This window comes from Streptomyces sp. NPDC048191, from assembly GCF_040652655.1.
In the GTDB taxonomy this organism is placed as follows: Bacteria; Actinomycetota; Actinomycetes; order Streptomycetales; family Streptomycetaceae; genus Streptomyces.
In genome coordinates this window covers 1-57,671 of the sequence record NZ_JBEZMO010000009.1, presented here as the reverse complement: position 1 = coordinate 57,671, position 57,671 = coordinate 1, and the positions used below count along the sequence as shown (strand labels likewise).

At 73.0% G+C, this 57,671-nt stretch carries 49 protein-coding genes (1 of these 49 running past the window's edge); 34 read left to right on the top strand and 15 right to left on the bottom strand.

Annotated features, from left to right (window positions below; translation table 11 throughout):
- The 9 genes from AB0D93_RS17225 to AB0D93_RS17185 all read left to right on the top strand — a co-directional run.
- A protein-coding gene (locus tag AB0D93_RS17225) for a hypothetical protein (RefSeq protein ID WP_362119992.1) crosses the window boundary here: on the top strand, positions 1-110 show its final stretch. The gene continues 142 nt to the left of window position 1, outside the view; only the last 110 of its 252 coding nucleotides appear in the window; the start codon falls outside the window, past its left edge; its stop codon occupies positions 108-110.
- Complete coding sequence (locus tag AB0D93_RS17220; RefSeq protein ID WP_362119990.1) at positions 107-469, top strand: helix-turn-helix domain-containing protein; 363 nt, start codon at positions 107-109, stop codon at positions 467-469. Before AB0D93_RS17225 ends, AB0D93_RS17220 begins: the two co-directional genes overlap by 4 nt.
- Before the next feature lie 128 nt (positions 470-597).
- Positions 598-1,110: a 2-oxo-4-hydroxy-4-carboxy-5-ureidoimidazoline decarboxylase gene (gene uraD / locus AB0D93_RS17215; RefSeq protein WP_362119988.1), complete on the top strand. Its 513-nt coding sequence runs from the start codon at positions 598-600 to the stop codon at positions 1,108-1,110.
- 3 nt (positions 1,111-1,113) lie between these two features.
- Positions 1,114-1,509 (top strand): hydroxyisourate hydrolase, encoded by a 396-nt coding sequence (gene uraH / locus AB0D93_RS17210; protein WP_362119985.1) that lies wholly within the window; start codon positions 1,114-1,116, stop codon positions 1,507-1,509.
- A gap of 3 nt (positions 1,510-1,512) precedes the next feature.
- Positions 1,513-2,436 (top strand): factor-independent urate hydroxylase, encoded by a 924-nt coding sequence (gene pucL, locus AB0D93_RS17205; protein ID WP_362119983.1) that lies wholly within the window; start codon positions 1,513-1,515, stop codon positions 2,434-2,436.
- Between the two features lie 64 nt (positions 2,437-2,500).
- Entirely contained in the window at positions 2,501-3,913 is a 1,413-nt protein-coding gene (locus tag AB0D93_RS17200) for a nucleobase:cation symporter-2 family protein (RefSeq protein ID WP_362119981.1), read from the top strand.
- Between the two features lie 69 nt (positions 3,914-3,982).
- Positions 3,983-5,368 carry an 8-oxoguanine deaminase gene (locus tag AB0D93_RS17195; RefSeq protein ID WP_362119979.1) on the top strand — a complete coding sequence of 462 codons (1,386 nt, stop codon included), beginning with the start codon at positions 3,983-3,985 and terminating at the stop codon, positions 5,366-5,368.
- 860 nt (positions 5,369-6,228) lie between these two features.
- Positions 6,229-7,644, top strand: a complete 1,416-nt coding sequence (locus tag AB0D93_RS17190; protein WP_362119977.1) for a nucleobase:cation symporter-2 family protein — start codon at positions 6,229-6,231, stop codon at positions 7,642-7,644.
- A 63-nt stretch (positions 7,645-7,707) separates the two neighbouring features.
- Positions 7,708-8,334, top strand: a complete 627-nt coding sequence (locus AB0D93_RS17185; protein WP_362119975.1) for a TMEM175 family protein — start codon at positions 7,708-7,710, stop codon at positions 8,332-8,334.
- A gap of 115 nt (positions 8,335-8,449) precedes the next feature.
- Here AB0D93_RS17185 and AB0D93_RS17180 read toward each other — a convergent pair whose 3' ends face one another.
- On the bottom strand, positions 8,450-9,241 hold the full coding sequence (locus AB0D93_RS17180; RefSeq protein WP_362119973.1) for a helix-turn-helix domain-containing protein: 792 nt from the start codon (positions 9,239-9,241) through the stop codon (positions 8,450-8,452).
- A 93-nt stretch (positions 9,242-9,334) separates the two neighbouring features.
- Between AB0D93_RS17180 and AB0D93_RS17175 the strand changes: the two genes are divergently transcribed.
- Positions 9,335-10,198: an NAD(P)H-binding protein gene (locus tag AB0D93_RS17175; protein WP_362119971.1), complete on the top strand. Its 864-nt coding sequence runs from the start codon at positions 9,335-9,337 to the stop codon at positions 10,196-10,198.
- A gap of 345 nt (positions 10,199-10,543) precedes the next feature.
- Here the strand turns inward: AB0D93_RS17175 and AB0D93_RS17170 are convergent, their stop codons facing one another.
- The 5 genes from AB0D93_RS17170 to AB0D93_RS17150 all read right to left on the bottom strand — a co-directional run bounded on the left by AB0D93_RS17170 (position 10,544) and on the right by AB0D93_RS17150 (position 15,503).
- Entirely contained in the window at positions 10,544-10,966 is a 423-nt protein-coding gene (locus tag AB0D93_RS17170; RefSeq protein WP_362119969.1) for a thioesterase family protein, read from the bottom strand.
- A gap of 52 nt (positions 10,967-11,018) precedes the next feature.
- A complete protein-coding gene (locus AB0D93_RS17165; RefSeq protein WP_362119967.1) occupies positions 11,019-11,642 on the bottom strand; it encodes a hypothetical protein in 624 nt (207 codons plus the stop codon).
- Between the two features lie 157 nt (positions 11,643-11,799).
- The gene (locus AB0D93_RS17160; protein ID WP_362119965.1) at positions 11,800-12,393 is read right to left on the bottom strand and encodes a histidine phosphatase family protein; all 594 of its coding nucleotides are present in this window, start codon (positions 12,391-12,393) and stop codon (positions 11,800-11,802) included.
- Between the two features lie 35 nt (positions 12,394-12,428).
- A complete protein-coding gene (locus tag AB0D93_RS17155) occupies positions 12,429-13,589 on the bottom strand; it encodes a serine hydrolase domain-containing protein (protein ID WP_362119963.1) in 1,161 nt (386 codons plus the stop codon).
- A gap of 129 nt (positions 13,590-13,718) precedes the next feature.
- On the bottom strand, positions 13,719-15,503 hold the full coding sequence (locus AB0D93_RS17150) for a trypsin-like serine protease (protein ID WP_362119961.1): 1,785 nt from the start codon (positions 15,501-15,503) through the stop codon (positions 13,719-13,721).
- Between the two features lie 340 nt (positions 15,504-15,843).
- On the opposite strand from AB0D93_RS17150, the gene AB0D93_RS17145 reads away from it, so the two are divergent.
- Genes AB0D93_RS17145 through AB0D93_RS17135 form a run of 3 tightly spaced genes read left to right on the top strand, consistent with a single transcriptional unit; the run spans position 15,844 to position 23,365 of the window.
- The gene (locus AB0D93_RS17145) at positions 15,844-18,201 is read left to right on the top strand and encodes an MMPL family transporter (RefSeq protein ID WP_362119959.1); all 2,358 of its coding nucleotides are present in this window, start codon (positions 15,844-15,846) and stop codon (positions 18,199-18,201) included.
- Positions 18,194-22,690, top strand: coding sequence for an aminotransferase class I/II-fold pyridoxal phosphate-dependent enzyme (locus AB0D93_RS17140; protein WP_362119957.1), 4,497 nt, complete (start codon positions 18,194-18,196; stop codon positions 22,688-22,690). Before AB0D93_RS17145 ends, AB0D93_RS17140 begins: the two co-directional genes overlap by 8 nt.
- A gap of 15 nt (positions 22,691-22,705) precedes the next feature.
- Positions 22,706-23,365 (top strand): 4'-phosphopantetheinyl transferase superfamily protein, encoded by a 660-nt coding sequence (locus AB0D93_RS17135; protein WP_362119954.1) that lies wholly within the window; start codon positions 22,706-22,708, stop codon positions 23,363-23,365.
- A gap of 48 nt (positions 23,366-23,413) precedes the next feature.
- Here the strand turns inward: AB0D93_RS17135 and AB0D93_RS17130 are convergent, their stop codons facing one another.
- On the bottom strand, positions 23,414-24,622 hold the full coding sequence (locus tag AB0D93_RS17130) for a pyridoxal phosphate-dependent aminotransferase (protein WP_362119952.1): 1,209 nt from the start codon (positions 24,620-24,622) through the stop codon (positions 23,414-23,416).
- Positions 24,623-24,703: 81 nt separating this feature from the next.
- Here AB0D93_RS17130 and AB0D93_RS17125 point away from each other — a divergent pair, with 81 nt between their 5' ends.
- The gene (locus tag AB0D93_RS17125; RefSeq protein ID WP_362119950.1) at positions 24,704-25,330 is read left to right on the top strand and encodes a winged helix-turn-helix transcriptional regulator; all 627 of its coding nucleotides are present in this window, start codon (positions 24,704-24,706) and stop codon (positions 25,328-25,330) included.
- Positions 25,331-25,383: 53 nt separating this feature from the next.
- Here the strand turns inward: AB0D93_RS17125 and AB0D93_RS17120 are convergent, their stop codons facing one another.
- The 3 genes from AB0D93_RS17120 to AB0D93_RS17110 are packed head-to-tail and all read right to left on the bottom strand — an operon-like array spanning position 25,384 to position 28,994.
- Entirely contained in the window at positions 25,384-26,184 is an 801-nt protein-coding gene (locus tag AB0D93_RS17120) for a hypothetical protein (protein ID WP_362119948.1), read from the bottom strand.
- Positions 26,184-27,446: a VWA domain-containing protein gene (locus AB0D93_RS17115; RefSeq protein WP_362119946.1), complete on the bottom strand. Its 1,263-nt coding sequence runs from the start codon at positions 27,444-27,446 to the stop codon at positions 26,184-26,186. The genes AB0D93_RS17120 and AB0D93_RS17115 overlap by 1 nt, the downstream gene beginning before the upstream one ends.
- Positions 27,447-27,455: 9 nt before the next feature.
- A complete protein-coding gene (locus tag AB0D93_RS17110) occupies positions 27,456-28,994 on the bottom strand; it encodes an IucA/IucC family protein (RefSeq protein ID WP_362119944.1) in 1,539 nt (512 codons plus the stop codon).
- An 80-nt stretch (positions 28,995-29,074) separates the two neighbouring features.
- Here AB0D93_RS17110 and AB0D93_RS17105 point away from each other — a divergent pair, with 80 nt between their 5' ends.
- On the top strand, positions 29,075-30,574 hold the full coding sequence (locus AB0D93_RS17105; protein ID WP_362119942.1) for an IucA/IucC family protein: 1,500 nt from the start codon (positions 29,075-29,077) through the stop codon (positions 30,572-30,574).
- A 7-nt stretch (positions 30,575-30,581) separates the two neighbouring features.
- On the opposite strand, the gene AB0D93_RS17100 is transcribed toward AB0D93_RS17105, so the two are convergent.
- Entirely contained in the window at positions 30,582-31,325 is a 744-nt protein-coding gene (locus AB0D93_RS17100; RefSeq protein ID WP_362119940.1) for a CAP domain-containing protein, read from the bottom strand.
- A gap of 381 nt (positions 31,326-31,706) precedes the next feature.
- Here AB0D93_RS17100 and AB0D93_RS17095 point away from each other — a divergent pair, with 381 nt between their 5' ends.
- Both AB0D93_RS17095 and AB0D93_RS17090 read left to right on the top strand, forming a co-directional pair.
- Positions 31,707-32,621, top strand: coding sequence for a HipA family kinase (locus AB0D93_RS17095; RefSeq protein WP_362119938.1), 915 nt, complete (start codon positions 31,707-31,709; stop codon positions 32,619-32,621).
- Positions 32,618-32,893, top strand: coding sequence for a SelT/SelW/SelH family protein (locus AB0D93_RS17090; protein ID WP_362119936.1), 276 nt, complete (start codon positions 32,618-32,620; stop codon positions 32,891-32,893). Before AB0D93_RS17095 ends, AB0D93_RS17090 begins: the two co-directional genes overlap by 4 nt.
- Positions 32,894-32,897: 4 nt before the next feature.
- Here the strand turns inward: AB0D93_RS17090 and aceB are convergent, their stop codons facing one another.
- Positions 32,898-34,523, bottom strand: coding sequence for a malate synthase A (gene aceB, locus AB0D93_RS17085; protein ID WP_362119934.1), 1,626 nt, complete (start codon positions 34,521-34,523; stop codon positions 32,898-32,900).
- A 184-nt stretch (positions 34,524-34,707) separates the two neighbouring features.
- The gene (locus AB0D93_RS17080) at positions 34,708-35,310 is read right to left on the bottom strand and encodes a nucleotidyltransferase family protein (protein ID WP_362119932.1); all 603 of its coding nucleotides are present in this window, start codon (positions 35,308-35,310) and stop codon (positions 34,708-34,710) included.
- Positions 35,311-35,439: 129 nt separating this feature from the next.
- Between AB0D93_RS17080 and AB0D93_RS17075 the strand changes: the two genes are divergently transcribed.
- Positions 35,440-35,757, top strand: a complete 318-nt coding sequence (locus AB0D93_RS17075; protein ID WP_362119930.1) for a DUF5955 family protein — start codon at positions 35,440-35,442, stop codon at positions 35,755-35,757.
- Positions 35,758-35,785: 28 nt separating this feature from the next.
- On the opposite strand, the gene AB0D93_RS17070 is transcribed toward AB0D93_RS17075, so the two are convergent.
- Positions 35,786-36,580: an IclR family transcriptional regulator gene (locus AB0D93_RS17070; RefSeq protein ID WP_362119928.1), complete on the bottom strand. Its 795-nt coding sequence runs from the start codon at positions 36,578-36,580 to the stop codon at positions 35,786-35,788.
- A 273-nt stretch (positions 36,581-36,853) separates the two neighbouring features.
- On the opposite strand from AB0D93_RS17070, the gene allB reads away from it, so the two are divergent.
- The 8 genes from allB to AB0D93_RS17030 all read left to right on the top strand — a co-directional run bounded on the left by allB (position 36,854) and on the right by AB0D93_RS17030 (position 45,142).
- The gene (allB, locus tag AB0D93_RS17065) at positions 36,854-38,191 is read left to right on the top strand and encodes an allantoinase AllB (RefSeq protein ID WP_362119926.1); all 1,338 of its coding nucleotides are present in this window, start codon (positions 36,854-36,856) and stop codon (positions 38,189-38,191) included.
- A gap of 51 nt (positions 38,192-38,242) precedes the next feature.
- Positions 38,243-39,358, top strand: a complete 1,116-nt coding sequence (alc, locus tag AB0D93_RS17060; protein WP_362119924.1) for an allantoicase — start codon at positions 38,243-38,245, stop codon at positions 39,356-39,358.
- A gap of 123 nt (positions 39,359-39,481) precedes the next feature.
- Entirely contained in the window at positions 39,482-40,297 is an 816-nt protein-coding gene (locus AB0D93_RS17055; protein ID WP_362119922.1) for an AIM24 family protein, read from the top strand.
- Positions 40,298-40,374: 77 nt separating this feature from the next.
- Complete coding sequence (locus tag AB0D93_RS17050; protein ID WP_362119920.1) at positions 40,375-41,001, top strand: dihydrofolate reductase family protein; 627 nt, start codon at positions 40,375-40,377, stop codon at positions 40,999-41,001.
- A gap of 104 nt (positions 41,002-41,105) precedes the next feature.
- On the top strand, positions 41,106-41,501 hold the full coding sequence (locus tag AB0D93_RS17045) for a ribonuclease domain-containing protein (protein WP_362119918.1): 396 nt from the start codon (positions 41,106-41,108) through the stop codon (positions 41,499-41,501).
- A gap of 425 nt (positions 41,502-41,926) precedes the next feature.
- Positions 41,927-43,147 carry a histidine kinase gene (locus AB0D93_RS17040; RefSeq protein ID WP_362120373.1) on the top strand — a complete coding sequence of 407 codons (1,221 nt, stop codon included), beginning with the start codon at positions 41,927-41,929 and terminating at the stop codon, positions 43,145-43,147.
- A 62-nt stretch (positions 43,148-43,209) separates the two neighbouring features.
- On the top strand, positions 43,210-43,881 hold the full coding sequence (locus AB0D93_RS17035) for a response regulator transcription factor (RefSeq protein ID WP_362119916.1): 672 nt from the start codon (positions 43,210-43,212) through the stop codon (positions 43,879-43,881).
- 79 nt (positions 43,882-43,960) lie between these two features.
- A complete protein-coding gene (locus AB0D93_RS17030) occupies positions 43,961-45,142 on the top strand; it encodes a cytochrome P450 (RefSeq protein ID WP_362119914.1) in 1,182 nt (393 codons plus the stop codon).
- 254 nt (positions 45,143-45,396) lie between these two features.
- Here AB0D93_RS17030 and AB0D93_RS17025 read toward each other — a convergent pair whose 3' ends face one another.
- The gene (locus AB0D93_RS17025; RefSeq protein WP_362119912.1) at positions 45,397-46,413 is read right to left on the bottom strand and encodes a Gfo/Idh/MocA family oxidoreductase; all 1,017 of its coding nucleotides are present in this window, start codon (positions 46,411-46,413) and stop codon (positions 45,397-45,399) included.
- A gap of 130 nt (positions 46,414-46,543) precedes the next feature.
- Between AB0D93_RS17025 and AB0D93_RS17020 the strand changes: the two genes are divergently transcribed.
- From AB0D93_RS17020 to AB0D93_RS16985, 8 genes are all read left to right on the top strand, one after another.
- On the top strand, positions 46,544-47,281 hold the full coding sequence (locus AB0D93_RS17020) for a GntR family transcriptional regulator (protein ID WP_362120371.1): 738 nt from the start codon (positions 46,544-46,546) through the stop codon (positions 47,279-47,281).
- A 164-nt stretch (positions 47,282-47,445) separates the two neighbouring features.
- Entirely contained in the window at positions 47,446-48,450 is a 1,005-nt protein-coding gene (locus AB0D93_RS17015) for a sugar ABC transporter substrate-binding protein (protein ID WP_362119910.1), read from the top strand.
- Positions 48,447-49,487: an ABC transporter permease gene (locus AB0D93_RS17010; protein ID WP_362119908.1), complete on the top strand. Its 1,041-nt coding sequence runs from the start codon at positions 48,447-48,449 to the stop codon at positions 49,485-49,487. Before AB0D93_RS17015 ends, AB0D93_RS17010 begins: the two co-directional genes overlap by 4 nt.
- The gene (locus AB0D93_RS17005) at positions 49,484-50,254 is read left to right on the top strand and encodes an ATP-binding cassette domain-containing protein (RefSeq protein ID WP_362119906.1); all 771 of its coding nucleotides are present in this window, start codon (positions 49,484-49,486) and stop codon (positions 50,252-50,254) included. The genes AB0D93_RS17010 and AB0D93_RS17005 overlap by 4 nt, the downstream gene beginning before the upstream one ends.
- A 118-nt stretch (positions 50,255-50,372) precedes the next feature.
- Positions 50,373-51,518 (top strand): ROK family glucokinase, encoded by a 1,146-nt coding sequence (locus AB0D93_RS17000; protein ID WP_362119904.1) that lies wholly within the window; start codon positions 50,373-50,375, stop codon positions 51,516-51,518.
- On the top strand, positions 51,515-52,096 hold the full coding sequence (locus AB0D93_RS16995) for a sugar kinase (RefSeq protein WP_362119902.1): 582 nt from the start codon (positions 51,515-51,517) through the stop codon (positions 52,094-52,096). The genes AB0D93_RS17000 and AB0D93_RS16995 overlap by 4 nt, the downstream gene beginning before the upstream one ends.
- Before the next feature lie 97 nt (positions 52,097-52,193).
- Complete coding sequence (locus tag AB0D93_RS16990; RefSeq protein WP_362119900.1) at positions 52,194-55,040, top strand: SNF2-related protein; 2,847 nt, start codon at positions 52,194-52,196, stop codon at positions 55,038-55,040.
- A gap of 548 nt (positions 55,041-55,588) precedes the next feature.
- On the top strand, positions 55,589-57,538 hold the full coding sequence (locus AB0D93_RS16985) for an SWIM zinc finger family protein (protein WP_362119897.1): 1,950 nt from the start codon (positions 55,589-55,591) through the stop codon (positions 57,536-57,538).
- The last annotated feature ends 133 nt before the right edge of the window (positions 57,539-57,671 follow it).

The following is a 57,671-nucleotide window of genomic DNA, read 5'->3' as shown; positions in this document are numbered from 1 at the left end:
GCGCCGACCGCGTGCTCACCGCCGTGGACGCCCTGCTGCGCAGGAGTCTTCAGGCCGGTGCGACCCGGATCTCCCTCCAGGTCAACGTGATCACGGAGGCTGATGGATGACCGGGGACGAGCCCTTCATCACGGCCGTGAAGCCGCTGGTCGACGCCATGGGCGGGGAGCTGATCCCGCCGGACGAGGCCGGCTCCGAGGACGTCGTCCTCGCCTGGGAAGGCGTCGACGTCGTCGCCGTACGCCTGCCCCAGCTGGCCGACTCCCTCGACCACATCCTCGCCGCCATGGAGCGCCGGCAGGGCCGGCCGCTGGCCGACCTGGACCGCAAGGCCAAGCAGGAGATCGTACGGATACTGGAGGCGCGCGGCGCCTTCGCCGTACGGCACGGCGTGGAGACCGTGGCGAGCGCGCTCGGGGTGAGCCGCTTCACGGTCTACAACTACCTCAACCGGGAGAAGGGGGCCTGAGCGGACGCTGCGGGAGACGGCGTTGTCACGCGGAATTTTCAACAAAGTGTTGACGTCGTGTTTCGGAGGGCGTTAGCTGTTCGCAGCCCGCTCAAGCACGAAGGCCGAATCCGGCCACGGAGGCTCCCGTGACTTCGACTTCCACGCCCCCGGGCCTGGCCCGGTTCAACGACCTGGAGGAGCGCGCGGCCCTCGCCGCCCTCCACGAGGCGTGCGCCTCCGCCGAGTGGGGCCGGCGAATCCTCGCCGGCCGCCCCTACGCCGGCCTCGACGAGTTCTACGCCGCCAGCGACGCCGCCACGGCCGGGCTCGGCACCGCGGACCTCGAGGAGGCGATGGCCGGGCACCCGCCGATCGGGCGCCCCAAGCCCGGGGACCCGACCTCCGCCCGCGAACAGCGCGGCATGGCCGGCGCGTCCGAGGCACTCAGGGCCGAGATGCTCGAGCTCAACCTGGCCTACCAGGAGAAGTTCGGCCATGTGTTCCTGATCTGTGCCACCGGCCGCACCGGTGAGCAGATGCGTGACGCGGTCAAGGAGCGGATGGGGAACGCGCCGGAGCAGGAGCGGGAGATCGTCCGCACCGAACTGGGCAAGATCAACCGCATCCGACTGGCCCGACTCGTCGAAGAGGACGCCTGAACCATGAGCACCAGCACCACCGCCTCCGTGTCCACCCACATCCTGGACACCTCGGTCGGCCGTCCCGCCGAGGCCGTCGCCGTCCAGCTCTCCGCCCGCAGCGGCCGGGACGCGGGCTGGCAGACGCTCGGCGGCAGCGCGACCGACGCCGACGGCCGGTGCAAGGACCTCCCGGCGCTGCCGGAGGGGACCACACACGTACGGCTCGACTTCGCGGTGGAGCCGTATTTCGAGAAGAAGCAAGCCGATGCGCAGCAGGACGCCCCCGCGAATCGGGACAGCGGACCTGGCGTGTTCTTCCCGGAGGTGGCGATCACGTTCGCCGTCGTACCGGGCGAGCACTACCACGTACCGTTGCTGCTCAACCCGTTCGGCTACTCCGTTTACCGAGGGAGCTAGCTAATGCCGACCATCCTGGGACAGAACCAGTACGGCAAGGCCGAGAACCGAGTCGTAAAGATCACGCGGGACGGCGCCACCCACCACATCAAGGACCTCAACGTCTCCGTCGCGCTGAGCGGCGACATGGAAGAGGTCCACTACTCCGGCTCCAACGCCAACGTCCTGCCGACCGACACCACCAAGAACACGGTGTTCGCGTTCGCCAAGGAGCACGGCATCGAGTCCGCCGAGCAGTTCGGCATCCACCTCGCCCGCCACTTCGTCACCTCGCAGCCGGCGATCCACCGCGCCCGGATCCGGATCGAGGAGTACGCCTGGGAGCGGATCGAGACCTCCGACGCCAACTCCAAGTTCATCGGCGCGGACGAGGTCAAGCACTCGTTCGTGAAGAAGGGCCAGGAGACCCGGCTGACGCAGATCACCTATGACGGCTCGGCGTGGGAGGTCGTCTCCGGCCTCAAGGACCTGACGGTGATGAACTCGACCAACTCCGAGTTCTGGGGCTACGTCAAGGACAAGTACACGACGCTCCAGGAGGCGTACGACCGCATCCTGGCGACCTCGGTCTCCGGCCGCTGGCGGTTCAACTGGACCGACGACGAGCAGAAGATGCCCAACTGGGAGAAGTCCTACGAGCAGGTCAAGAAGCACATGCTGCAGGCCTTCGCCGAGACCTACTCCCTCTCCCTGCAGCAGACGCTGTACCAGATGGGTTCGCGCATCATCAACAACCGCAGCGAGATCGACGAGGTCCGCTTCTCGCTGCCGAACAAGCACCACTTCCTGGTCGACCTGGAGCCCTTCGGGCTCAAGAACGACAACGAGGTCTACTTCGCCGCCGACCGGCCCTACGGCCTGATCGAGGCGACCATCCTCCGGGACGGCTGTGAGCCGAAGATCCCGGTCGACATGACCAACCTCTGACGCGGGACGCGCGTCCCCGGCCCCGCCACCCGGGCCGGGGACACGCCACACCGGAGGGATCCCCATGGCACAGCCTGCGAAGGGGCCGGCCGAAGCCCCCTGTTCCACCCCGCCGGTGCACACCGAGGACGCCGCCCCGTCCGTGCACCCGGTGGACGAGAAGCTGCACGTCTCGCGACTCGTCCCCGCCGCGCTCCAGCACATCGCCGCGATGTACGCGGGCGTCGTCACACCTCCGCTCATCATCGGCCAGGCGTGCGGACTCGACATCGCGGCCCGCACCCGGCTGATCGCCGCGAGCCTGCTCATCGCGGGCGTCGCGACCGTCCTGCAGACCATCGGCGTGCGGGGCCTCGTCGGCAACCGACTGCCCTTCGTCAACGCCGCCTCCTCCGCCGGCATCGCCCCGATCCTGGCGATCGCCGAGACCAACGCCAAAGGCCACCAACTCCCCGCCGTCTACGGCGCGGTGATGGTCGCCGGTGTGTTCTGTCTCGCGGTCGGCCCCTTCTTCGGGCGGCTGCTGCGCTTCTTCCCGCCGCTGGTCACTGGCGTCGTCATCACCCTGATCGGCGTCACGCTGATGCCCGTCCCGGTCGGCTGGGCGCAGGGCGGGGACAGGACGGCCGCCGACTTCGGCTCCATGAAGCACCTCGCGCTCGCCGGGTTCACCCTCGCCGTGATCCTGCTGGTCCAGCGTTTCGGCCGCGGCTTCGTCAAGCAGGTCGCCCTGCTGTTCGGGCTGTTCGTCGGCACCCTGGCCGCCATTCCGTTCGGCATGGCCGACTTCGGCGCGCTGAAGTCGGCGCCCGTCGCCGCGCTGCCGGCACCCTTCGCCTACGGCCCGCCCGAGTTCCAGCCCGCGGCCGTCCTGTCGCTGTGCATCGTGATGCTGGTGCTGATGACCGAGAGCTCCGCCGGAATGCTCGCCCTCGGTGAGATCTGCGAGCGCCGCACCGACGCGAGGACCATCACCCGCGGTCTGCGCACCGACGGCATCGCCACCCTGCTCGGCCCGGTCTTCGGCGGCTTCCCCACCTCGGCCTTCGCCCAGAACGTCGGCGTCGTCTCACTCACCCGGGTCCGCAGCCGCTACGTCGTCGCCGTCGCCGGCGGCGCCCTGCTGGTGCTCGGCGCCTTCCCGGTCCTCGGCGCGGTCGTCTCCCTGGTCCCCATGCCGGTCCTCGGCGGCGCGGGCATCGTGCTCTTCGGCTCCATCGCCGTCAGCGGCATCCGTACACTGTCCGAGGCGGGCCTGGACGACAGCTCCAACATCATCCTGGTCGCCGTGGCGCTCGGGGCCGGCATCATCCCGCTGGCCGCGCCGACGTTCTACGCCGACTTCCCGGCCTGGGCGCAGACCGTGCTCGGCTCCGGCATCAGCGCGGGCGCGCTCGTGGCGGTCCTGCTGAATTTGTTCTTCCACCATCTCGGCACCCGGAGCGGCGGGCCCGCTCCGGCACTCAAATCCTCCTAGGGTCCTGCCGTGCCCTCCCCGTGGACACCTCCCCGCCCACGGGCCGCCACCGAAAGACAAGGAAGCACGATGGCACCATCGGCAGACCAGCGCATCGTCATCGAGAACTGTGCGATCGCGACCGTGGACGCGGGCGACACCGAGTACGCCTCCGGGTATCTGGTCCTCCTCGGCAACCGCATCGAGTCGGTCGGCGCGGGGCGGGCCCCCGAGGGCCTGCAGAACGTCGTGCGCCGGATCGACGCGAGCGGTCATCTGGCCACGCCCGGCCTGGTCAACACGCACCACCACTTCTACCAATGGATCACCCGTGGCCTGGCCACCGACCACAACCTGTTCAACTGGCTCGTCGCGCTCTACCCCACCTGGGCCCGCATCGACGAGCAGATGACGTACGCGGCCGCGCAGGGGTCCCTCGCCGTGATGGCCCGCGGCGGTGTCACCACCGCCATGGACCACCACTACGTCTACCCGCACGGCTCCGGTGACCTGTCCGGCTCGATCATCCGGGCCGCCGCGGAGACGGGTGTCCGCTTCACCCTGGCCCGCGGCTCGATGGACCGCAGCGAGAAGGACGGCGGCCTGCCGCCGGACTTCGCCGTCGAGACGCTGGAGGGCGCGCTGGCGGCGACCGAGGAGACCGTCAGGAAGCACCACGACGCCTCGTTCGACGCGATGACCCAGGTGGCCGTCGCCCCCTGCTCGCCGTTCTCCGTCTCCACCGAACTCCTCAAGGAAGGCGCCGAGTTGGCGCGCCGACTGGGGGTACGGCTGCACACCCACGGCTCGGAGACCGTGGAGGAGGAGAAGTTCTGCCACGAGCTGTTCGGCATGGGCCCGACCGACTACTTCGAGTCCACCGGCTGGCTCGGCGAGGACGTGTGGATGGCGCACTGCGTCCACATGAACGACTCCGACATCGCCGCGTTCGGCCGTACGAAGACCGGTGTGGCCCACTGCCCGTCCTCCAACGCCCGTCTGGCGGCGGGCATCGCGAGGGTCCCCGACATGCTGGCGGCCGGTGTCCCGGTCGGCCTGGGCGTCGACGGCACCGCCTCCAACGAGTCCGGCGAGCTGCACACCGAGCTGCGCAACGCCCTGCTGATCAACCGGCTCGGCGCGCACCGCGAGGCCGCGCTGAACGCCCGTCAGGCGCTGCGTCTGGGCACTCACGGCGGTGCCCGGGTCCTCGGCCGCGCCGACCAGATCGGCTCGCTGGAGCCCGGCAAGCTGGCCGACGTGGTGCTGTGGAAGATGGACACCCTGGCCCACGCCTCCATCGCCGACCCGGTGACCGCGCTGGTCTTCGGCGCGGCGGCACCGGTCACCGCGTCCTTCGTCAACGGCCGGCAGATCGTCGACAACGGCCGCCTGACCACCGTGGACGAGGACGCGATCGCCCACTCCACCCGCGAGGAGGCCCAGCGCCTCGCCCGGATCATGGCCCGCGCCTGATCCCCACACACGTCGACGGCCGGTCCGCCGGACGACACGGCGGTCACCCCTCCCGGGTGTTCCACCAACAGACCGGGCGGCCACCCTTCGTGGGTGTCCCGCTAACGGACCGGGCGGTCACCCTTCTTGGGTGTCCCGCCCACGGACTGGGCGGCCACCCCTTGCGGGTGTCCCGCCCACAGGTTCGGCGGTCACTCCGTACGGGTGACCCGCCGCCGGACTTGGCGGTCGCCCCGCTCGTCGGGGCGCTCCAGGCCCAGGCAGGCGGGCCCGGCGGCTGGTCTGCCGGACAACACGGCGGTCATCCTTCGTGGGTGTTCCGCCCACAGACCGGGCGGTCACCCCTCGCGGGTGTTCCGCCAACAGACCTGGCGGTCACCCTTCGCGGGTGTCCCGCCCACGGACCGGGCGGTCACCCCTCGCGGGTGTTCCGCCAACAGGCTCGGCGGCCACATCGCGTGGGTGCCGTGCCGATGGAGTCGGCGGTCACCCCTCGCCGGCCAACAGACTTGGCGACCGCCCCGAACGGGCGGGGCTGAGGAAACTCGGTAGGCGGTCCCTGCGGCCGTTTGCCGGAGGCTTTGGCGGGCGGCTCCTGTGGCCGGCTCGTCGGAGAGTACTTGGCAGGCGGTCCCGTAGGGGCTGCGTGCCGGAGGACGCGGTGGGCGGCCCCTGGGGCGGCCCGCCGGAATGCTCCGGTCGGGAGGGACGGCTCCCGGCCGGGGTCCGTGGACCCGAGCGGGGTCCACGGCAGCCGTCTCCGGGGCGCGTGTCGATACACGCGCCCCGGAACGGTCACCGCTCGGCCCGCTCAAGCACCACCCCCGTCCCGGTCCCGCACGACCACACGCACCACCTCCATGAAACCCACGTCGCCGAAGACGTGTTACCCGCCCGGAGGAGCAGCCGTGGCCGCCCATCCTGTTGACGAGAAACTCCCCGCCCTCAAAATGGCGACCAGCGGCCTGCAGCACGTGGCCGCCATGTACGCGGGAGTCGTCGCCCCACCCCTGATCGTCGGCGCGGCCGTAGGCCTGTCCGGCAAAGACCTCACCTTCCTCACCGGAGCCTGTCTGTTCACCGCCGGGCTCGCCACCTTCCTGCAGACCCTCGGATTCTGGAAGATCGGCGCCCGCCTGCCGTTCGTCAACGGCGTCACCTTCGCCGGCGTCGCCCCCATGACGGCCATCGTGGCGTCCGCGAAGGACAAGTCCGACGCCCTGCCGATGATCTTCGGCGCGGTCATCGTCGCCGGCCTCCTCGGGTTCGTCGCCGCCCCCTTCTTCAGCAAGGCGATCCGCTTCTTCCCGCCCGTGGTCACAGGCTCGGTCATCACCCTGATCGGCGTCTCCCTGCTCCCCGTCGCCTTCGGCTGGGCCCAGGGACCGAACCCCGCGGTGCACGACTACGGCTCGACGACCAACCTCGCCCTCGCCGGTGCCACCCTGCTGATCGTCCTGCTGCTGCGCCGCTTCACCCGCGGCTTCGTCAAGCAGATCGCGGTCCTGCTCGGCCTGATCCTCGGCACGCTCCTCGCGATACCCTTCGGGGTCACGGACTTCAGCCCCGTCGCCCACGCCGACGTCGTGGGCTTCCCGACCCCGTTCCACTTCGGCGCCCCGACCTTCCACATCGCGGCGATCCTGTCGATGTGCGTGGTGATGGTCGTCTCCATGACGGAGTCCACCGCCGACATGCTGGCGCTCGGCGAGATCGTCGAACGCCCCAGCGACGAGAGGACCATCGCGGCCGGGCTGCGCGCCGACACCCTCGGCTCCGCCCTCAGCCCCCTCTTCAACGGCTTCATGTGCAGCGCCTTCGCGCAGAACATCGGCCTCGTCGCCATGACGAGGATCCGCAGCCGCTACGTCGTCGCCGTGGGCGGCGGCTTCCTGGTCCTGATGGGACTGTGCCCGATGGCCGCCTCGCTCATCGCGGTCGTCCCCCGTCCGGTCCTCGGCGGGGCCGGCGTCGTCCTGTTCGGCTCGGTCGCGGCCAGTGGCATCCAGACCCTGGTCCGCGCCGGGCTGGAGAAGGACAACAACGTCCTGATCGTGGCCGTCTCCCTCGCGGTCGGCATCATCCCGATCACCGCGCCGAACTTCTACCACGCCTTCCCGGAGACCGCGAAGATCGTCCTGGACTCCGGCATCTCCACCGGCTGCGTCACCGCCGTCCTGCTCAACCTCGTCTTCAACCACCTCGGCAGGAACCGTGAGACGGAGGACGTCACCCACCCCATGGAAGCCGGGGAGGAACTCACACCCGCCCACTGAACTCCCGCGCGGGGCACGGCGGATGCCGTGCCTCGCGCCGTCGTATACGGCAGTCTTGGGCGCATGCCCATGAACGAGTCCGGCCGGGTAGAGGCCTTCAGCGACGGCGTGTTCGCCATCGCCATCACGCTGCTCATCCTGGACATCAAGGTGCCCAGGGCCGGTGAGCACGGTGGCCTGTGGCACGCGATCGGCGCGCAGTGGCCGTCGTACGCCGCCTATGTGGTGAGCTTCCTGGTCATCGGGATCATGTGGGTCAACCACCACCAGCTGTTCAGCTATGTCGCCCGGGTCGACCGGCCGCTGATGTTCCTGAACCTGCTGGTGCTGATGGTCGTGGCTGCCGTGCCCTGGCCGACCGCCATGCTCGCCGAGTACCTGCGCGAGGACGCCGCCTCGCACGCGGCGGCCGCCGTCTACAGCCTGGTCATGGTGGCCATGGCCCTTGCCTTCCAGGCCCTGTGGTGGCATCTGACCCGTACCGGCCACCTCTTCGACGCGCGCGTGGACACCGTGGCGGCCAGGGCGACCCGGGCCCGTTTCGCGCTGGGTTCCCTCGGCTATCCCCTGACGGTGGGCCTCGCCTTCGTCTCCGCGCCCCTCACTCTGGCCGCGCACGGCCTGCTCGCCCTCTACTACGGCTTCAACCAGGTACCGGTACCGCTCCGCCGGGACCCGGCGACGCCATGAGGTTCGCCGGCAGCTCCGCCTGCTCGGTCGCGTCGTCCGGATGTCCGGGCATGCGGAGAGCCCGGAGGGGTTCTCGCCGGTGAACCGGATCCGGTACCCGTACAGGGATCCGGGTTCAGGCCCGCGCGGTCGCCTGGCAGGGTGTGAGCGCGGGCAGCCGGCCGGTGAGGTACGACCGGGGCGGCACGCCCATCAGGGCGCGGAAGTCGGTCGTCATGTGGGACTGGTCGAAGTAGCCCGTGGCGGCGGCCAGTTCGGCCCAGCGGACGCTCCCCGCCCGGCCGGCGACGGTACGGACGCGGTCGATCCGGGCGTAGTGCTTGGGGGAGACGCCGACGCCGTCGGTGAACAGGTTCCGCAACTGCCGTTCGCTGACGGCCAGTTCCCGGGCCACGTCCCGGACCTGCGCGGGTGCCCGGTCCATCCGCACCGACAGTGCCGCCACCCCCGCCCGCAGCAGCGCCGTCCGTCCCGGGTCCACCGCGTCGGACAGCAGCCCGGGCAGCACCTCGGTGAGCCGGGGCACCGACTCCCGCGGATCCAGCCACCGCAGCTCGCGCGCGAGCCGGCGTGCCGCCCCGCCCGGCAGCTCGTCCAGCGGGACGACCCGGCCGACCAGCCCGGCGGCCGGAACGCCGAGCAACGGCCGCGCCGTACCCGGCGCGAGGCGCAGCTCCACACACGAGACGTGGGCCTTCCCCTCGTGGTACGCGGCCCGCACCCGCGGCCCGACGGCCAGCACGTCACGCCGCCCGTCCGCCGTCACCCGCAGCACCACCTTGGTCTCCGCCTCCGGCAGACGGACGAACGTCTCCTCGGGCGGCCCGGCGAAGGACAGGGTCCGCACCCCGGCGATCCAGGGGCGCAGCACTTCGGGCGTGGTCGGAACCTGCTCGGTGGTGGTCATCGGCACCCCTCCACCGTAAGTGCCCGGCACCGCCGTCGGGGCGGCCCGGCCGTGCCGGAATTTCCAAGAGCCGAGCGCCCGCGCCGGCCCACCGTGGACCTCATGATTCTGGTGACGGGTGCCACGGGCACCATCGGACGTGACGTCGTACGACAACTGGCCGCGCGCGGTGAGAAGGTGCGCGCCCTCACCCGCGACCCGGCGAAGGCCCGGGTGCCCGCCGGGGTGGAGGTGGCGCGCGGGGACCTTCGCGACCCGGCGTCCCTCAAGGCCGCGCTGGCGGGGGTGACGGCCGCCTTCCTGCTCCGCCCGCCCGGCCCCGACGAGGGACAGGACGCGGCGCTGGTCGCAGCGGCCCGCGCCGCGGGCGTACGCCGGCTGGTGAAGCTCTCCGCCATCGGCACCGGCGATCCCGCCTCCGGTCCTTCCGCGTTCTGGCACCAGGACGGCGAGCGGGCGGTGCGGGACAGCGGGACAGCGTGGACGGTGCTCAGGCCGTCGTCGTTCGCCTCCAACACGCTGAGCTGGGCCGGACCGCTCCGCGCGGGCGAGCCGGTGCCCAACCTGACCGGGGACGGGGCCTCGGGCGTCGTCGACCCGCGCGACGTGGCCGCGGTCGCGGTCCGTGCGCTGGTGGACGCCGGGCACGCGGGGCGGATGTACACCCTCACCGGGCCCGAGGCCATCAGCGTCCCCGGTCAGGCCGCCGTGCTCGCCGGTGTCCTGGGTCGCCCGGTGCCGGCCCGGGACCTGTCGCCGGACGAGACCCGCGAGTTCCTGCGCACAGCCTGGGGTTTCGACGAGGACCGGGCGGAGGGCATCCTGGCCGGCGTCGCGTTCGTCCGGGCCGGTGGCAACGCGGTGGTCACCGACGACGTACCGGAGGTGCTGGGCCGGCCGGCCCGCTCGTTCCGGGACTGGGCCGAGGACCACAAGGAGGCCTTCAGCGCCGGATGAACCCGTACTGAGCGAGGGGGAGTTGACGGGAGCGGTCCGGCGGGGGCCGGGCCCCGCCCGTCCCACCGGCGCCGAGGCCATGGCCCCGCCGGCGCCCCGGACCGCTCGTGCCGCGATCGGCGGGCCCCGGCTCGTCGTGCCGCCGGACGCTCACCCCCACCCTGCGCGACCTGGAGCGCGACGGCCTGGTCACCGCACGGTGCGTCCGATCGTGCCGCCCAAGGTGGCGTACGAACTCCCGCCCGTCGCACGTGAGTTGAGCGAGACCGTGCGACCGGCCCGGCGCTGGACCCAGCGGTCCCCGAGCGCCGGCCTGAGCTGCTCGACGCGTAGGCCCCCGGGCCCCTACAGCCCGAACAGGGTGAGGTCCGTCGTCAGCTCCTTGAACACCTCCCGCGGGTCGGCGACCAGCCTGCGCTCCTTGAGATCCAGCAGGCCGCCCACCGCGCTGACCTCGGCCGCCAGCGTGCCGTCGGCCTTGCGTATCTCCTGCAGGATCCGGAACGTCTTGCCGCCGCCCCACTCGAACCGGGTGGTCACGTCGACCTCGTCACCGGCGAGCAGTTCGTGCCGGAAGCGGAGCGTCGTCTCCAGCGCCACCGGACCCACACCTTTGTCTATGAGCCGGGCCTGGCTGATCCCGGCGGCCTGGAGCAGCGACCAGCGGGCGTGCTCCGCGTAGTTGAGGTACACGGCCTGGTTGAGGTGCCCCTGGGTGTCGGTCTCGTAGCCGCGGACGGTCACACGGACGGAAAACGGTTCGGCCACTGCTTGCCCTTCTCGCGTTCGGATCTCCGGTCGATCGATCTTGACACGCCGCTCACGTCCGGCGCGGCGAGGCCAGCAGATAGCGCACCCGCGTGCGTGGCTCGGTGTACTCGCCCGCCTGCCAGCCCGCGCGCTCCAGCGTGGCCGCGCAGGCCGCCAGGCCCTCCGCGTCCGGCGCGTACACGGCGACCGCCTCCGGCTGCGGGGTGGCGCGCACCCGGTAACCGTCCTCGTCCCCGGCCGCCGGACGGTGCCCGGCCGCCTCCAGGGCCAGCGCGGCGGCCCGCACCAGATGCCCCCGCTCCCAGCCGCACGGCCGGTCCGGCGCGCCGTCCGGGTTGGTCATCCGGCGCAGCTCCAGCAGCCCCTGCCAGGCGCTGTGCACCTCACGCAGCCGCGCCGCACCGTCCGCCGGCGGCTCCTCCTCACCTCCGACCCGCGCCGCGAACACCCCCGCGTCCGCTCCGGGCTCCTCGGCCGCCGCCTCGGGCACCGCCTCCCGTATGCGATGCCCCGCCGGGGTCAGGAAGTGCTCGTGCGGCGGCCGCGGGTGCCGGAAGGCCAGCCCCCGCTTCACCAGCGCCGCCAGCTGCGCCTGCGTACCGCGCAGCCGCCCGGTCACCGGGTCGGCGGCCTCGATCACACGCCGCTGTGCCGCGGTCGGCGGTCGTGTCATGGCGCGCCCTCCTTCCGGTGCCGTCCCCGCCGTCCCCGCGCGGGGACACCGCCGGCCGGTCCATTTCGCAGAGTACGGCCCGGGTCTGACAACGCGGCCACCCGCACCGCAGCCCCGGGCCCGGTCCCCGGACTCCCGCCGTGCACCGCCCCTGGAGCTAGGGCCGCATGTTCCACCCCGCCACCACCGGGCGCCCGTGCTCCGTCCCGAGGCGGCACAGCGTTCCCGTCGCCAGCTGGAACAGCGCCCCGTGCTGGGGCGGCAGACCCAGGCGGCGGGCCGTGAGGACACGCAGGAAGTGGCCGTGGGCGATCAGCACGACCGCGTCCCCGGTGTCGTTGAGGGCGGCGTCCACCTTGCCCAGCATCCGGTCGGCGCGCTCGCCGACCTGCTCCGGGGTCTCGCCCGGATGCTCCGGCGGCCCCGGTGCGACCCCGTCCGTGAACAGGAACCAGTCCGGCCGGTCCTGCTGGATCTCCACGGTGGTCACGCCCTCGTACCCGCCGTAGTCCCACTCGCGCAGGTCGGCGTCGACCCGGGCGTCCGGGATCCCGATCAGCCCGGCGGTCTCCCGGGCCCGCTGCAGGGGGCTGACGAACGCGGCCCCGATCCGCTGCGAGCGGATCAGCGGCACCAGCCGGCGCGCCTCCTGCCGCCCGTGCTCGGTGAGGGGTACGTCGGTCCAACTGGTGTGCCGTCCGGACCGCGACCACTCGGTCTCACCGTGCCGGACGAGAAAGAGGTCACCCACGTCAGCGCCCTTCCCGCTCGCCTGTCAGCACGGTGTCACAGGGACGCGGCCGCCCGCAGGACGGACTCGGCCAGACGGCCGTTCTCCAGGGCGGCGCCCACCCCGGAGGGGAAGGAGAAGCGGCGCCGGGTGTAGGCGTACGCGATGCCGTTCGCCGGGTCGGCGAAGCCCAGCGAGCCGGTCGCACCGCTGTGCCCGAACGTGCCGGCGTCCAGGAACGGGTAGAGCCCGCGGGTGTGCTCGAAGCCGCGCGCGAAGTGGTCCTCGCTGCCGGTGACCAGGTCCGGCCCGCCGGGGGTGCGCAGCTCACCGAAGAGCGCCGCCGTCCCGGGCGTGAGCAGCGGCGGCCTGCCGTCGACCGTGCTGATGGCGGCCGCGAACATCCCGGCGACCCCGCGCGCGTTGCCCACCCCGCCCGAGGACGCCGGCCCGAGGGCCTTCACCCGGGCGTGATTGCCGAAGGCCACGAGGTCCGTCGGCTGCCCCGCGTGCGCGTTGAAGGCGATGCCCCGGATGCTGTCCGGAGCCGCCGCACGCTCCTTCAGCAGCACCGCCTCCTGCGGGGTCGGCACCAGCGGCTGCACGTCCACCCAGCGCGGCTCGGCATGCGCCGGCAGGCCCAGGTAGTAGTCGAGTCCGTACGGCGCCCGGATCCGCTCCTCGTACAGCTCCTGGATCGACCGGCCGGTCGCCCGGCGCACCACCTCGCCGGTGAGGGCGCCGATAACGAAGGCGTGATAGCCCCAGGCGCTGCCCGGCTCCCACAACGGGCGGCGCTCCGCCAGCCGGGCGGCGGTGATCCGGTCGTCGGCCAACTCCTCGATGGTGAAGGGCTGTTCGGCATCGCCGACGAGTCCGGCCCGGTGCTCCAGCAGCTCGCCCAGCGTCAGCCGGTCCTTGCCGTGGGCGCCGAACTCGGGCCAGTACGAGGCGACTTCGCGCTCCAGGTCGAGCACCCCGTCCTGCACCAGCAGCGCGACGACGAGGTGCGCCGCTCCCTTCGCGATGGAGTACAGGGTCGTCACCGAGTCCCCGTCGAGGCCGTCCCCGCCCCACAGGTCCACCACCCGCCGCCCGCGCCGGTACACCACGAGCTGTGCGCCCGGATCGTCCCGCTCCTCGGCGAGCACCGCCGCGAACTCCTCGCGGACGCCCTCGAATCCCTCCGCCACCGTGCCGTGCACGTCGATCCGCATGCGTCATTCCCCCAGTCCGGCGATCATCGACGGAGGTCGTCAACGTGGCGACGGCGCCGGGCATTCCCGGCGCCCCCGGCCGACGCGTGTTTTCCCTCCCGACCCCACGGGCCGGACACGTCTCGTGGCTCAGGTGCCCGGCGGGACCAGCGTGTTCTCGGTGCCGAGGGCCGTGGCGCCCGTGTCGGCGTACAGCGAGGTCTCACCGTCGGACCAGCGCACGACCAAGTCGTTGCCGGTGTGGTCGGAGGTGAGGTCACCGGTGGTCATGACCTGGGCGTGCTGCCAGGTGCCGTTCGGGCCGCGCAGCCGGGAGCGGGCGCCGAGCCCGGCGGCCGAGACGCCGGTGCGGCTTTCGAGCGAACCGTCGGACCAGCGCACGAGCAGGTCCGCGCCGCTCGTCCCCTTGAAGGCGCCGCCGCTGAGCAGCGCGGCCTTGGTCCAGGTGCCGTTCGCCCCGGCGAGCCGCTTGCCGGGGCCGAAGGAACCGGAGCGGATCTGGGTGTACAGGACGAGACTGCCGTCGGACCGGCGCACCAGCAGGTCGGTCGCGCCCTTGGCGCCGTGGAACTGGCCGGCGGTGAGCTGCATGGCGTCCTTCCAGTCGGACTTGGGCTTGGCCATCTGGACCTCGCGGCCCACCCCCGAGGTGCCGAGGGCCGGGTAGAGGGTGACCTCGCCGTCGGACCAGCGCACCAGCAGGCCGGGCCGGGTGCCGCCGAAGGTCCCGCCGGTGATGCTCCGGGCGTGCGTCCAGGTGGAGTTGGCCTTCAGCAGCCGCTTCTCGGCCCCGAACCCGCCGTTGCCGTCGCCCGGGTACAGCGTGACCCCGCCGTCGGACCAGACGACGAGCAGATCGCCGAGGTGGTCACCGGTGTAGTCGGCGGAGGCCAGCAGCGCGGCCTTCTGCCAGCGGGCCGCGCCACCGGGCAACTGCAGGCCCTGGTACGGCGGCAGACCGGAGGGCGGGTCCTGGCCGGCCACCGCGTCCGCGAGGAGGTTCGCGGCGTCGGCGCCGAACGCCGGGGCGTAGCTGATGTAGTCGACGTTCGCGTCGTTGCCGCCGCCGTTGTAGCCACCGAGGTCGCCGATGACGTGTCCGGTGCGGGCGTCGTCCTTGTAGTCGGTGATCCAGGGGCTGCCGGACGTGCCGCCGTAGTAGCCGCCGCAGGTCATGGACAGCTGCCGGTAGCCGGGGAGCTGCGTCGTGGGCACGGTGCACTTGACGGCGCGGCCCGCGCTGTTGTGCTGGTAGGAGGGGTAACCGACGACGGTGACGTTCTTCTGCGTGTAGCCGGTGGGCCGGGTGAAGGTCAGGCCGCCGCCCACCGCGTCCTGAAGGCTCTGGCCGTTCTGGTTGGGCGAGACCCGCGCGAACGCCGTGTCCAGGTCGGACACGGGCTTCTTGGTGGTCGACGACCCCTTGTCGGGGACGTAGCGCGGGTCGATGTAGACGTGCTGGATGTGGAAGATGCCGTACGGCTGCTCGTCCGGTCCGGCGCCCTTCACGAACTCCGGGACGAAGACGTAGTCGCCCTTCATGTTCAGCGCGCAGTGGGCCGCGGTGAGGACGACGTCGCGGACGCTGGTGTCGATGACACTGCCGGTGCAGTGCCAGGCCGTGCCGCCCGGCCCGTCGGACCCGAAGAACGTCCCGACCAGCGGCGTTCCCTTGAACAGGGTGCCCTGCGGCCGGCCCGCGGCCGCGGCCGACGCCCCGGGCCCCTCCGGCCGGGCGCGGTCCCCGTCCAGCGGCGCCGCGTCGGCCATGCGCTGCGCGGTCCACGACCGCGCGGCCTGCCGGGCCTCCTGCCCTGCGGCCGGGCCCGGTGACCCGGCCGGCCCGGCCTGCGCGGCGGGAACCCCGCCGCCGAGGGCGGCGCCGCACACCACGGCGACGGTCACGCGGCGCATGCGTGACGAGGACGGTCTTGTGTACGAGAACAACGGTGCTCCCCCTGGTCTGCTGGAACCGGACGGGGGGAACGGCGGCGCGCGCCGGTCGAGCGCACACGGAGAAACCACGCGTTCAAGGACCCCCCAGGCCGGCCCCGCCGTCGGAGACGACGGGTCGCGTGATCTTCGCACATCCTTGCGAAGCCCGGACAAGCGGGCGTCGCCAATAGCGCACCCTCCGCCCTCCGTCAAGTAACGAACAGTCGGGGCTGGGGCGCCGCATCGCTCGCGGGGGACGGTGGCAGCCGACCTTCCTGCGACCCACCGCAGGCGGACGCCGACCCGGAAGGAGGCGTGGATGTACCGCTGGCTCGGCTCCTTCGCCACCCGCCGCCCCCGCCGCGTGCTGCTCGCCGCCCTCGGCTTCCTCGCCCTGTCGCTGGTCCTCGGCCCGTCGGCGACGAGCCGGCTGAAGACGCAGGGGTACGACGACCCCGCCTCCGACTCCAGCTTCGCGGCCCGCGTGACCGCGCCGTACCAGGGCACGTCCGCGAACCTGGTGGTCGTCGTGCGGGTCCGCCGCGGCGGGGTCGACGATCCCGCCGTGCGCACCGAGGGACGCGCACTGACCCGGCGCCTGGCCGCCCAGCCCCACGTGAGCGACGTGTCCTCCTACTGGAGCGGCGGGGTGAGCGAGCTGCGCGGCCGCGACGGCCGCTCGGCGCTGCTGATCGCGCACGTCGACGGCGACGGAGAACAGCTCGGCCCGCGCGCCGAGCGGGTGCGCGCGGCGCTGTCCGGCCGGTCCGACCTCACGGTGCACGTGGGCGGCACCGCCCTGGCCGACCACGAGATGCAGGACCTCGCCGCCTCCGACCTGAAGCGGGCCGAGGCCGTCGTCCTGCCCGGCACACTCCTGCTGCTGGTCCTGGTGTTCGGCAGCGTGATGGCGGCGGCCCTGCCCCTGCTGATCGGCGTCCTGGCGATCGGCGGGACCCTGCTGACCCTGAGCCTCCTCGGTCAGGTCACCGATGTGTCGGTGTTCGCGCTGAACCTCACCACCGCGCTCGGACTCGGCCTGGGCATCGACTACGGGCTGCTGATCGTCTCCCGGTTCCGGGAGGAACTGACCGCCGGACACGAACCCCGCGAGGCCGCCCGGCGGACGGCATGCGCCGCGGGCCACACCATCTTCTTCAGCGCCGCCACGGTCTGTGCGGCACTGGCGGCCCTGCTGCTCTTCCCTCCGTACTTCCTGCGCTCCTTCGCCTATGCCGGCATCGCCGTGGTGGCCGTCGCCGCGGTCGCGGCCGTCACGGTGCTGCCGGCGCTGCTGGCGTTGCTCGGCCGCCGCGTGAACGCGTGGGCGGTGCCCTGGCGCCGCCGGGCCCGGGCCGGTTCCGCGTCCCGGTTCTGGGAGCGGCTGGCGCGTGGTGTCGTACGCCGCCCGGTGCTCGCCGCACTGCCGGTGCTGGCCCTCCTGGCGGTGCTCGCGGCACCCTTCACCCACGCCGGGTTCGCGACTCCCGACGACCGGGCGCTGCCCCGTACCACGTCCAGCCGTCAGGCCGGCGACCTGCTGCGCGGCGACTTCGACCGGGGGAGCCCCGACGCCCTCACGGTGTTCTTCACCAGCCGCACGCCGCAGAGCGCGCGCAACTACGCACCCGCGCTGTCCGAACTGCCCGGCGTGGCCGAGGTCGTCGGACCGTCCGGGGTGTGGCGGCACGGCGTCAGGGTGGCCCCCGCGGGCTCCGCGGCGACCCGCCTCCTGCCGCACGGTCCCGGCGCTCCCGCGCTGTTCTCGGTGGTGCCGTCGGCCGACCCGCACTCGGACTCCGCCCAGCGCCTGGTCCGCACCGTCCGCGGCACGCCGACGCCCGCGGGCACCGAGATCCACGTCGGCGGGCCGAGCGCCGCGCTCGTCGACGCCAAGGACACCATCGCCCGGCGGCTGCCGATCGCCGCCGCCGTGATCGCCGGCAGTACGTTCGTGCTGCTGTTCCTCTTCTCCCGCAGCCTCCTGCTGCCGCTGAAGGCGATCACGCTGAACTGCCTGAGCCTCGCCGCGGTCCTCGGCGCCATGGTCTGGATCTTCCAGGCCGGGCACCTGCGCACGCTGCTCGGCTTCACCCCCGGGCCGCTCAGCACGACCATGCCGGTGCTGCTGTTCTGCGTCGTCTTCGGGCTCTCGGTCGACTACGAGGTCTTCGTCCTGGCCCGCATCAAGGAGGCGCACGACGCCGGACACGACACGGCCGACGCGATCGTGAACGGCGTCGCCCGCACCGGCGGCATCGTCACGACAGCGGGCGCCCTGCTCGCTTTCACGCTCCTCGCCTTCGGCACCTCCCAGGTGTCCCTCCTGCAGTTCTTCGGGATCGGGGCGGGCCTCGGCGTCCTGCTCGACGCGAGCCTCGTGCGCGGTGTCCTCGTGCCGGCGTTCATGCGCCTCGCCGGCGGACTGAACTGGTGGGCGCCGCGGCCGTTCGCCGGACCCGCCCGCACCGGACGGCCGTTCGCCGTGCGGCCCTTGTCCGGACCGGCCCAGGCGCCTCCCCCGCCGGCTCCCCGCCCCCGCAGGCACGACACCGGCACACCCGCCGCGACCGCCGGGGCGCGGCGGGCACCGCCCTCGTCCCCGTCCGCCCACCACCCCTCCCACCACGGCTGCCCGCCCCGGGCACCAGAACCGAAGCAGGTCTCCCATGAATGACATCGCCGTCGTCGGCCTCGGCTGCCGCTTCCCCGGCGCCCGTGACACCCACGCGTACTGGCAGCTCCTCCTCGGTGCGGAGCGGCGGTTCGCCCCCGTCCCGAAGGAGCGGTGGAATCACGCCGCGTTCCATGACCCCGTCGGCCGGTCCGCCCCCGGCACCGCCTACACCGACCGGGTCGCCTTCCTCGACGGAGTGGACCGCTTCGCCGCCCGGCACTACGGTCTGCCACCCCGCCGTGCGCAGGCCATGGACCCGCAGCACCGGCTGATGCTCGACGTCACCCGCGAGGCCCTCGACGACGCGGGGCTCGGCCGGGGTGACTACGACCGGGAGAACACCGGCGTCTTCTTCGGCCTGTCCGCCTCCGACTACCGGGAGCTCATGACGGCGGGCCTGAGGGCACGCGGCATCGCCGACGGATCGACCGACCCCGCCCTCGCGCGGGCGCTCGAGGAACGGGCCGGGGAACTGCCCGCCGTCGCCGACCCGTTCAGCCTGCCGGGAAGCCTGCTCAACATGGCGCCCGCCGCCGTGAGCCGGCACTTCGGCCTGGGCGGCCCCAGCTTCGCCGTCGACGCCGCCTGCGCCAGCTCCCTGGTCGCCCTCGACCAGGCGATGCTGCACCTGCGCCGGGGCACCTGCACCACGGCCGTCGTCGGCGGTGTCTTCCTCAGTCTCACCCCGGACAGCCTCGTGGGTTTCTCCCGTCTCGGCGCGCTGTCGGCCGAGGGCGTGTGCCGGCCGTTCGACGAACGGGCCGACGGCTTCGTCCTGGGCGAGGGCGCCGGCGCGGTCGTCGTGCGGCCCCTGCAGGACGCGCTCGCCGCCGGTGACCGTGTCTACGCCGTCATCAAGGGCATCGGCTCGGCCAACGACGGCACCACCCCCGGCCCGGTGAGCCCGACTCCCGAAGGACAGCTGCGGGCCATGCGCCGCGCCTACGCCGACGCGGGCCTGCCGCCCTCCGCCGTGGGGTTCATCGAGGCCCACGGCACCGGTACCGCGGTCGGCGACCGCGTCGAGGTGGAGGCGCTGCGCCGGCTGCGCACCGAGTACCCGGACGAGGACCCCGGCCTGAGCTACCTGTCCTCGGGCAAGGCTCTCATCGGGCACTCACTGTCCGCCGCGGGCATCGCCGGGCTGATCAGGACCACGCTGGTCGTGCACCACCGTACGGTCGTGCCACAGCCGGACTTCACCCCCCACCCCGGTCTCGGGTTCCACACCGCCGGCCTGCGCGTCGCCGACACCGTCCGGCCGTGGCCCGACGGCGACGCCCCGCGGTGCGCCGCCGTCAGCGCGTTCGGCTTCGGCGGCACCAACGTCCACGTGGTCCTGCAACAGGCGCCCGCCCCGGTCCCCGTACGACGGCCGGCGGGCGCCCGGTCCGCGCCCGAACCCCGGCTCGCCCTGATCTCGGCGGGCAGCCCGGAGCTGCTCCAGGAGCACATCGGCGCGCTGCTCGACACCCTGGAGCACACGCCGGGCCTGTCGATGGCGGCACTGTCCCACAGCCTGGGCGGGCGCGAGCCGCTGCCCAGCCGGCTTGCCATCGTGGCCGCCGGCACCGCCGAACTCACCGCGCGGCTGCGCCGGGCCCGGCAACAGCTGGCCCACGGGGCCCGGGGCGACCTCGGTGACGGTGCCTTCGCCTCCGACGCGCCCCTGCCGCCGGCCGAGCGCCGCGTGGCCTTCGTCTTCCCCGGCCAGGGCAGTCAGCAGCCGGGCATGCTGCGGGACCTCCACCAGAGGTTCCCGGAGTTCCGCCGCGTCGTCGGCGCGCTGGGCGCCGCGGCCGGGACCGATGTGTCCGGTCTGCTCTACGGCGGCCGTGCGCACGAGGCGGAGGTGAGGCGACGGCTCGCCGCCACCGAGGTGTGCCAGCCCGTGCTCGGCACCGTGCAGATCGCCGCCACCCGGCTGCTGGCCGCGTGCGGGGTGGCCCCCGACCTCGTACTCGGCCACAGTCTCGGCGAGTTCGCCGCGGCCGCGGCGGCCGGCTTCCTCACCGACGAGGAGACCGTACGGCTGCTCGCCCACCGGGGTGCGGTGATGGGGGCCGCCGAGGCCGAATCCCGCGGCGGGATGCTCGCGGTGCAGGCCGACAGGCAGACCTGCCGCAGGCTCGTGCGGGGCATCGACGACGTGTGGCTCGCGTGCTTCAACCACGCGCGCCAGATCGTGGTGAGCGGCAGCGAGGAAGGGATCGACGCGCTGCGGCGGGTCTGCGCCGAGGCGGGGGTCGCGACCTCCGCCCTCGAGGCGTCCCACGCCTTCCACTCGCCGCGCCTGGCCCGGGCCGACGACGCCATGCGCACGGACCTCGCCCGCCGCCCCCTCGGCACGCCCCGCCTGCCGTTCGTGTCGGCCGTGAGCGGGACGGTGTGCGGCGAGCCGGAACGGCTGCGAGAGCTGTGGGCGCGGCACACGTCCGGGCCGGTCCACTTCGGCGACGCCGTGCGCAGCGCCTACGACGCGGGCGCCCGTGTCTTCCTCCAGGTGACCGGGGGCGGTTCGCTCCTCACCTCCGTCCGCCGCAACCTCGCCGACCACGAGGACGTCCACGTCGTCGCCGGTACGGCGCCCGGCGACGCGGGCGGTTTCCCGCGGGCCCTGGCCCGGCTGGCGGTCCTGGGTGTCCCGGTCGACCCCCGGGCCCTGGCGGGGGAGGACGACCGCCGGCCGCTGGACCTGCCGGTGGCCCGGCTGGAGGAGCGGTCCTACTGGCTTCGCCGACCCGATCCCGGGCGGAAGCCCTTCACGCTCCACACCCCGGCCGACGACTCGACCGGCCGTCCGGTGGACGACTCGACCGGCCGTCCGGTGGACGACTCGGCCAAGGAGACCCCGATGCACGAACTGCTCGACCTCATCCAGCAGCAGGTCACGATCCTCAGGCGCCTGAGCGACACGCTGCCCGCCATGGACACGGCCACGGTCACCGCCCGGTCCCGGTCGGCGGCCCGTCCTCCCGAGGCGTTCTCCCCACCGGGCGACCGTCCCGCCCCCGGGGCCGAGGAGGCCGTGCTCGAACACATAGCCCGCGTCAGCGCCTTCCCGGTGGAGCAGCTGCGGTCCGGTCAACGCCTGGTCGACGACCTCGGCTTCGACTCGCTGATGCTGACCGACCTGTTCACCTCGCTCAAGGGCCGCTGGCCCTCGCTGACGATCGACGAGCGGTGCGCCCGGCCGACCGTCGGAGGCATCACCGCGATGGTCACGGAGGAGGCCGGGGAGGCCGGCGGCCCGCCCCCGGAGGAGCAGCGGCGCCCGGAGTGCTTCCCCGAGGTCACCGCCCACCGCGAGCGGATCGGGGCGCTCGGTGAACTCCGGCTGGGGAACCCCTACTTCCTGGTCCACGACGGCGGCATGACGGACCGGACGGTCGTCGAGGGCCGGGAACTCGTCTCCTTCTCCGGGTACAACTACCTGGGCCTGGCCACGCATCCCGAGGTGGGTGCGGCCGTGAAGGAGGCCGTGGACCGGTACGGCACATCGGCCTCCGCCAGCCGGCTGCTGTCCGGCACCCGTCCGCTCCACCTGGACCTGGAGAGCGAACTCGCGCGCACTCTGGGGACCGAGGACGCGATCACCCTGACCAGCGGGCACGCCACCAACGTCACCGTGGTCGGGCACCTGGTCGGGCCGGGTGACCTGATCGTCCATGACGCGCTCGCCCACGACAGCATCCTGCAGGGCTGCAAGCTCTCGGGTGCGACGCGGCGGCCCTTCCCGCACAACGACGCGGCGGCCCTGGACGCACTCCTCACCAGGGTCCGCCACCAGTACCGACGGGTACTGGTCCTGGCCGAGGGCGTGTACAGCATGGACGGTGACATCGCCGACCTGCCGGGCCTGGTCACGGTCAAGCGGCGGCACGGCGCGCTGCTGATGGTCGACGAGGCGCACAGCATCGGCGTGCTCGGCGCCACCGGACGCGGTGTCGGCGAACACCACGGCGTCGAGCGCCCGGACGTCGACCTGTGGATGGGCACCCTGTCCAAGTCCCTGGCCGGCTGCGGCGGGTACGTCGCGGCGAACCGTGCCGTGGTCGACTACCTGCGCTACACCGCGCCGGGCTTCGTCTACAGCGCGGGCATGACCCCGGCCAACGCGGCCGCCTCGCTGGCCGCGCTGCGGCTGATGCGGGCCGAACCGGAGCGCCTCGCCGGGCTCAGGGAGAACGCGGCGCTGTTCGTGCGCCTGGCCCGCGGGTCGGGTGTCGAGACGGGCAGCAGCGGGGGTACGCCGATCGTGCCGTGCGTCGTAGGGGACTCGGCAAGGACGTTGCGGCTGGCCCGGGCGCTCTTCGAACAGGGCGTCAGCGTCAACCCGATCCTGCATCCGGCGGTCCCCGAGGAACTGGCCCGTCTGCGGTTCTTCGTCACCTGTGAGCACACGCCGGAGCAGATCCGGTACACGGTCGCGGCGCTGGCAGGGCAACTGGGCCGGAGCGGTGGCGCGGACACGGCCCGCACGGCGTGACGGCCGGAGCCCGTCGTGTCCCACACCGTGTTCCCCGCGATCGCGCGGGGCCGGGTCCACCGCTGGGGCGGGGCGACCCTCCTCGTGGTCCGGTGCGACACACTCGGCCGGCGCGCCCCCTGGTCCTTGCCGCCGTTGTTCACCCCTGCCGAACGGCACGTCTTCCGCGGCCTGCCGGCGTGGCGGCAGGCCGAGTGGGGGGTGGGCCGCCTGCTCGCCAAGTCCGTGGTGTCCTGGGCGACGGGTCTGCCGCTCGCCGAGGTGGAGATCCTCCCCCGCGCCGACGGCAGCCCCCGCGTCTCGGTACCGGGCCTCCACGTCTCCATCAGCCACACGACCCACCACGTCGCGGCGGTGACCGCACCCGGCGCGGTCGGCGTGGACCTGTGCGAGACGGCCGCCGCACCCGCCGTGGGCCGTGCCGCGGCCCACGTCCTGGTTCCCGAGGAGCGCCGGCTCACCGGCGAGGTCCCCGAACTCCTCACCGCGGCCTGGGCGTTGAAGGAAGCGACGGTGAAGGCCGACCGCCGCGGCCTGTTCGGCGAGGCCCCACGCCGTGTCCGCATCCTCGCCCTGACGCCGCCCACCCTGTCCGGTGACCGCCGGACCCTGGTCCGCAGCGCGGGCACGGCGACGCTCGCCGTCGTCGTCGGCGGTGACGGGCGGGACGGGTGACCGCCCTGTCACCCCGGCCCGCATTCGCGGCGTCCGGCCTCCGGGTGGCTACTGCCGGTACCCGCCGAGGAACCGCCCGATCCGGCCGATCGCTGCCTCCAGGTCCTCCGCGTGCGGCAGGGTGAGGATGCGGAAGTGGTCGGGGGAGGGCCAGTTGAAGCCGGTGCCCTGGACCACCTGGATCTTCTCGCGCAGCAGCAGGTCGAGGACGAACTTCTCGTCGTCGTGGATGCGGTGCACCTTCGGGTCGATGCGCGGGAACGCGTACAGCGCGCCCTTCGGCTTCACACAGGACACCCCCGGGATCTCGTTGAGCTTCTCCCAGGCCACGTTCCGCTGTTCGTGCAACCGGCCGCCGGGCAGCGTCAGTTCGCGGATGGACTGGCGGCCGCCGAGCGCGGCCTGGATGGCGTACTGGGCCGGGGCGTTGGCGCACAGCCGCATGGAGGCCAGCATGGTCAGGCCCTCCAGATAGTCCTTCGCGTGCTGCTTGGGGCCGGTCACCACCAGCCAGCCGGAGCGGAAACCCGCCACCCGGTACGTCTTCGACAGTCCGCAGAAGGTCAGCACCACCAGGTCGGGGGCCAGTGCCGCGGCCGAGTGGTGGACGGCGTCGTCGTAGAGGATCTGGTCGTAGATCTCGTCGGCGAACACCATCAGGCCGTGCCGGCGCGCGAGGTCGAGGACGCCCTCGACGACCTCCTTCGGATACACGGCGCCCGTGGGGTTGTTGGGGTTGATGATGACCACGGCCTTCGTGCGGTCCGTGATCTTCGACGCCATGTCGGCCAGGTCCGGGTTCCAGTCGGCCTGTTCGTCGCACAGGTAGTGCACCGCCTTGCCGCCGGCGAGGGTGGTCACGGCGGTCCAGAGCGGGAAGTCCGGCGCGGGAATGAGGATCTCGTCGCCGTCCTCGACCAGCGCGGTCACGGCCATGGAGACCAGCTCCGAGACGCCGTTGCCCAGGAAGACGTCGTCCACGCCGACGTCGACGCCCAGGTTCTGGTAGCGCTGGGCGACCGCGCGGCGGGCGGAGAGGACGCCGCGGGAGTCGGTGTAGCCGTGCGCCCGCGGCAGCATCCGGATCATGTCCTGGAGGATCTCCTCCGGCGCCTCGAAGCCGAAGGCCGCGGGGTTGCCGGTGTTCAGGCGCAGCACGCTGTGCCCGGCCTCCTCCAGCGCGTCGGCGTGCTCGATCACCGGGCCGCGGATCTCGTAACAGACCTCGCTGAGCTTGTTCGACTGCCGGAACTCCATGGACCCCTCCGGAAACTCGTGTTGCTTGGTTTTACCAAGTTCGAGCTTGGAAAGTCCAACAACATGTCTAGACTGCGTCGCATGTCGCCACGCCGAAGCTACGACCAGTACTGCTCCGCAGCCCGCGCCCTCGACCTCGTCGGCGACCGCTGGACCCTGCTGATCGTCCGGGAGCTGCTGGCCGGCCCGCGCCGCTACACGGACCTGCACGCGGATCTGCCCGGCGTGAGCACGGACGTACTCGCCTCCCGGCTGAAGGACATGGAGCGCGACGGCCTCACGACACGGCGCAGGCTGCCTCCGCCCGGTGCGGCCTACGTGTACGAACTCACCGCGCATGGGCGGCAGTTGCTGCCGGTGCTGCAGGCGCTGGGGCGGTGGGGCGAGGGAGGGCTGGGGGAGCGGCGGCCCACCGACGCCGTCCGTGCCCACTGGTTCGCCCTGCCGCTGCTGCGGGCACTGGAGGGCGAGGGGCTGGTCGAAGTCCGGCTGGAGGAGGGCGACTTCCACCTGTGGGTCGGCGCGCAGGAGGGCCCGGTGTACGGCGAGGGGCCCGCGCCGGGAACGGCCGACGCCTGCCTGGCGATGGACGCGGCGACCTGTGAGGCCCTGGCCAGGGGCGAGACGGGCCTGGCGGACGCGGTACGGGACGGACGGGTGACCGTGACCGGCGACGGCCTGCTCGCCAAGGTGCTGAGGGAGGCGTAGGAACGGGAAAAGGGAGAAGGCCCGCCGGGCGGCGGGCCTTCGAGTACCTGGGCTCACACGTTCGGCGGCACCCGGGACGGACGTCCCGAACCCCGCGTCAGCGCGTACCCGCCGATCCCGGCGAGAGCCGCGAGCAGGCCCCCGACCGCGGTCCACACCCAGCGGTCGGACCACCAGCCCGAGGACCAGCCGTCGTCCGAGCCGAAGCTGGACAGCACCGCGGTCTTCGAACCGTCCCCGCTCGCCTCGGACTTGACGGCGATGCCGGGCACCAGCGGCTTGGCCAGCGAGCCGTCGACCGCGGCCGCGCCGCCGATGTCCTCGGAGTCGGCCCGGAGCTCGACGCTCACCGGCTTGCCGAGGTCGGCGGAGCCGAGGTCCACGACCGTCAGCCGGACGTAGTACGTGCCCGGCAGCGGGTCGTCGGCCCAGGGCTCCGACCAGCCGCGCACGGTGCGCAGCACACACGCCAGCCCGACGGAGGACGCCCCCTGCCCGGCCGTACGGCTCGCCGCGCCGTACTGGCAGGCCTGGCGGCGGCGCAGTCCGTCGTACACGTCGAGCTGCCAGGTCTGCGCCCCGTGCGTGGCGGGCAGCTTCACCGTCGCCCTGACGGTGGGACGCTGCCCGGTGTCCGCGGGGAACGACCAGTACAGGTAGTCACCGGTGGAGCCGGACGCGGTGGCCCGCTGCCCCTGCCGGACCTCCGTCGCCGTGCGGAAGGAGGTGCCCGCCTGCGTGGGTGCCTTGCCGTCGGCGGAGGCACTCGGAGAGGGGGAGGAGTCGGCCGCGGCCGGCCCGGCCGCGAGACCGAGCGCCAGCAGCGCGGCGCCCAGCACACGTGTGATCCGCATCAGTTCGCCCTCCAGACCGCGACCCGCCAGCGCGACAGCCAGCCCCACAGCACACCGGCCAGGAAGCCGGTCAGCACCAGCGCGCCCAGCAGCCACCAGCCGCGACCGAGGCCGAAGGAGGCCACGTCGTGATGGCCGGACGGCCCGTCCACGACGTCCACGGTCAGTTCCAGCGGCAGGCCGGGCGCGGTCCTGACGCCCGCCGCGGCCGAGAAGGAGTTGGTGACCTGGAGGCACACCGTCTCCGCGGGCGCGTTGTCGTCGTCACTGTCCGGCTTCGGGTAGCGCAGGCCCGTCGAGATCACATCCGTACGGCCCGTGCCCGCGGCCTCGCCGCGCACGATCTCCCGTCCGCGCAGGGTCACCGCCCGCAGCAGCACCCCGTAGTCCGGGTTCACGGCACGGTCGTCGGCCACGCTCACCGAGGCGCGCAGCTCCTTGCCGGGGTCGACGTCGACCTTGTACCAGCGCTGCTGCCCGAACTCCTCGCGGTCCGTGTACAGCCCGGACTTCAGCGTCGGGGCCTTCTCGCACTGCGCGGCGCCCTGCGTGGCCACCGGCGTCACCACCGGGTCGGCGGCCCGGTCGACCAACTGCCCGACCCGGTCGGACAGTTGCTCCTTGTGCCGTACGTCGGTGTAGGTGCCGCCGGTCGCGTCCGCGATGCAGCTGAGCTGGTCGCGGGTCTTGGCGTCCGGCACCAGGCCGAGGGTGTCGATGGTCAGCCCGATGCCCTTGGCGGCTATCTCCCGGGCCACCTCGCACGGGTCGAGCGGCTGGCAGGTGTCCTCGCCGTCGCTGATCAGGACGATACGGCGGGTTCCGTCCCCGCTGCCGAGGTCGTCCGCCGCCTTCAGCAGCGCGGGCCCGATCGGCGTCCAGCCGGTGGGCTGCAGCGTGGCCACCGCGGTCTTCGCGTCGGTCCGGTTCAGCGGGCCGACCGGGTAGAGCTGCGCGGTGTCCTTGCAGCCCTCCTTGCGGTCGTTGCCGCGGTAGTTGGCGCCCAGGGTGCGGATGCCGAGCCGGACCTCCTGCGGGGTCGCGTCCAGGACGTCGTTGAACGCCTGCTTCGCCGCGGCCATCCGGGTGCCGCCGTCGATGTCCTGCGTCCGCATCGAACCGCTGACGTCCAGCACGAGTTCGACCTGTGGGGCGGCCGCCCGCGTCTCGTCGGCGACGCCTTGGCCGGGGAACGCGATCCCGGCCGCCAGGGCGGCGAGCAGAGCACAGACGCCCGCCGCCAGCCGTTGTCTTGTGATCATCGCCGGATCCTATTGATCAGACGGTCCGGGCTCCAAAACGAGCGGGTTCGGCAGGGAGGTCCACCGGTCGCCGGGGGACCGCGGGGACAGCCGCATCAAGGTCAACGCCTTGGCCGGCAGCGGCCCTTCGCGCAGTGCGCGCAGGTCGGGGGTGTCGGGCATTCCGGGTACCGCGGCCGACAGGGCCGCTCCCAGGGCCGCGGCCGAACCCGCCGTACCGGCCAGGGCGCCCGCCACCAGGGAGCCGAACAGCTTGCGGCGCAGGGCCGTTTCGTCGTCGGTGACCAGGCGGCCGGTGAGCGGTGGCGGGGTGATGCCGTGCCGGGCCAGGCGGTCCGGGCTGATCCGGATGTCGGCCAGGTCGCGGTAGACCAGCCGCCGGGGGGTGCCGTCGGCCGCCAGGATCACCAGCAGGTTCTGGCCGTGCGCCTCCAGGGCCACGCCGAGGTCCAGCAGCCGCAGGCCGACGGTCAGCGCCAGCCGGGCCAACGCGGCCGTCCAGCCGGGCGAGTCGGGCAGCCCGGTCGTGGCGAGCGCGGCCACCGGGACGACCTGTTCGTCCGCACGCGCGTACACCTCGGGCGACTCCCGCAGCAGCGCGGCCAGGTCGGGGGAGTGGGCCGAGACGGCGGCCGTCGTACGGGTGATGTGCAGCAGGCCGTCGGTGCGCGCCGCCAGCTCCTCGGCGAGGCCGGACAGCGGCGCGGCGGCCCGTACCGAGTACGCGGAGATGTCCCGCACGGAGGACGTCAGCCGGGCGCTCAGCGCGGTCTTCACATGCGGGCCGTCCGGCAGCGCGAGGGTGCGCAGGGACAGCAGGGGGTGGGCCGAGCGCCAGGGGGCGTACGACCGCTTCAGGACGTGGTCGGCCTGCCAGGGGTGGACGGGCACCAGCAGCCGCTCGCCGTCCCGCAGTTCCCCGGGCCAGTCGCCGGTCACCAGGCACCCGTCCGCCGCCACCGGCACCGTCCCCAGCTCCACCACCGGCCGGTGCTCCGGGCCGTACGCCAGCTCGTCCGCCACCGAGAAACCGGGCCGGGACCGGCAGCCGGGGTGGTACGGATGCCCGTCGGTCACCCGCTGCTCCCACTCCCACTCCCTCGCCCGGCCTTCGGTCGGCACCCCCGCCGGCCACTCCTTCGGGTGATCCGCGTCGGCCCGCGACAGGGCCAACGAGGCGACGCTCCCGGCCAGTTCGGCGGCGAAGGCGGCGCCGTGCGGCACCGCGAGGGCGCTCATCAGCCCGGCCGGATCCACGTGGCGTTCGCGGTCCAGGCGGACACCGGTGACGTACGCGCTCGTGGCGTACGGGTCCGCGTGCGGCCCGTAGAGCGTCCGGCCGTCGGCGAGCCGCAGGGCCAGGCCGTGGGCGCCGCGCACCCGGCCGGTGACCCATGGCAGCGGTTCGTGGGCCAGCGCCCGCCACAGCCGGGTCAGCACTGCGGCGCGGGCGCCCGGCAGCTCCGCCGTGTACCGGGGCAGCAGCGCGGGCCGGAGGGCGGTCAGCTCCTCGGCGACCTCGGCCTCGGCGGTGGGGGGACGGTGCACGGTCGGCTCCTCGGGTACGCGCGCAGGACGATTGTCGTGGACGACAGACATACTGATCGGGACCAGCCCGGACGAAACGAATGGATCGCGTGGACGCCTCCCCCTCCGCCGAAGCCGTCGGCCGCCGCGCCGACGCCTACGCGGCCGCGCCCCTGCTGAACTGCCTGCTGCGGGAGGTGGCCGAGCCGCTCGCGGGCCCCGGTGACCCGCGGGTCCACCGGCTGCCGAGCGGGCGGCTGCTGCGCGTGCGGCCCGGCCGCCGTCCCGCCGACCCCGAGCTCCACGCGGCCGGGGCCTGGCACCGCGTCGGCCACACCGAGCTCGTCAAACTGGTCGCCGAGGAACTGCGCCGGCACACCGGTCTGCCGGGCGGCGACCTGCCCGCCGAGATGGTCGACAGCCGGGACGCGGTCGCCGCGCTGCTCACCGCCCGTGCCCGCGCCACGCCGCCCGCGGACCCCTACCTGAGGTCCGAGCAGTCCCTGATCACCGGCCACCCCCACCACCCGGCGCCCAAGGCGCGCGGCGGCGGCCCGGTCGCCTCCTGGCTGCCGTACGCCCCCGAGGCGCACGCCCGCTTCCCGCTCGTGCTGCTGGGTGTCCGCGAGGACCAGGTGGCGGAGGAGGGCGACACCGGCGCCCTGGACGCGCTCGGCACGGCCCCGCCCGGTTACCGGCTGCTGCCCGCCCACCCGTGGCAGCTGGACCTGGTCGCCGGGGAACTGGCGGAGGCCTTCGCCGACGGACGCCTGCTGCGCCTCGGCACGACCGCGTTCGACACCTGGCCGACGGCGGCGATCCGCACGGTGTACGAGCCCGGGCGCGACCTCTTCCTGAAGTTCAGCCTGGACGTGCGCATCACCAACGACGTCCGCCGCCTGTGGCGCCACGACCTGCGCAGGCTGCGCCGCACGGACACGGCCGCCCTGCACGCCGTCGAGGCCGTGGGCCGGCCCGCGGCCTGGCTGGGCGACCGCGGCTACCGCACGGCCGTCTTCGCCTTCGAGGAACTGGCCGTCCTCGTCCGGGACGGCCTGCGCGGCCACCTGCTGCCGGGCGCCACCCCGCTGCTGGCCGCCGGCCTCGCCGAGGGGTTCGACGGCAGTCCGCTGGCCGCGGCGGCGGACCCGGCGGTCTGGTGGGAGGCGTATCTGCGCCAGGTCGTGCCGCCCGCACTCAGGGCGTTCGGCGACCACGGGGTCGTGGTCGAGGCCCATCTGCAGAACACCCTCGTCGCCGTGGACGCGGCCGGCCTGCCCGTCCAGGTGCTGTTCCGGGACGCCGAGGGGGTCAAGCTGCTGCCGGACGTGACCCGGGCCGCGGGCTGGGAGCGGCTGGTGTACTGCCTGGTCGTCAACCACCTCGCCGAGATCGCCGCCGCCCTCGCCGAACACCACCCCGGACTGGACCCCTGGCCGGCCGCCCGCGCCGAACTCGCCCGGCACGACCTGCCCGAGATCCCCGCCCTGCTCGCCTCGCCCACCCTGCCCGGCAAGACGAACCTGCTGCTGCGCTGGACCGGCGCGGACGGCGCGGACGCCCGCTACCTGCCCCTGCCGAACCCGCTGGCGGGCGGCTGACCCGTGCTCACCGGGCGGTGCCGAAGTCCTGGGTCCAGTAGCTGCCCGGCTGGGCGAGAGCGACGCCGATCTCCTTGAACGAGCAGTTGAGGATGTTGGCCCGGTGTCCGGGGCTGTTCATCCAGCCCGTCATGACCTGCTCCGGGGTCGCGTACCCGTAGGCGATGTTCTCGCCGTAGGAGCTCCAGCTGTAGCCGGCCCGCGTGATGCGGTCGCCCGGGGAGGACCCGTCGGAGCCCGTGTGCGACATGTTCCGGTGGGCCGCCATGTCCGCGCTGTGGGCCTGCGCGGCCTTGGTCAGCTCCGAGTTCACGGTCAGGGGATGGCAACCCACCTTCGCGCGCTCGGCGTTGACGAGCTGCACGACGCGCGCGGTGGCACCGGACGCCGTGGCGGTGGCCTTCGGGGCGCTCGGCGTGGCGGTGGCCCGGGGCGTGCTGGGGGCGGTGGTCCGTGCGGGCTCGTGCGCCGGGGCCGTCGTGGCCGTGCTCGGGTGAGCGGTGGGCCGGTGCGTGGGGGACGCGGTGGCACGCGGTGTGCCGGTGTGGTGATGGCCATTGCGATGGTGATGCCGGTGACCGTGGTGCTCGCGCTGCTGGGGCGTGCTGGTCGCGGCGGCGTCGGCCTGGTGCTCCGTGCCGTGCGGCCAGTCGGAACAGGCGAGGGCGACGGACGGTACGCCCACGGCGCCGATGGCGGCGGTGGCGATGACTATTCGCCGGAACTGCTGCGTCTTGCGGTGCTTGGCCATGCGTGAACCTCACTCGGTGATCGCCGAGGGCTCATTTTCAGGAGGGCTCCCAAGGAGCGCAAAGGGCCGCTTCTACGACCTCGCCTAGTAGACCGGGTCGCGCCTTGTCAGGCGGGCGAGGAGATGCCGGGTTCGCGCCCGTGACGTTTGCTGAGGACTGGCGGGCCGTCAGAAGGCCACCGTGCGGGAGGGATGGGGGAGGGTGTCGTCGGACCGCTGGGGTCGCACCTGGCGGACGCCGCGTGCCGATGGCAAGACGGACAAATCCCATATGTCGTCGGAGCTGTGTCTACTACGCGGCACGGTTAGTTGGCGAGCGGGGTGTGAGGGATGTCACTCTCGGGACGTTCGGGGACGGCCCGCCTGATTTAGGGTGGCCGTGTGCTGCGCGACGTGACTGCTGTTCGATACGTGACCCCGCTGCGCTCCGGCGGATCCGTGCCCGGGGTCGTCGAGGCCGACGACCTCGGCACGTACGTCGTGAAGTTCACCGGTTCCGCGCAGGGGCACAAGGCGCTGGTCGCCGAGGTGATCGTCGGTGAGCTCGCCCGCGCTCTCGGGCTGCGCTTCCCCGAGCTGGTCCTCGTCCACTTCGACCCGGCGATCGCGGACAGCGAGCCGCACCAGGAGGTGCGCGACCTCCACGCCGCCAGCAGCGGACTCAACCTGGGCATGGACTACCTCCCGGGTGCGCGGGACCTCACCCCCGAGGTCGCGAAGGTCTTCCCGGTCGATCCCCTGGAGGCGGGCCGCATCGTCTGGCTCGACGCCCTGACCGTGAACGTCGACCGCACGGTCCACAGCTCCAATCTGATGGTCTGGCCGACCCTCGGCACCGTGCCCCCGCGCCTGTGGCTGATCGACCACGGCGCCGCTCTTGTCTTCCACCACCGCTGGGACAGCTCCGACCCGGCCAAGGCCTACGACTTCCGCCATCACGCCCTCGGTCACTACGGCCCCGACGTACGGGCGGCCGACGCGGAGCTGGCGCCGAAGGTGACGCGGGAGCTGCTGCGGGACATCGCCGCCGAGGTGCCGGACGCCTGGCTGGCCGGAGAGGAGGGGTTCGCGACCGCGGACGACATCCGCGCGGCGTACGTGGACTACCTCCACGCGCGCGTGCGCGCCTCAGAGGCCTGGCTGCCCACGGGCTTCCCCACCCGGGAGGAGCTCGCCGCCGAGGAGGCCCTGCGCACGGCGAGAAGCCGGCAGGGACGCCCGGCGTGGCTCAAACAGGTCCCCGACCTGCACGGCAAGCCCGCGGCCGAACAGGATTGGACGGTGCACCTGGGATGAGCCGTGTGGAGATCGAGTACTGCACCCGCTGCCGCTGGCTGCCGCGTGCCGCCTGGCTGGCGCAGGAACTGCTCACGACCTTCGAGGCGGAGCTGACGGAGCTGGCGCTGAAGCCCGGCACGGGCGGGGTGTTCGTCGTCAGGGTCGACGACGAGACCGTCTGGGACCGCCGCGAACAGGGCTTCCCCGAGCCCACGGCCGTCAAGCGGGCCGTACGCGACCGAGTGGCCCCGGGAAGGTCCCTGGGCCACTCGGACGATCCGGCTTCCTGAGGGCTCAGCCCCGCAGCTGCTCGTACGCCGGCAGGGTGAGGAAGTCGGCGTAGTCCTCGTCCAGGGAGACCCGCAGCAGCAGGTCGTGGGCCTCCTGCCAGTGGCCGGCGGCGAAGGCCTCCTCGCCGATCTCCTGGCGGATGCCGGACAGTTCCTCGGCGGCGACCTTGCGGGCCAGCTCCGGCGTGGCCTTGTCGCCGTTCTCGAACTCGACGCCCGCGTTGATCCACTGCCAGATCTGGGAGCGGGAGATCTCGGCGGTGGCCGCGTCCTCCATGAGGTTGAAGATGGCCACCGCGCCCAGGCCGCGCAGCCAGGCCTCGATGTAACGGATGCCCACCTGGACGGCGTTGACCAGTCCGGCGTAGGTCGGCCTGGCGTCCAGCGAGTCGATCGCGATCAGGTCGGCCGCCTCGACGTGGACGTCCTCGCGCAACCGGTCCTTCTGGTTCGGCCTGTCGCCGAGCACCTTGTCGAAGGACTCCATGGCGATCGGGACGAGGTCGGGGTGGGCGACCCAGGACCCGTCGAAACCGTCGCCCGCCTCGCGGTCCTTGTCGGCCCGGACCTTCTCGAAGGCGACCTTGTTGACCTCGGCGTCGCGCCGGGACGGGATGAACGCGGCCATGCCGCCGATCGCGTGCGCACCGCGCTTGTGGCAGGTGCGGACGAGGAGTTCGGTGTACGCCCGCATGAACGGGGCGGTCATGGTGACCGCGTTGCGGTCCGGGAGGACGAACCGGGCACCGCCGTCACGGAAGTTCTTCACGATGGAGAACAGGTAGTCCCAGCGGCCCGCGTTCAACCCCGCCGCGTGGTCGCGGAGTTCGTAGAGGATCTCCTCCATCTCGTACGCGGCCGTGATGGTCTCGATCAGGACGGTGGCGCGGACGGTCCCCTGCGGGATGCCGACGTAGTCCTGCGCGAAGACGAACACGTCGTTCCACAGGCGCGCTTCGAGGTGGGACTCGGTCTTCGGCAGGTAGAAGTACGGGCCCTTGCCGAGGTCCAGCAGCCGCTGGGCGTTGTGGAAGAAGTACAGGCCGAAGTCGACGAGGGCACCCGGGACGGCGCGGCCGTCGGCGTCGGTCAGGTGACGCTCGTCCAGGTGCCAGCCGCGCGGCCGCATGACGACCGTCGCCAGCTCCTCGTCGGGGCGCAGGGCGTAGGACTTGCCGGAGACCGGGTCGGTGAAGTCGATGTTCCGGGTGTAGGCGTCGATCAGGTTGACCTGGCCGAGGACCACGTTCTCCCAGGTGGGCGCGGAGGCGTCCTCGAAGTCGGCGAGCCAGACCCTCGCGCCCGAGTTCAGGGCGTTGATGGTCATCTTGCGGTCGGTGGGGCCGGTGATCTCGACGCGCCGGTCGTTCAGCGCGGCCGGGGCCGGGGCGACCTTCCAGGAGTCGTCCGCGCGGATCGCGGCCGTCTCGGGGAGGAAGTCGAGCGTGGAGGTGCGGGCGATCTCGGCGCGGCGCTCGGCCCGGCGGGCGAGGAGTTCGTCACGGCGCGGGGTGAACCGCCGGTGCAGCTCCGCCACGAAGGCGAGCGCCGCGTCCGTGAGTACCTCTTCCTGCCGGGGCAGGGGCTCGGCGTCGACGATGGCCAGCGGGGACGGCGCTGGTGCGGACATGAGCTGTCACTTCCTTCAGCGGTGGCACCGGGTGCCCAGAGGCACGAATAGGGCAAACAGCGCCAACTGTGCGGGCAGGCGCTTCTGAACAGTGGATACTAGTTTCCTCATCGTGGAACTTCAATGGTTTGTTGATGTCGAGATTCTCTGGGTCGAGGCAAGGTGGCTCCCAGTGCCACCTTCCTCACTCAAGGTGGCGCAGGTCGGCCTCGGTGTCGATGTCGTACGGCTCGGCGACGTCCGCGCACTCCACGAGCCGGACCGCGGCCGCGTGCTGCTTCAGGTAGGTGCGGGCACCGCGGTCCCCGGTGGCCGTCGCCGCGATGCCCGGCCAGTGGGCCGCGCCGAAGAGCACGGGATGTCCGCGTGTGCCGTCGTAGGCGGCGGAGACCAGCGTTTTCTCGTCCTCGTAGGCGCCCAGCACCCGTGCCACGGCCGCCGGTCCGATCCCGGGCTGGTCGACCAGGCTCACCAGGGCCGCCCGCGCCCCCGTACCGGCCAGCGAGTCCAGTCCGGCCCGCAGCGAGGAGCCCATGCCCTCGGCCCAGCCGGGGTTGTCCACAAGCACACAGCCGCTCAGGCCGGCCCGCGCCCGGACGTCCTCGGCGCGGGCGCCCAGCACCACGTGCACCCGCGCGCACCCGCCCGCCCGCAGCACCCCGACGGCGTGCTCGACCAGGAGGCGCCCCCGGTGCTCCAGCAGTGCCTTGGGGCGCCCGCCGAGCCGCCTGCCCCCGCCGGCGGCGAGCAGCAGCCCGGCGACCTCCGCGTGATGGTTGTCCGTCATGCGTCCTGCATACCTGACGGAGGCGGGGGCGGCCGGTTTCCTTGGGCTGAATTTCGGTCCGCCCTGTGGCGCTCCCGGACGTGGTGGCGTTTACTGGCCCGCGCACGACGCCGTGTGAGGGGGAGGGCTGTGTTGCGGAGCTTGGGGCAGAGGCCAGTGACCGGCAGCGACGAGGACGTGAGGGTGGCGGAACTGCGGACCGCGGTGTCCCGGCTGCGCCGCGAACTCGCCGCGCTCCCCTCCGACTTCCCCGACCGCGCCATAGCCGAGGACGAGCTGGCGGCCCTGGCGGCGATGGCCTCCGGCGGTTCCCCGGAGATCCCGCGCCTGCGCAGCTCCCTGTTACTGATCGCCGGGGCCATCGGGTCGGTGAGTGCCCTGGCCGGCGGGCTGGGCGAGGTGCGCCAGGCGGTGGACCTGTTCGGGGGGCCGGCGCAGAGGGGCTGACCCCGGCCCCCCGGGGGGCGCGGGGAAGTCAGGCGCCCGAACTCGCCAGAGCCTGGGACAGCTCGAGGGCGATCTGCTGCAGCACCGGCACGATCTTCCCGGTGGCCTCCTCGGTCACCCGTCCGGCCGGCCCGGAGATCGAGATCGCCGCAGCCGTCGGAGACTCCGGTACGGACACCGCGAGGCACCGGACCCCTATCTCCTGCTCGTTGTCGTCCACGGCGTACCCCAGCTGCCGCACCTCCTCCAGCGCGGCCAGGAACCCCTCGGGCGTGGTGATCGTCTTCTCGGTCGCGGAGGGCATCCCGGTCCGCGCCAGCAGCGCCCGCACCTCGTCGTCCGGCACCCCGGCCAGGAGCGCCTTGCCCACCCCGGTCGAGTGCGGAAGCACCCGTCGGCCCACTTCGGTGAACATCCGCATCGAGTGCTTGGACGGCACCTGGGCCACGTACACGATCTCGTCGCCGTCCAGCAGTGCCATGTTCGCGGTCTCGCCGGTCTCCTCGACCAGGCGCGCGAGATACGGCCGCGCCCAGGTGCCGAGCAGCCGGGACGCCGACTCGCCGAGGCGGATCAGCCGGGGGCCGAGCGCGTAGCGCCGGTTGGGCTGCTGGCGGACGTAGCCGCAGGCGACCAGCGTGCGCATCAGCCGGTGGATGGTCGGCAGCGGCAGTCCGCTGGTCGCGGACAGTTCGCTCAGGCCCACCTCGCCGCCCGCGTCCGCCATCCGCTCGAGCAGGTCGAAGGCCCGTTCCAGGGACTGGACGCCACCTCCGTTGGAGGACTTGGCGGAGTCGGTGGTGCTGGCGCTGGACGTCGGCACGGCACGTTCCTTTCGGGACTGGCGGGAGGGCAGAAGCCTACCCGGCAGCCGGTTGACTCCCCGCTTGTACGTAGCTACGTTCTGCTTGCTGGAATTGTAATTCCGCTTTGTGGAAACGTCCAGACTGCAGGCGCGGGGTGTCCTGTCCGGAAGTGTGCCTCTTGACGGCGGGGGAGCGGGAGTGAAGACTCCTTCAACAGAACGTTGAAATCCGTTTCGTGGGTGTAAATCCGGTTTCCGGGGCGTAAAACGGCGGTACAGAGAGGGGTTCGGGTGTCCGACGCTGAACTGGTCCTGCGCTCGACGCGCGTCATCACTCCGGAAGGGACACGGGCCGCCACGGTCGCCGTGTCCGCCGGGACGATCACGGCCGTGCTGCCGTACGACGCCGGGATCCCGGCCGACGCGCGGCTGGAGGACCTCGGCGACCACGTCCTGCTGCCCGGTCTGGTCGACACCCACGTGCACGTCAACGACCCGGGCCGCACCGAGTGGGAGGGTTTCTGGACCGCCACCCGCGCGGCGGCGGCCGGCGGCATCACCACGCTGGTCGACATGCCGCTCAACTCCCTCCCGCCGACCACGACCGTGGACAACCTGCGGGTGAAGCGGGAGGTGGCCGCCGACAAGGCGCACATCGACGTCGGCTTCTGGGGTGGCGCCCTGCCGGACAACGTCAAGGACCTGCGCCCGCTGCACGACGCCGGTGTCTTCGGCTTCAAGGCGTTCCTGTCGCCGTCCGGGGTGGACGAGTTCCCGCATCTCGACCAGGACCGGCTCGCCCGGTCCCTGGCGGAGATCTCCGGCTTCGGCGGCCTGCTGATCGTGCACGCCGAGGATCCGCACCACCTCGCCGCCGCCCCGCAGCACGGCGGCCCCCGGTACGCCGACTTCCTCGCCTCCCGCCCGCGCGACGCCGAGGACACGGCCATCGCCGCCCTGATCGGCCAGGCCCGGCGGCTCGACGCGCGCGTGCACGTGCTGCACCTGTCCTCCAGCGACGCGCTGCCGCTGATCCGCGCGGCCCGCGCCGAGGGGGTGCGGATCACCGTGGAGACCTGCCCGCACTACCTGACGCTCACCGCCGAGGAAGTACCGGACGGCGCCAGCGAGTTCAAGTGCTGCCCGCCCATCCGCGAGGCCGCCAACCAGGACCTGCTGTGGGCGGCGCTGGCCGACGGCACCATCGACTGTGTCGTCACGGACCACTCGCCCTCCACCGCCGACCTCAAGACCGCCGACTTCGCCACCGCCTGGGGCGGCATCTCCGGCCTCCAGCTCAGCCTGTCCGCCGTGTGGACCGAGGCACGCGCGCGTGGTCACGGCCTCGAGGACGTCGTGCGCTGGATGTCCACCCGGACCGCCGGCCTCGTGGGGCTGGGCCGGAAGGGCGCCATCGAGGCCGGCCGTGACGCCGACTTCGCCGTCCTCGCCCCCGACGAGACGTTCACCGTCGACCCGGCCGGCCTCCAGCACCGCAACCGGGTCACCGCCTACGCCGGCAAGACCCTGTACGGCGTCGTGAAGTCCACCTGGCTGCGCGGCGAACGCATCGTCCACGACGGCGAGTTCACCGAGCCGAAGGGCACACTCCTCACCCGCCCCCAGTAAGCCACCCCGCACCCGCAACCGGCCGACTCCAGAAAGGACCCCCTGATCCCCGTGACGGCGACACAGAGCTTCACCGGCGACGCGAACCCCTACGGAGGCGGCGACCCGTACGCGGACTACCGCACCGCCGACTTCCCCTTCACCCAGTACGCCAACCTCGCCGACCGGCAGCTCGGTGCCGGTGTCATCGCCGCCAACGACGAGTTCTTCGCCCAGCGGGAGAACCTGCTGGTGCCCGAGCCGGCCGAGTTCGACCCCGAGCACTTCGGGCACAAGGGCAAGATCATGGACGGCTGGGAGACCCGCCGCCGCCGCGGCGTCTCGGCCGAGCACCCCTGGCCGACGGCCGAGGACCACGACTGGGCGCTGGTCCGCCTCGGCGCGCCCGGGGTGATCCGCGGGATCGTCGTCGACACCGCCCACTTCCGCGGCAACTACCCGCAGGCGGTGTCCGTCGAGGGCACGTCCGTACCCGGCGCGCCGTCCCCGCAGGAACTGCTGGGCGACGACGTGAAATGGACGACGATCGTCCCGCGCACCGCCGTCGGCGGGCACGCCGCGAACGGCTTCGAGGTCACCGCCGAGCAGCGCTTCACCCACCTGCGCGTCAACCAGCACCCCGACGGCGGCATCGCCCGCCTGCGGGTCTACGGCGAGGTCGTCCCGGACCCCGGGTGGCTCGCGGCCCTCGGCACCTTCGACGTGGTCGCCCTGGAGAACGGCGGCCGGGTCGAGGACGCCTCCAACCTCTTCTACTCCCCGGCCACCAACACCATCCAGCCGGGCCGCTCCCGCAAGATGGACGACGGCTGGGAGACCCGCCGCCGCCGTGACCGGGGCAACGACTGGATCCGCTACCAGCTGGCCGCCCAGGCGCAGATCCGCGCGATCGAGATCGACACCGCCTACCTGAAGGGCAACAGCGCCGGCTGGGCCTCCGTCCACGTCAAGGACGGCGAGGACGGCGAGTGGACCGAGATCCTGCCGCGCACCCGCCTCCAGCCCGACACCAACCACCGCTTCGTGCTCCCCGAGCCGGCCGTCGGCACGCACGCGCGCGTGGACATCTTCCCCGACGGCGGCATCTCCCGTCTGCGCCTGTACGGCTCCCTGACCGAGCAGGGCGCCGCGGACCTCGCCGGCCGGCACCGGGAACTGGGCGGCTGACCCACCCCCTGACGCGCGCGGGGCGCCCCGGCCTGGACAGCACCGGGCGCCCCGCGTGTCACCCGCTGGGACCCGTTTCCCGCCTCCTGGAACTCAACGGTCCGTCTCCCGCGTTCTTCCCGTGTGACCCTTCAGCAAGAGATCGTCGGCAACGCCATGCAGATGGCGGTCGTCAACCTGCAGCCCGGCCAGACCGTGTACTGCGAGGCCGGAAAGTTCCTGTTCAAGACGACGAACGTGACCATGGAGACGCGCCTGTCGGGCCCGTCCGGAAACGGCGGGCAGCAGGGCCAGGGCGGCAGCGGCGGCATGGGCGGCCTGCTGCGCCAGGCCATGGGCACCGCCATGCAGGTGGGCCAGCGCATGCTCGCGGGCGAGTCGCTGGCGTTCCAGTACTTCACCTCCCAGGGCGGTCAGGGCACGGTCGGCTTCGCCGGTGTGCTCCCCGGCGAGATGCGCGCCCTGGAACTCGACGGCACCCGCGCGTGGTTCGCCGAGAAGGACGCGTTCGTGGCCGCCGAGTCCACCGTCGACTTCGGCATCGCCTTCGCCGGCGCCCGTACCGGCATGAGTGGCGGCGAGGGCTTCGTCCTCGAGAAGTTCACCGGGTACGGCACGGTGATCATCGCCGGCGCGGGCAACTTCATCGACCTCAACCCCGCGGACTTCGGCGGCCGCATCGAGGTGGACACCGGCTGTGTGGTCGCCTTCGAGGAGGGCATCCAGTACGGCGTCCAGCGCGTCGGCGGCCTCAACCGCCAGGGGATCATGAACGCGGTGTTCGGCGGCGAGGGCCTGTCCCTGGCCACCCTGGAGGGCAACGGCCGGGTGATCCTGCAGTCCCTCACCATCGAGAGCCTCGCCAACGCCCTGAAGAAGGCCCAGGGCGGTGACAAGCAGGGCCCGACCGGCGGACTGTTCTCGACCCACGCGGGCTGAACCGATGAGTTCCGGGTGCGTGCGGGGTCCGAACCGATGACCGCGAAGACCCCGCACCCGGAAAGAAGGCACCCGCCATGGGCAAGCTCGTCTCCACCCTCTTCGTCACCCTCGACGGCGTGTACCAGGCGCCCGGCGGCCCCCGGGAGGACCCCAGCGGCGGCTTCCGGCACGGCGGCTGGAGCTTTCCGTACGGCGACGACGACTCCGGCCGGTTCATCACCGAGGTCTTCGACCGGTCCGCCGCCTTCCTGCTCGGCCGCCGCACCTACGAGATCTTCGCCTCCTACTGGCCGCGGACGGCCGAGCCCGCCGCCATCGCGGGCCGGCTCAACACGCTCCCGAAGTACGTCGTCTCCTCCTCTCTCCAGTCGCCCGCGTGGTCCGGGACCACGGTGCTCGGCGGCGACCTCGCCAAGGAGGTGCAGGCCCTCAAGGAGCGCACGGACGGCGAACTCCAGGTCCACGGCAGCGGCGCCCTGGTCCGCTCCCTGATCGGCCTCCGTCTCCTCGACACCGTGCATCTGCTGACCTTCCCGGTCGTCCTCGGCTCCGGCCGCCGCCTGCTCGGCGACGGCACGCTCCCCACCGCGTTCCGGCACACCGGCGGCCGCGTCACGGGATCAGGTGTCTCCATCCAGTCGTACGACCTGGCGGGCAGCCCGGAGTACGGCTCGTACGAACGCGCGGAAGAGGACCGGTAGACGCCGGGGGGCAGGTTAACTTCCCGAGAACTCATGGGACTTCGAGGGAAAATCTTCAAACTTGTCGTTGACATGCCAACGTCTACGCGCGTCATCATGAGGACATGAGATTCCCCCCACACGCAACTCGTATCGGCGCCGCAGCCGCGCTCCTGTCCGCGCTCCTCGTGGGCGGCACCGTCTCCGCCACCACGGCGGACGCCGCAGCCTCGTCGGTCGGCAGCATCTGCTCCAGCGACCTGCCGTCGCAGGCCCACGACACCCTGGACCTCATCGCCCGGGGCGGCCCCTACCCGTACTCGCAGGACGGCACCGTCTTCTCCAACCGCGAAGGCGTCCTGCCCAGCGAACCCTCCGGCTACTACCACGAGTACACGGTGGTCACCCCCGGATCCCCCACACGCGGTGCCCGGCGCATCGTCACCGGTGAGGCGTCCCAGGAGGACTACTACACCTCCGACCACTACGCCACGTTCGACCTGATCGACTTCGGCTGCTGACGCAAAGGCCCCGTACCGGTCACGGTACGGGGCCTTTGACATCCACTCGGAGACACACACCAGCGACCGGTCGGCTACCCGACGCGGCTGGCCGCAATCGGAACCGATGCCGGTGAACAGCGCACGCGCATTTCTCCTCCTCGGGGCCGGGTCGAGCGCACCGGAAGATCCGCTCGGCGCTCATCTCGGAGGCTAGTTCGCCATCCGGCACGGCGCTCATCGGGGAAGCCATACGGGGTCGGACCGATCACGCGCACCCTCGTCACGGGCCGGCTGCCGCCGCCGAAAGTCCATGAGTGCGTGACTTTGGTAGCCGATCACCCGCGCGGTGCGGCCGGGGGTCCTCACCTCTCGTAGATTGGTCGACCGTGACGGAGAACGGGTTCGGCCACGGCGTGGCGGGCGGGGCGTGGCCCCGCCGGTGGATGCTGCCCTCGGCCCTGCTGCACGGGCTCGACCCGGACTCCGGCACCGACGGCCGGCCACCGCGGCGCACCGCACGGGACTGGGCCGTCGACACCTGCTGCTTCCTGCTGGCCGGGCTCGTGTTCCTGGTGGCCGCCACCGCCCTGCTCCGGGACCAGCACGCGCCCCAGGGCCTCGCCGTCGCCGACGTGCTGCTCGGCGCGCTGTCCTGCGGCGCCGTCTGGCTGCGCCGCCGCTGGCCGGTGGGCCTCGCCGCCGCGATGGTCCCCCTGGGCTTCGTGTCCTCCACCGCGGGCGGCACCGCCATGGTCGCGCTGTTCACCCTCGCCGTGCACCGGCCGTTCCGCCACGTCGCCTGGATCGGGGGCGCCGACCTCGCTCTCGTACCCCTCTACTACTGGCTGCGCCCCGATCCCGATCTGCCCTTCGCGGGATCCGTGGTGTTCGCCGTGCTGCTCGCCGTCTCCGTCATCGGCTGGGGCATGTTCGTGCGCTCCAAGCGGCTGCTGATGCTGAGCCTGCGCGAGCGGGCCCGCCGGGCGGAGAACGAGGCACGGCTGCGCGCCGAGCAGGCGCAGCGGCTCGCCCGCGAGGCCATCGCCCGCGAGATGCACGACGTCCTCGCCCACCGGCTCACCCTGCTCAGCGTGCACGCGGGCGCCCTGGAGTTCCGGCCGGACGCGCCGCGCGAGGAGGTCGCCCGGGCCGCCGGAGTGATCCGGGAGAGCGCCCACGAGGCGCTGCAGGACCTGCGGGAGATCATCGGGGTGCTGCGGGCCGGGGAGTCCGAGGACAGCGCCGGCGAGCGGCGCCAGCCGACGCTGGCCGCGCTGGACGCCCTGGTCGCCGAGTGCCGCGAGGCGGGCATGAAGGTCGCCCTGGACCACCGGGTCGCCGACCCGGCCGCCGTGGCGGCCTCCGTCGGCCGCACCGCCTACCGCATCGCCCAGGAGGCCCTGACCAACGCCCGCAAACACGCCCCGGGCGCCGAGGTCACCGTGTGCCTCACCGGCAGCCCCGGCGACGGCCTCACGCTCGCGGTCACCAACCCGCCGCCCACCACCGAGCCCACGCCCGTCCCCGGCTCGGGTCAGGGCCTGATCGGCCTCACGGAACGCGCGACCCTCGCCGGCGGCCGGCTGGAGCACGGCACCACGGGCGACGGCGGGTTCGAGGTCCGGGCCTGGCTGCCGTGGGCACAGACCGGACCGACGTCCTGACGACGACCCGTCCTCCGGAAAGCCCCCCGCGCGCCGCCCGCCCCCGTGATTACGTAAGGCCCATGACGCCGATCAGACTCCTCCTCGTCGACGACGACCCGCTGGTCCGGGCCGGACTGGTCCTGATGATCGGCGGGGCCGGGGACATCGAGATCGTCGGTGAGGCAGCGGACGGCGCCCAGGCCGAGGAACTCGTCGCGCGCACCCGGCCGGACGTCGTCCTCATGGACATCCGGATGCCCTCGGTGGACGGGCTCACCGCGACCGCGCGACTGCGCGCACGGGCCGACGCCCCGCAGGTCGTCGTACTCACCACCTTCCACGCCGACGAACAGGTGCTGCACGCGCTGCGTGCGGGCGCCGCCGGATTCGTGCTGAAGGACACCCCGCCCGCCGAGATCGTCGACGCCGTGCGCCGGGTCGCGGCCGGCGACCCCGTGCTCTCGCCCGCCGTCACCCGGCAGTTGATGCGGCACGCGGCCGGGAGTGCCGCGGACGCACGCCAGGCACGCGCGCGTGAACGCCTCGCCGTCCTCAACGACCGCGAACGTGAGGTCACCGTCGCCGTCGGCCGCGGCCTCGCCAACGCGGCGATCGCCGTGGAACTGTTCATGAGCGTCGCCACGGTCAAGACCCATGTCTCGCGCATCCTGGCCAAACTCGGCCTGGACAACCGCGTCCAGATCGCCCTGCTCGCCTACGACGCCGGCCTTCTGGACGAGGACGGGCACTGACGCGGCGCCCCGGACGTTGTCCGTGCACAGGTGCCGCTTTGTCCTGGCCTCGGGGGCCGCACGGGGAGGACGGAAGTTCATGGAACGGATCGATCTGGGGGAGTACGCCGAGGAGCTGCTCCACGACCCGCACGCGGTGTACGCCCGGCTGCGCGAGCGGGGCCCGGTCCACCGCGTGTGCCCCCCGGGCGCCGACGAGGGCTACGAGAGCTGGCTCGTCGTCGGGTACGAGGAGGCCCGCGCCGCCCTCGCCGACCCGCGCCTGGCCAAGGACGGCAGCAGGATCGACGTCCGGTTCCTCGACGAGGACCTGATCGGCCGGCACCTGCTGGCCACCGACCCGCCGCAGCACACCCGCCTGCGGGGCCTGGTCGCCCGGGCCTTCACGATGCGCCGGGTGGAGCGGCTGCGTCCGCGCGTCCAGCAGATCACCGACGACCTGCTGGACGAGATGCTCCCGGCCGGCCGCGGCGACCTCATCGGTTCGCTCGCCTACCCGCTCCCCATCACCGTCATCTGCGAACTGCTCGGCGTCCCGGAGATGGACCGCGACGGGTTCCGCGAACTGTCGACGGAGGTGGTCGCACCGACCAGCCCGCAGAGCGAGTACGACGCGGTGGTCCGTCTCGCCGGGTACCTGACGGAGCTGATCGAGGACAAGCGGCGCGCCGGTCCGGCCGACGACCTGCTCAGCGACCTGATCCGCACCACCGCCGAGGACGGCGACCGGCTCTCGGCCGAAGAACTGCGCGGCATGGCCTACCTGTTGCTGATCGCCGGCCACGAGACCACGGTCAACCTCATCGGCAACGGCGTCCTGGCCCTGCTCAACCACCCCGGCCAACTCGCCGCCCTGCGCGCCGACATGGGCCTGCTGGACGGCGCGATCGAGGAGATGCTGCGCTACGAGGGCCCGGTGGAGACCGCCACGTTCCGCTACGCCACCGAGGCCCTGCGGATCGGCGGCACCCGGATCGAGCAGGGCGAGCACGTGATGGTCGGCCTGGGCGCCGCGCATCGCGACGGCGACCGCTACGCCGAACCGGACCGCTTCGACATCCGCCGCGACTCCCGCGGCCACCTCGCCTTCGGCCACGGCATCCACTACTGCCTGGGCGCGCCCCTGGCCCGCCTGGAGGGCCGCACGGCGATCGGCACGCTACTGCGCCGCGCCCCCGCCCTGACCCTCGACGGCCACCCCGGTGACTGGCTCCCCGGCCTGCTGATGAGAGGCGTACGCAGCCTGCCTGTGCGCTGGTAGCGCACCCTCCGGTGAGCCCCCGGCCGACACCGGCGGACGCCCCCGACGCCCGGGTCGTGAGACGGTGCCTGCCCGACGATCTCAGCGAGTGCCACGGGCAGGCCGGTGCCTGGGCAACGGGCCTGTGTCCGGCCGGCGTTGGTGCGGGGCGCGGCCTGCGGCCGGGGCGGGTCGCGTCGCCCGTGGGCCGGCCGGAGGGCTCGGCGAGGGCTGCGGGTTGCAACGGGCCGGTGGGAAGCGGGCGGCCGGGCGGGCTACGGCGTCGGCGCCTGGCCGGGGATCTCGGACAGGTCCACCGGGCGTCGCTCGCGGCGGGAGCGTTCGCAGGCCTCGGCCACCCGCAGGGCCTGCAGGGCCTCGTGTCCGTCGCACGGGTTGGGCCGCTCACCGCGGATCACGTCCACGAAGGCGTTCAGTTCGGCCTCGTACGCGGGCCCGAACCGCTCCAGGAAGCCCGGCCACGGCTTGTCCGCGGGCGGTGGCCCGGTCGGCTCGGTGGACGCGAGCGGCGTACGGTCGTCCAGGCCCACCACGACCGTGTCCCGCTCCCCGGCCAGCTCCATGCGCACGTCGTAGCCGGCGCCGTTCAGCCGGGTCGCCGTGGCCGTGGCGAGTGTGCCGTCGTCCAGCGTGAGCAGCGCCGCGCCGGTGCCGACGTCGCCGGCCTCGCGGAACATCTCGGGCCCGGCGTCGGACCCGGTGGCGTAGACCTCGGTCACCTGACGGCCCGTCACCCACCGCAGTACGTCGAAGTCGTGGATCAGGGTGTCCCGGAACAGCCCTCCGGACAGCGGCAGCCACTCGGCCGGGGGAGGGGACTGGTCGCAGGTCATCGCGCGTACGGTGTGCAGCCGGCCGAGCCGCCCCGAGCGGACGGCCTCGCGGGCGCCGGCGTACCCCGCGTCGAAGCGCCGCTGGAACCCCATCTGCAGGATCGTTCCGGCCGTCTCCACCTCGGCGAGCGCCTGCAGCGTGCCCGGCAGGTCCAGGGCGATCGGCTTCTCGCAGAAGACGGGCAGTCCCGAGCGGGCCGCCCGGCCGATCAGCTCGGCGTGGGCCGCCGTCGCCGTGGTGATCACCACGGCGTCGACACCCCACTTGAAGATCTCGTCCACCCCCGGCGCCGCCGTCTCGCCCAGCCGCTGTGCCAGTGCCTGGGCCCGCGCCGGATCCACGTCCGTCAGGATCAGTGATCCGACCTCGCGGTGGCGGCTGAGCGCTCTCGCGTGAAGGGTGCCGATGCGGCCCGTACCGATGACCCCGATGCGCATGGAAACAAAGTGAGGGCGGACCCCGTACGCTGTCAATGCGTATGTCCGGACAATCGGACTTCACAACTTCCCGTCAACCGATCACAGGGCTACGCTCGGGCCCGTGCCGAAACCAGATGTGGACCCGACCGTGTCGCTCGACCTCCGTGTGGACCGGGGCTCCCCGGTACCGCTGTACTTCCAGCTCTCCCAGCAGCTGGAGGCCGCCATCGAGCACGGCGCCCTCACCCCGGGCAGTCTGCTGGGCAACGAGATCGAGCTGGCCGCTCGGCTCGGGCTGTCCCGGCCGACCGTCCGGCAGGCCATCCAGTCCCTCGTCGACAAGGGGCTGCTCGTGCGCCGCCGCGGCGTCGGCACGCAGGTGGTGCACAGCCAGGTCAAGCGTCCACTGGAGCTGAGCAGTCTCTACGACGACCTGGAGGCGGCCGGCCAGCGCCCCGCGACCAAGGTCCTGGTCAACACCGTGCTGCCGGCCTCCGCCGCCGTCGCCGCCGCGCTCGGCGTCCCCGAGGGCGGCGACGTGCACCGCATCGAGCGGCTGCGCCTCGCGCACGGTGAGCCGATGGCGTACCTGACCAACCATCTGCCGACGGGACTGCTCGACCTGGACACCGGCCAGCTGGAGGCCACCGGCCTGTACCGGCTGATGCGCTCCGCCGGGATCACCCTGCACAGCGCCCGCCAGTCCATCGGGGCCCGCGGTGCCACCGCCGAAGAGGCCGAGCGGCTCGCCGAGGTCGAGGGTGCCCCGCTGCTCACCATGCAGCGCACCACCTTCGACGACACCGGCCGCGCGGTCGAGTTCGGCGACCACACCTACCGTCCGACGCGCTACTCCTTCGAGTTCCAGCTGCTCGTCCGGTCCTGACCTCGACGCCGGGTTCGTCGCAATGTCCGGACATGTGAACGGCCGAGTGCTCCCCGGCTGTGTCATGAGTGTCACCCGTGTTCGATACTGGAGCGTTTGGGGCCGCTGAGCTGATCGCCGGCCCCTTCGGTACGTACGAACACAGCAAGAAGGGGCGCCGCCTCGTGGCACGGTTTCGGACCTGGGCAGTCATCGGGCTGACAGGGGCACTTTCGCTGTCTCTGGCAGCGTGCAGCAGTACCGGGGGCAAGCGGGCCGAGGACGCCCGCAAGGCCGCCGTGGCCCAGGGGAGGGCGGCGGTGAACACCCCGCGCTGGACCTTCGCGATGATCACCCACTCGGGAGACGGCGACACCTTCTGGGACATCGTGCAGAGCGGCGCCAAGCAGGCCGCCCTCAAGGACAACATCAACTTCCTGTACTCGCACGACGACGAGGCACAGCAGCAGGCGCAGCTGGTGGACGCGGCGGTCGACAAGAAGGTCGACGGAATCATCGTCACCCTCGCCAAGCCCGACGCCATGAAGGCCGCCGTGGCCCGCGCCGAGAAGGCCGGCATCCCGGTGATCACGGTGAACTCCGGCTCCGAGGAGTCCAAGGCCTTCGGCGCGCTCACCCACATCGGCCAGGACGAGACCATCGCCGGCGAGGCCGTCGGTGAGGAGCTCGACAAGCGCGGGAAGAAGAAGGCCCTGTGCGTGCTGCACGAGCAGGGCAACGTCGGCCACGAGCAGCGCTGCGACGGCGTCGCCAAGACCTTCCACGGCACCCTGCAGAAGCTGTACGTCAACGGCACGAACATGCCCGACGTCCAGTCCGCCGTCGAGGCCAAGCTCCAGGCCGACCGGTCCATCGACGCCGTCGTCACCCTCGGCGCGCCCTACGCCGACACCGCCGTCAAGGCCAGGTCGGACGCCGGCAGCAAGGCCGAGATCGACACCTTCGACCTCAACGCCCAGGTCGCGGCGGCGCTGAAGAACGGCACCCTCGGCTTCGCCGTCGACCAGCAGCCGTACCTCCAGGGTTACGAGGCGGTCGACCTGCTGTGGGCCTACAAGTACAACGGCGACGTCCTCGGCGGCGGAAAGCCCGTCCTGACCGGCCCGCAGATCATCACCAAGGACCAGGCGTCCGCGCTGGCCGCGTACACCGCGCGGGGCACCCGATGAGCGCGGCCCTGGAGAAAACCGCTGACGAAAGGATTCTGCAGAGCTCTTCCCTGCGGAAGCTGCTCTCCCGGCCGGAGCTGGGCTCGGTGGTCGGCGCACTCGCCGTCCTCGTCTTCTTCGCCTGCGCCGCCGACGGTTTCCTGCGCGCCTCCAGCCTCAGCACGGTCCTGTACGCCTCCTCGACCATCGGCATCATGGCCGTACCCGTGGCGCTGCTGATGATCGGCGGCGAGTTCGACCTGTCCGCCGGTGTCCTCGTGACGTCCTCCGCGCTGATCTCCTCGATGTTCAGCTACCAGATGACGGCGAACACCTGGGTCGGCGTCGGCGTGTCCCTGCTGGCCACCCTCGCCATCGGCGCCTTCAACGGCTTCGTGCTCACCCGCACCAGGCTTCCCAGCTTCATCGTCACCCTGGGCACCTTCCTGATGCTGACCGGCCTGAACCTCGGCTTCACCAAGCTGATCGACGGCACGGTGTCGACGAAGACCGTCGGGGACATGGAGGGCTTCCCCTCCGCCCGCGCGGTCTTCGCCTCGACGATCACCATCGGCGGGGTCGACTTCAAGGTCACGGTCCTGTGGTGGCTGGGCCTGGTCGCCCTCGCCTCCTGGATCCTGCTGCGCACCCGCGCCGGCAACTGGATCTTCGCGGTCGGCGGCAACCAGGACGCGGCCCGCGCGGTCGGCGTCCCGGTCGCCAGGACCAAGATCGGCCTCTACATGGGTGTGGCGTTCGGCGCCTGGATCTCCGGCCAGCACCTGCTCTTCTCCTTCGACGCCGTCCAGTCCGGCGAGGGCGTCGGCAACGAGCTGATCTACATCATCGCGGCCGTCATCGGCGGCTGCCTGATCACCGGCGGCTACGGCAGCGCGATCGGCTCCGCCGTGGGCGCCCTCCTCTTCGGCATGACCAGCAAGGGCATCGTCTTCGCCGAGTGGAATCCCGACTGGTTCAAGTTCTTCCTCGGAGCGATGCTGCTCCTCGCGACCCTGCTTAACGCCTGGGTCAAGAAGCGCGCGGAGGCCGACAAGTGACCCTCGTCCAGCTGGCCGGCGTCAGCAAGCACTACGGCACCGTGCGTGCCCTCGAAGGCGTCTCGCTGGAGGTCGAACCCGGTGAGATCACCTGCGTCCTCGGCGACAACGGAGCCGGCAAGTCCACCCTGATCAAGATCATCGCGGGCCTGCACGAGCACGACGGCGGCACGCTGAGCATCGAGGGCGAGGAGACGACCCTCTCCTCCCCGCGCGACGCCCTGGACCGCGGTATCGCCACGGTCTACCAGGACCTGGCGGTGGTCCCCCTCATGCCGGTGTGGCGCAACTTCTTCCTCGGCTCCGAGCCCCGCAGGGGCAAGGGCCCCTTCAAGCGCCTGGACACCGAGTTCATGCGCGAGACGACCCGGGCCGAGCTCCTGCGCATGGGCATCGACCTCCGCGACGTCGACCAGCCCATCGGCACCCTCTCCGGCGGCGAACGCCAGTGCGTGGCGATCGCCAGGGCCGTCTACTTCGGCGCGAAGGTCCTGGTCCTGGACGAGCCGACGGCGGCACTGGGCGTGAAGCAGTCCGGTGTGGTCCTCAAATATGTGGCCGCGGCACGCGACGAGGGCCTGGGTGTTGTACTGATCACCCACAACCCGCACCACGCGTACCTGGTGGGCGACAGGTTCGTGCTCCTTCGCCGGGGCATGATGGTGGGCAATTACACACGGGACGGGATCACACTGGAGGAGCTGACCCAGCAGATGGCCGGCGGTTCCGACCTCGACGCCCTGGTCCACGAACTGCAGCGGGACTAGGGGGAGCGGGCGACCGCGCGAGCGACCACGACGCACGCCGCGCCCGGCGACGCCCGCGCACCGCCCTCTCCCGTCCCGTACGCCACCCACACCCGCGGTGAGGCAGAATCGACGAACGATGAGCACCTACCGCGACCTCACCGCCCCCATCGGCTCCCGCCGAGCCCCGGTCCTGCGTACCGTCGGCACAAGAGAGCGCCGGTCACACCTGACCGCACCGCGCGTGCCGACGGTGGGGATCGACATCGGCGGCACCAAGGTCATGGCGGGCGTCGTGGACGCCGACGGCAACATCCTGGAGAAGCTCCGCACGGAGACCCCGGACAAGTCCAAGAGCCCCAAGGTCGTCGAGGACACCATCGTCGAACTGGTCCTGGACCTGTCCGACCGGCACGACGTGCACGCGGTTGGCATCGGCGCCGCCGGCTGGGTCGACGCCGACCGCAACCGCGTCCTGTTCGCCCCCCACCTGTCCTGGCGCAACGAACCGCTGCGCGACCGCCTGAGCGGCCGGCTCTCCGTGCCGGTCCTCGTGGACAACGACGCCAACACCGCCGCCTGGGCGGAGTGGCGCTTCGGCGCGGGGCGCGGCGAGGACCATCTCGTCATGATCACCCTCGGCACCGGCATCGGCGGCGCCATCCTGGAGGACGGCCAGGTCAAGCGGGGCAAGTACGGCGTCGCCGGCGAGTTCGGCCATATGCAGGTCGTGCCCGGCGGCCACCGCTGCCCGTGCGGCAACCGCGGCTGCTGGGAGCAGTACAGCTCCGGCAACGCGCTCGTCCGCGAGGCCAGGGAACTGGCCGTCGCCGACTCGCCGGTGGCCTACGGCATCATCGAGCACGTCAAGGGCAACATCCACGAGATCACCGGCCCGATGATCACCGAGCTGGCCCGCGAGGGCGACGCCATGTGCATCGAGCTGCTGCAGGACATCGGCCAGTGGCTCGGCGTCGGCATCGCCAACCTCGCCGCCGCCCTCGACCCGTCCTGCTTCGTCATCGGCGGCGGGGTCTCGGCCGCCGACGACCTGCTCATCGGCCCGGCCCGGGACGCCTTCAAGCGCCATCTCACCGGCCGCGGCTACCGGCCCGAGGCCCGCCTCACCCGCGCCCAGCTCGGCCCCGAGGCCGGCATGGTGGGCGCCGCCGACCTGGCCCGACTGGTCGCCCGCCGGTTCCGCCGGGCCAAGCGCCGCCGGGTGGAGCGGTACGAGCGCTACGAGCGGTACGCCCAGGCCCGCCGCGACCGGGACACCGCATGACCGCCTCGCTGCCGCGCCAGGCAGCCCCGCCGCACGAGCCGCACCGCCCCGCCGAGGACCCCCGGCACAAGGCCAGGCGCCGCGCGCTCACCCTGCTGATCATCGGCCTGCTGATCGGCGTCCCGGCCGGTTACCTGGTGATCTCCGCCAACCAGAGCCGCAACAGCGGCAAGGACAAGGAGGCGAAGTACTCGGCGACCGGTCTGACCCCGGGCTGGCCGTCGAAGGTGCAGCGCCGCCTCTACCAGGTGACCGTCCCGCACCCCGCCGACTACATCGCCTACTACGAGACGAACAACTGGAAGACCAGCCGGCTCTACGTGCAGTTCCGCACCAACGCCGCCGGCCTGGACAGCTTCCTGCAGACCATGGGCGCGCGCCGGGACGAGCTGAAGAAGAACGACATCGCCGTCGGCGCCCGCGACCAGAAGGTCAGCGGCTGGCACTTCACCGGCTCCGGCCCCTGGTGGGGGCTGACCCACGACCAGAAGAACCCGGCGCCCACCCAAGACGTGGTCGTGAACATGTCCGACCCGAACTACCCGATGGTCTACGTCGTCTCCCGCACGGTGCCATGAGCACCGGCCCCGACCGGTCCCCGGGGCCGGTTGTCAGACCCCGCCCGTAGAGTCGAAGACGTCTGACCGGGCACACGGGCGGGAGGTGGCAGGACCTATGAGCGGTGGCACGGCTGGGGTGGCCGAGCGCACGGACGGCGCGGCTCCGGCCGGGACCCCGGTCCCGGTACGCCTCGCGTGCGTCTACCTGCCCGCGCCCCTCCCGCGCGAGGGCCGCGTCGCCTTCTGGGACCCCGACGGCGGCCCGCTGCCCGCCCGCGGCGACACCGACGAGCTGACCGTCGTACGGCGCCATGGCGCGAGCGTGCGCCGCCGGCAGGTGCCCGCGCTGACCCTGTCGCTCGCCGAGGCGCTGCCCCTGCTCGTCCGGGCCCGCCGCGACCCCGCCGCACACCCGGCCACGGCCTGCTGGGGCGCCGCCGCGCTGCACGCGCTGCGGCTCGTGGCCCGCGGCCGTCTGCTGCCGGGCCTGACCCCGGCCGGCCAGGACGCCTGGCGGGCGGGCCCGCTGGAGCCCGACGACATCGCGCACCTGCGTGCGGTCGCCGCGGCCCTGCCCCCGGAGGGCCACGCCGTGCCGCTCCCGGACCCCGGCCCGCTCCGGCTGCCCGAGCCGGAAGCACTGCTCCGCTCCTTCCTGGACGCGGTCGCCGACACCCTGCCCCGCACCCCCGCCGCGCCGTACACCTCCGGCCGGCCCTTCGCGGCCCGGGCGCCCGTGGCGCTGCCGCAGGCGCACGCGTGGGCGGCCGAGGTCGCCGCCGGCATGGACGCGGGCGTACGGATCTCGCTGCGCCTGGACCTGTCCGCGTACGACGTCTTCGACGCCGGTGAGCACGACGGCGCCCGCGCCGCCGGAGCGGCAATCGTGCAGGTGCACAGCCTCGCCGACCCCACCCTGGTGGCCGACGCGGCGGCCTTGTGGGCGGGGGAGGCCGACTCGGCCTTCGGACCTCGCGCGCGGGTGGACGCCGCCCTGGCCGTGCGCCGCGCGGCCCGCGTGTGGCCCCCGCTCGACCGGCTCGCCGGACAGGACGTCCCGGACGTCCTCGCCCTGTCCGAGGAGGAGCTGGGGGAGCTGCTCGGCGTCGGCGCCGCGCGGCTGGCCGCCGCCGGGGTCGCCGTGCACTGGCCCCGGGACCTCGCCCGCGACCTCTCGGCAGCCGCCGTGGTCCGCCCGGCGCCCGGCTCGGCCACCGACGGCACCGGCTTCTTCGAGAGCGAGGAACTGCTCCAGTTCCGCTGGCAGTTGGCGCTCGGCGGGGATCCGCTCAGCGAGGCCGAGATGGACGCCCTGGCCGAGGCCCACCGCCCGGTCGTACGACTCCGGGACCGCTGGGTGCTGGTCGACCCGGCCCTGGTCCGCAAGGCCCGCAAACGAGAACTGGGCCTGCTCGACCCGGTCGACGCGCTGTCCGTGGCGCTCACCGGCACCGCCGACGTGGACGGCGAGACCGTCGAGGCGGTACCGGCCGGCGCGCTGGCCGCCCTCCGCGACCGGCTCACGGCGGGCCTGCGTCCCGCCGACCCGCCCGCCGGCCTCGCCGCCACCCTCCGCGACTACCAACTGCGCGGTCTCGCCTGGCTCGACCTGATGACCTCGCTCGGCCTCGGCGGCTGCCTCGCCGACGACATGGGCCTCGGCAAGACCGTCACCCTCATCGCCCTGCACCTCAAGCGCGCCCGCCCCGAGCCGACCCTGGTCGTCTGCCCGGCCTCCCTGCTCGGCAACTGGCAGCGGGAGATCACCCGGTTCGCGCCGGGCGTCCCCGTCCGCCGCTTCCACGGCCCGGACCGCAGCCTGGACGCCCTGGAGGGAGGCTTCGTCCTCACCACGTACGGCACGATGCGGTCGGCGGCCGCACAGCTCGCCGACCGCCCCTGGGGCATGGTCGTCGCCGACGAGGCCCAGCATGTGAAGAACCCCTACTCGGCCACCGCCAAGGCACTGCGCACCATCCCGGCCCCCGCGCGCGTGGCCCTGACCGGCACCCCGGTGGAGAACAACCTCTCCGAACTGTGGGCCCTGCTCGACTGGACCACCCCCGGACTCCTCGGCCCCCTCAAGTCCTTCCGCGCCCGGCACGCCCGCGCGGTGGAGAACGGCGAGGACCAGGAAGCGGTCGAGCGCCTGGCCCGGCTTGTCCGCCCCTTTCTCCTGCGCCGCAAGAAGTCCGACCCCGGCATCGTCCCCGAACTGCCCCCCAAGACCGAGACGGACCACCCGGTGCCGCTCACCCGCGAGCAGGCCGCGCTGTACGAGGCGGTGGTGCGCGAGTCGATGCTGGCCATCGAGACGGCCGAGGGCATCGCCCGCCGGGGCCTGGTCCTGAAACTGCTGGGCGCCCTCAAGCAGATCTGCGACCACCCCGCGCTCTACCTGAAGGAGGAGACCCGGGCCGACCGCCTGTCCCACCGCTCGGGCAAACTGGCGCTGCTGGACGAGCTGTTGGACACGCTCCTCGCCGAGGACGGTTCGGCGCTCGTCTTCACCCAGTACGTCGGCATGGCCCGTCTGATCACCGCCCACCTGTCCGCCCGGGCGATTCCCGTCGACCTGCTGTACGGCGGCACCCCGGTCCCGGAGCGCGAGCGCATGGTCGACCGCTTCCAGAGCGGCGAGACCCCGGTCCTCGTGCTTTCCCTGAAGGCCGCGGGCACCGGTCTGAACCTCACCCGCGCGGGCCATGTCGTCCACTTCGACCGCTGGTGGAACCCGGCGGTGGAGGAGCAGGCCACCGACCGCGCCTACCGCATCGGCCAGACCCAGCCCGTCCAGGTCCACCGCCTGGTCACCGAGGGCACGGTGGAGGACCGCATCGCCGAGATGCTGACCGCCAAGCGCGCCCTGGCCGACGCCGTCCTCGGCTCCGGGGAGGCGGCCCTGACCGAACTGACCGACCGCGAGCTGTCCGACCTCGTCTCCCTCCGGAGGACGTCATGAGCCTCCCGCCGGAGGACCCCGCCCCCCGCCCCGCCGACGCCGCGCGCCGGGCCCTCAGGGCAGCCAGGAAACGGCCCGAAGCCGATCCCGCGGCCCTGGACGAACAAACCCCGGGCGCGGCGCGCCCCGCCTCGGAGCGGACGGCAACGGCTGGGTCCGACCGGGTTGTCGGGGCCGGGGAGGACGCGTCTCGGGAGCCGGTTGGGCCTGCGTCGGGTGTGGGTGGGGAGTTGGGTGGGCCTGCGCTGGGTGCGGGTGCGGGTGGGGAGTCGGGTGGGCCTGGGCTGGGTGTGGCTGGGGAGTCGGGTGGGCCTGTGCTGGGTGTGGGTGGGGAGTCGGACCGACCTGCGCCGGGTGTGGCTGGGGAATCGGCTCGGCCTGCGTTCGGTGCGGTTGTGGAGCCGGTGTCGCATGCGTCAGGTGTGTTTGAGGGGGCGGCTGAGCGGACGGAGTCGCCTGAGGGGGCTGCTGAGCGGACGGAGGCGTCCGAGGCGCCGACTGTGTGGACGGGGGCGGTGCCCGAGGGGCCCGGCGGGCGCGTGGCCGGTGTGTCCGAGAGGCCCGGGGACGTGGCGCGTGCGGCGCTCAGGGCTGCGGTCTCCGCGCGGCGCGGTGACGGCGAAGCGGATCCGACCGGGGCTGGGGTCCCGCCCCGAGGTGAGGGGGGCGTACGGCCGGCCGCCGCTGCCGTACCGGGCGTCGGGTCCACCCCGGGGCAGGACCGGGACCAGGCCCCCGAGGGGGACACGCCCGCGCCGCGGGCCCACTCCGCCGCCCAGCCGGGCGGACGCCCCGCCGACGCCGCCCGGCAAGCGCTGCGCGCGGCCCGGCGGGAGGCGTTGCGGGCCGAGGAGGAGGCCACCCGGCGCAGGGCACAGACGGCGGCGCAGCCGGATGCCCGGCAGGAGGCGCGCGGCGCGGAAGGACCAGGCTCCGCCACGCCTCGTACCGCCGCCAGGCCCAATACCTCCGCCGCACCCCGTACCTCGTCTGTGTCCGGGTCGAACCCCGTATCCCGGGCCGCCCGGCACAAGGCCGCCCAGGACATGCGGCACTACCTGACGAACGCCTTCCGGATGCCGCAGTGGTCCGACTCCCCGGAGGACGAGACGCGGGGTTCCGGTGCCGGTGACACCGCCGAACCGCCGAGCTCCGCCACCGACAGGGGCGCGACGCCCCCAGCCGCTCCGGCCGCCCCGCCTCCCGCGGCCCCGCACGTGCCGCACACCATGGCCACCCCGCACCGCGACACCGACCTGCGCCGCACCTTCCCGGCGTTCCCGCCCCGGGAGGCCGGCGCCGCGGACGCGCCGTTCGCGGGGACCTGGTGGGGCAACGCCTGGACCGGCGCGCTGGAGCAGGGTGCCCTGGATCCCAAGCGGCTGGCGCGTGGACGCGGTTACGCCGACCAGGGCCATGTCGACGCGATCACCGTGACCCCGGGACTCGTGCTGGCGTACGTGCGGGGGAGCCGGCCCCGCCCGTACCGGGTGCAGGTGCGGATCCGCACGCTGGAGGACGCCGACTGGTCCCGCTTCCTGGACGAGGCCGCCGACCGGCCGGGGCACATCGCCGCGCTGCTCGACAAGGAGCTGCCCCAGTCCCTCGCCGACTGCGGTGTGCCCCTGCTGCCCGGCCCCGGCGACCTGGTGCCGCGCTGCAGCTGCCCCGACTCCGGGCACCCCTGCAAGCACGCGGCCGCGCTGTGCTACCAGACGGCACGGCTGCTGGACGCCGACCCGTTCGTGCTGCTCCTGCTGCGCGGCCGCGGTGAGAAGGACCTGCTCGACGCCCTCTCCCGGCGCAGCGCCGCCCGAGCGGCCCGCGCCGCGCAGGACCGCAGACCCGAGTCGCTGCCCGGGGTGCGCGCCACCGCCGCGCTCGCTCCCCGCCGGCTCCCGCCGCTTCCCCCGCCCCTGCCGGTGCCCGCGCATCCCGAGCAGCCACCGGTGTATCCGGCGGCGCCCGGCGGCCCGGACCCCTTCGCGCTGGACCAGCTGGCGACCGATGCCGCCGCTCGCGCCCACGCGCTGCTCGGTACGGGGCGTGACCCGGTGGGCGAGCTGACCCTGTGGCAGGACGCGGTGCGCCTCGCCGCGGCGCGCCCCGGTTCCGGCCTCACGGCCACCACCCGCACCCTGTACGCCACACTCGCCGAGGCCGTCGAGCGCACCCCGGCCGACCTCGCGCGTGCCGTCGCGGCCTGGCGCCAGGGCGGCCTCGCGGGTCTGGCCGTCCTGGAGGAGCCGTGGGACCCCCCGGCCGGCCGCTTCGACCGGGCCCGCCCGTTGCTGCTCGCCGCCGACCTCCCGGCGTTCCGCCCCTGGCGCAACCGCCTCACCCACCCGCGCGGCCATGTCCAGCTCCGCCTCGGCCGCGACGGCCTGTGGTACGCCTACGAGTCGGAACCGGACCAGGACGACTGGTGGCCCCGTGGCACTCCCGACCTGGACCCGGTGGGCGCCCTCACCGGCCTCGGCACCCCGGACGACACCTGACCGCCCGCGGCGCGCGAATGACCGCCCGCGGCGCGCGAAGGCCGGTGCCGGCAGCGGTGTTCGCTGCCGGGGCCGGGCGTGGGGGGGGGGGGGGGGGGGGAGCAGTTGGGGGGGGGGTGGGGGGGGCTGGAAC

Coding starts and splice junctions, on each gene's coding strand:
- AB0D93_RS17115 (WP_362119946.1), bottom strand. CDS start 27,446: ATGATCACAAGACAACGGCTGGCGGCGGGCGTCTGTGCTCTGCTCGCC.
- AB0D93_RS17200 (WP_362119981.1), top strand. CDS start 2,501: ATGGCACAGCCTGCGAAGGGGCCGGCCGAAGCCCCCTGTTCCACCCCG.
- AB0D93_RS17125 (WP_362119950.1), top strand. CDS start 24,704: ATGTCGCCACGCCGAAGCTACGACCAGTACTGCTCCGCAGCCCGCGCC.
- AB0D93_RS17000 (WP_362119904.1), top strand. CDS start 50,373: ATGAGCACCTACCGCGACCTCACCGCCCCCATCGGCTCCCGCCGAGCC.
- AB0D93_RS16990 (WP_362119900.1), top strand. CDS start 52,194: ATGAGCGGTGGCACGGCTGGGGTGGCCGAGCGCACGGACGGCGCGGCT.
- AB0D93_RS17035 (WP_362119916.1), top strand. CDS start 43,210: ATGACGCCGATCAGACTCCTCCTCGTCGACGACGACCCGCTGGTCCGG.
- AB0D93_RS17190 (WP_362119977.1), top strand. CDS start 6,229: ATGAAACCCACGTCGCCGAAGACGTGTTACCCGCCCGGAGGAGCAGCC.
- AB0D93_RS17150 (WP_362119961.1), bottom strand. CDS start 15,503: ATGCGCCGCGTGACCGTCGCCGTGGTGTGCGGCGCCGCCCTCGGCGGC.
- AB0D93_RS16995 (WP_362119902.1), top strand. CDS start 51,515: ATGACCGCCTCGCTGCCGCGCCAGGCAGCCCCGCCGCACGAGCCGCAC.
- AB0D93_RS17220 (WP_362119990.1), top strand. CDS start 107: ATGACCGGGGACGAGCCCTTCATCACGGCCGTGAAGCCGCTGGTCGAC.
- pucL (WP_362119983.1), top strand. CDS start 1,513: ATGCCGACCATCCTGGGACAGAACCAGTACGGCAAGGCCGAGAACCGA.
- AB0D93_RS17155 (WP_362119963.1), bottom strand. CDS start 13,589: ATGCGGATCGACGTGCACGGCACGGTGGCGGAGGGATTCGAGGGCGTC.
- AB0D93_RS17185 (WP_362119975.1), top strand. CDS start 7,708: ATGCCCATGAACGAGTCCGGCCGGGTAGAGGCCTTCAGCGACGGCGTG.
- AB0D93_RS17080 (WP_362119932.1), bottom strand. CDS start 35,310: ATGACGGACAACCATCACGCGGAGGTCGCCGGGCTGCTGCTCGCCGCC.
- AB0D93_RS17040 (WP_362120373.1), top strand. CDS start 41,927: ATGCTGCCCTCGGCCCTGCTGCACGGGCTCGACCCGGACTCCGGCACC.
- AB0D93_RS17195 (WP_362119979.1), top strand. CDS start 3,983: ATGGCACCATCGGCAGACCAGCGCATCGTCATCGAGAACTGTGCGATC.
- AB0D93_RS17025 (WP_362119912.1), bottom strand. CDS start 46,413: ATGCGCATCGGGGTCATCGGTACGGGCCGCATCGGCACCCTTCACGCG.
- AB0D93_RS17045 (WP_362119918.1), top strand. CDS start 41,106: ATGAGATTCCCCCCACACGCAACTCGTATCGGCGCCGCAGCCGCGCTC.
- AB0D93_RS17105 (WP_362119942.1), top strand. CDS start 29,075: ATGGATCGCGTGGACGCCTCCCCCTCCGCCGAAGCCGTCGGCCGCCGC.
- aceB (WP_362119934.1), bottom strand. CDS start 34,523: ATGTCCGCACCAGCGCCGTCCCCGCTGGCCATCGTCGACGCCGAGCCC.
- AB0D93_RS17145 (WP_362119959.1), top strand. CDS start 15,844: ATGTACCGCTGGCTCGGCTCCTTCGCCACCCGCCGCCCCCGCCGCGTG.
- uraH (WP_362119985.1), top strand. CDS start 1,114: ATGAGCACCAGCACCACCGCCTCCGTGTCCACCCACATCCTGGACACC.
- AB0D93_RS17180 (WP_362119973.1), bottom strand. CDS start 9,241: ATGACCACCACCGAGCAGGTTCCGACCACGCCCGAAGTGCTGCGCCCC.
- AB0D93_RS17050 (WP_362119920.1), top strand. CDS start 40,375: ATGGGCAAGCTCGTCTCCACCCTCTTCGTCACCCTCGACGGCGTGTAC.
- AB0D93_RS17010 (WP_362119908.1), top strand. CDS start 48,447: ATGAGCGCGGCCCTGGAGAAAACCGCTGACGAAAGGATTCTGCAGAGC.
- AB0D93_RS17140 (WP_362119957.1), top strand. CDS start 18,194: ATGAATGACATCGCCGTCGTCGGCCTCGGCTGCCGCTTCCCCGGCGCC.
- AB0D93_RS17090 (WP_362119936.1), top strand. CDS start 32,618: ATGAGCCGTGTGGAGATCGAGTACTGCACCCGCTGCCGCTGGCTGCCG.
- AB0D93_RS17120 (WP_362119948.1), bottom strand. CDS start 26,184: ATGCGGATCACACGTGTGCTGGGCGCCGCGCTGCTGGCGCTCGGTCTC.
- AB0D93_RS17130 (WP_362119952.1), bottom strand. CDS start 24,622: ATGGAGTTCCGGCAGTCGAACAAGCTCAGCGAGGTCTGTTACGAGATC.
- AB0D93_RS17165 (WP_362119967.1), bottom strand. CDS start 11,642: ATGACACGACCGCCGACCGCGGCACAGCGGCGTGTGATCGAGGCCGCC.
- AB0D93_RS17100 (WP_362119940.1), bottom strand. CDS start 31,325: ATGGCCAAGCACCGCAAGACGCAGCAGTTCCGGCGAATAGTCATCGCC.
- AB0D93_RS17030 (WP_362119914.1), top strand. CDS start 43,961: ATGGAACGGATCGATCTGGGGGAGTACGCCGAGGAGCTGCTCCACGAC.